General features: G+C 60.5%; 47 protein-coding genes (1 of these 47 running past the window's edge). 20 read left to right on the forward strand and 27 right to left on the reverse strand.

All coding sequences use genetic code 11. The annotated features are described in order from the left end of the window. Positions 1-17: 17 nt before the first annotated feature. From BLR25_RS18380 to denD, 4 genes are all read right to left on the reverse strand, one after another. Positions 18-527, reverse strand: coding sequence for a TRAP transporter small permease (locus BLR25_RS18380; protein ID WP_218122813.1), 510 nt, complete (start codon positions 525-527; stop codon positions 18-20). A 135-nt stretch (positions 528-662) separates the two neighbouring features. Beyond that, positions 663-1,682, reverse strand: coding sequence for a TRAP transporter substrate-binding protein (locus BLR25_RS18385; RefSeq protein ID WP_091939840.1), 1,020 nt, complete (start codon positions 1,680-1,682; stop codon positions 663-665). A gap of 90 nt (positions 1,683-1,772) precedes the next feature. Next, positions 1,773-2,720: a sugar phosphate isomerase/epimerase family protein gene (locus BLR25_RS18390; protein WP_091939842.1), complete on the reverse strand. Its 948-nt coding sequence runs from the start codon at positions 2,718-2,720 to the stop codon at positions 1,773-1,775. A 33-nt stretch (positions 2,721-2,753) separates the two neighbouring features. Continuing rightward, on the reverse strand, positions 2,754-3,728 hold the full coding sequence (gene denD / locus BLR25_RS18395; RefSeq protein WP_091939844.1) for a D-erythronate dehydrogenase: 975 nt from the start codon (positions 3,726-3,728) through the stop codon (positions 2,754-2,756). A 186-nt stretch (positions 3,729-3,914) separates the two neighbouring features. Here denD and BLR25_RS18400 point away from each other — a divergent pair, with 186 nt between their 5' ends. Further along, positions 3,915-4,868 (forward strand): LysR family transcriptional regulator, encoded by a 954-nt coding sequence (locus tag BLR25_RS18400; protein WP_091939846.1) that lies wholly within the window; start codon positions 3,915-3,917, stop codon positions 4,866-4,868. A 68-nt stretch (positions 4,869-4,936) separates the two neighbouring features. Here the strand turns inward: BLR25_RS18400 and BLR25_RS18405 are convergent, their stop codons facing one another. The 4 genes from BLR25_RS18405 to acs all read right to left on the reverse strand — a co-directional run bounded on the left by BLR25_RS18405 (position 4,937) and on the right by acs (position 10,110). Further along, positions 4,937-6,649: a dihydroxyacetone kinase family protein gene (locus BLR25_RS18405; protein ID WP_091939848.1), complete on the reverse strand. Its 1,713-nt coding sequence runs from the start codon at positions 6,647-6,649 to the stop codon at positions 4,937-4,939. 53 nt (positions 6,650-6,702) lie between these two features. Continuing rightward, complete coding sequence (locus tag BLR25_RS18410) at positions 6,703-7,491, reverse strand: triose-phosphate isomerase family protein (RefSeq protein WP_091939850.1); 789 nt, start codon at positions 7,489-7,491, stop codon at positions 6,703-6,705. A 67-nt stretch (positions 7,492-7,558) separates the two neighbouring features. After that, positions 7,559-8,017 (reverse strand): D-erythrulose-4-phosphate isomerase, encoded by a 459-nt coding sequence (gene derI, locus BLR25_RS18415; RefSeq protein WP_091939852.1) that lies wholly within the window; start codon positions 8,015-8,017, stop codon positions 7,559-7,561. Between the two features lie 212 nt (positions 8,018-8,229). Further along, positions 8,230-10,110 (reverse strand): acetate--CoA ligase, encoded by a 1,881-nt coding sequence (acs, locus tag BLR25_RS18420; RefSeq protein WP_091939853.1) that lies wholly within the window; start codon positions 10,108-10,110, stop codon positions 8,230-8,232. Positions 10,111-10,323: 213 nt separating this feature from the next. Here acs and mutS point away from each other — a divergent pair, with 213 nt between their 5' ends. Together mutS and BLR25_RS18430 are read left to right on the forward strand one after the other, a co-directional pair. Beyond that, entirely contained in the window at positions 10,324-12,924 is a 2,601-nt protein-coding gene (gene mutS, locus BLR25_RS18425) for a DNA mismatch repair protein MutS (RefSeq protein ID WP_245715607.1), read from the forward strand. Continuing rightward, positions 12,921-13,850, forward strand: a complete 930-nt coding sequence (locus BLR25_RS18430) for a metallophosphoesterase (RefSeq protein ID WP_091939855.1) — start codon at positions 12,921-12,923, stop codon at positions 13,848-13,850. Before mutS ends, BLR25_RS18430 begins: the two co-directional genes overlap by 4 nt. A gap of 57 nt (positions 13,851-13,907) precedes the next feature. On the opposite strand, the gene BLR25_RS18435 is transcribed toward BLR25_RS18430, so the two are convergent. From BLR25_RS18435 to BLR25_RS18450, 4 genes are read right to left on the reverse strand one after another with little or no spacing between them, the layout of a single operon-like run. Next, positions 13,908-14,627, reverse strand: a complete 720-nt coding sequence (locus BLR25_RS18435; RefSeq protein WP_091939857.1) for an HAD-IA family hydrolase — start codon at positions 14,625-14,627, stop codon at positions 13,908-13,910. Between the two features lie 57 nt (positions 14,628-14,684). Beyond that, complete coding sequence (locus BLR25_RS18440) at positions 14,685-15,749, reverse strand: 2-oxoacid:ferredoxin oxidoreductase subunit beta (protein WP_091939859.1); 1,065 nt, start codon at positions 15,747-15,749, stop codon at positions 14,685-14,687. Then, complete coding sequence (locus tag BLR25_RS18445; protein ID WP_091939861.1) at positions 15,746-17,596, reverse strand: 2-oxoacid:acceptor oxidoreductase subunit alpha; 1,851 nt, start codon at positions 17,594-17,596, stop codon at positions 15,746-15,748. The genes BLR25_RS18440 and BLR25_RS18445 overlap by 4 nt, the downstream gene beginning before the upstream one ends. Continuing rightward, positions 17,593-19,380, reverse strand: coding sequence for an FAD-dependent oxidoreductase (locus BLR25_RS18450; protein WP_176785977.1), 1,788 nt, complete (start codon positions 19,378-19,380; stop codon positions 17,593-17,595). Before BLR25_RS18450 ends, BLR25_RS18445 begins: the two co-directional genes overlap by 4 nt. 406 nt (positions 19,381-19,786) lie before the next feature. On the opposite strand from BLR25_RS18450, the gene BLR25_RS18455 reads away from it, so the two are divergent. Further along, a complete protein-coding gene (locus tag BLR25_RS18455; protein WP_091939865.1) occupies positions 19,787-20,671 on the forward strand; it encodes a LysR family transcriptional regulator in 885 nt (294 codons plus the stop codon). A 19-nt stretch (positions 20,672-20,690) separates the two neighbouring features. Here the strand turns inward: BLR25_RS18455 and BLR25_RS18460 are convergent, their stop codons facing one another. Next, positions 20,691-21,566 (reverse strand): LysR family transcriptional regulator, encoded by an 876-nt coding sequence (locus tag BLR25_RS18460; protein ID WP_091939867.1) that lies wholly within the window; start codon positions 21,564-21,566, stop codon positions 20,691-20,693. 398 nt (positions 21,567-21,964) lie between these two features. Here BLR25_RS18460 and acnB point away from each other — a divergent pair, with 398 nt between their 5' ends. The 11 genes from acnB (at position 21,965) to BLR25_RS18515 (ending at position 34,103) form a co-directional block, all read left to right on the forward strand. Continuing rightward, the gene (gene acnB, locus BLR25_RS18465) at positions 21,965-24,526 is read left to right on the forward strand and encodes a bifunctional aconitate hydratase 2/2-methylisocitrate dehydratase (RefSeq protein ID WP_091939942.1); all 2,562 of its coding nucleotides are present in this window, start codon (positions 21,965-21,967) and stop codon (positions 24,524-24,526) included. A gap of 281 nt (positions 24,527-24,807) precedes the next feature. Continuing rightward, complete coding sequence (locus BLR25_RS18470; RefSeq protein ID WP_091939869.1) at positions 24,808-25,614, forward strand: substrate-binding domain-containing protein; 807 nt, start codon at positions 24,808-24,810, stop codon at positions 25,612-25,614. 288 nt (positions 25,615-25,902) lie between these two features. Further along, positions 25,903-27,273 (forward strand): HlyD family secretion protein, encoded by a 1,371-nt coding sequence (locus tag BLR25_RS18475; RefSeq protein WP_091939871.1) that lies wholly within the window; start codon positions 25,903-25,905, stop codon positions 27,271-27,273. Next, a complete protein-coding gene (locus BLR25_RS18480) occupies positions 27,273-27,905 on the forward strand; it encodes a GNAT family N-acetyltransferase (protein ID WP_091939873.1) in 633 nt (210 codons plus the stop codon). Before BLR25_RS18475 ends, BLR25_RS18480 begins: the two co-directional genes overlap by 1 nt. Before the next feature lie 86 nt (positions 27,906-27,991). Continuing rightward, positions 27,992-28,453, forward strand: a complete 462-nt coding sequence (locus BLR25_RS21085) for a hypothetical protein (protein ID WP_143009926.1) — start codon at positions 27,992-27,994, stop codon at positions 28,451-28,453. Positions 28,454-28,488: 35 nt separating this feature from the next. Then, the gene (locus BLR25_RS18490; protein WP_176785978.1) at positions 28,489-29,412 is read left to right on the forward strand and encodes a TraB/GumN family protein; all 924 of its coding nucleotides are present in this window, start codon (positions 28,489-28,491) and stop codon (positions 29,410-29,412) included. A gap of 80 nt (positions 29,413-29,492) precedes the next feature. Continuing rightward, positions 29,493-30,434: a TraB/GumN family protein gene (locus BLR25_RS18495; protein ID WP_176785979.1), complete on the forward strand. Its 942-nt coding sequence runs from the start codon at positions 29,493-29,495 to the stop codon at positions 30,432-30,434. A 13-nt stretch (positions 30,435-30,447) separates the two neighbouring features. Next, entirely contained in the window at positions 30,448-31,218 is a 771-nt protein-coding gene (locus BLR25_RS18500; RefSeq protein ID WP_091939881.1) for a CPBP family intramembrane glutamic endopeptidase, read from the forward strand. Between the two features lie 64 nt (positions 31,219-31,282). Further along, positions 31,283-31,588, forward strand: coding sequence for a hypothetical protein (locus BLR25_RS18505; RefSeq protein WP_091939882.1), 306 nt, complete (start codon positions 31,283-31,285; stop codon positions 31,586-31,588). A gap of 50 nt (positions 31,589-31,638) precedes the next feature. Next, positions 31,639-31,992 carry a hypothetical protein gene (locus tag BLR25_RS18510; RefSeq protein ID WP_091939884.1) on the forward strand — a complete coding sequence of 118 codons (354 nt, stop codon included), beginning with the start codon at positions 31,639-31,641 and terminating at the stop codon, positions 31,990-31,992. Continuing rightward, a complete protein-coding gene (locus tag BLR25_RS18515; RefSeq protein WP_091939886.1) occupies positions 31,989-34,103 on the forward strand; it encodes a peptidase domain-containing ABC transporter in 2,115 nt (704 codons plus the stop codon). Before BLR25_RS18510 ends, BLR25_RS18515 begins: the two co-directional genes overlap by 4 nt. Positions 34,104-34,273: 170 nt before the next feature. Here BLR25_RS18515 and BLR25_RS21435 read toward each other — a convergent pair whose 3' ends face one another. Beyond that, positions 34,274-34,654, reverse strand: coding sequence for a hypothetical protein (locus tag BLR25_RS21435; protein ID WP_176785980.1), 381 nt, complete (start codon positions 34,652-34,654; stop codon positions 34,274-34,276). Positions 34,655-34,813: 159 nt separating this feature from the next. On the opposite strand from BLR25_RS21435, the gene BLR25_RS21440 reads away from it, so the two are divergent. Continuing rightward, the gene (locus BLR25_RS21440; RefSeq protein WP_176785981.1) at positions 34,814-35,614 is read left to right on the forward strand and encodes a B12-binding domain-containing radical SAM protein; all 801 of its coding nucleotides are present in this window, start codon (positions 34,814-34,816) and stop codon (positions 35,612-35,614) included. Positions 35,615-37,292: 1,678 nt separating this feature from the next. Here BLR25_RS21440 and BLR25_RS18530 read toward each other — a convergent pair. The 10 genes from BLR25_RS18530 to BLR25_RS18575 form a co-directional block, all read right to left on the reverse strand. Then, a complete protein-coding gene (locus BLR25_RS18530) occupies positions 37,293-37,898 on the reverse strand; it encodes a trimeric intracellular cation channel family protein (protein ID WP_091939892.1) in 606 nt (201 codons plus the stop codon). 105 nt (positions 37,899-38,003) lie between these two features. Beyond that, positions 38,004-38,870 (reverse strand): triphosphoribosyl-dephospho-CoA synthase, encoded by an 867-nt coding sequence (locus BLR25_RS18535; protein WP_091939894.1) that lies wholly within the window; start codon positions 38,868-38,870, stop codon positions 38,004-38,006. After that, positions 38,842-39,324 carry a citrate lyase holo-[acyl-carrier protein] synthase gene (gene citX / locus BLR25_RS18540; RefSeq protein WP_091939896.1) on the reverse strand — a complete coding sequence of 161 codons (483 nt, stop codon included), beginning with the start codon at positions 39,322-39,324 and terminating at the stop codon, positions 38,842-38,844. Before citX ends, BLR25_RS18535 begins: the two co-directional genes overlap by 29 nt. After that, positions 39,317-40,855 (reverse strand): citrate lyase subunit alpha, encoded by a 1,539-nt coding sequence (gene citF, locus BLR25_RS18545; RefSeq protein WP_091939898.1) that lies wholly within the window; start codon positions 40,853-40,855, stop codon positions 39,317-39,319. Before citF ends, citX begins: the two co-directional genes overlap by 8 nt. Beyond that, complete coding sequence (locus BLR25_RS18550) at positions 40,842-41,762, reverse strand: HpcH/HpaI aldolase/citrate lyase family protein (RefSeq protein WP_091939900.1); 921 nt, start codon at positions 41,760-41,762, stop codon at positions 40,842-40,844. Before BLR25_RS18550 ends, citF begins: the two co-directional genes overlap by 14 nt. 3 nt (positions 41,763-41,765) lie before the next feature. Beyond that, the gene (locus tag BLR25_RS18555; protein ID WP_218122814.1) at positions 41,766-42,245 is read right to left on the reverse strand and encodes a PPC domain-containing DNA-binding protein; all 480 of its coding nucleotides are present in this window, start codon (positions 42,243-42,245) and stop codon (positions 41,766-41,768) included. Next, positions 42,242-42,505, reverse strand: coding sequence for a citrate lyase acyl carrier protein (gene citD, locus BLR25_RS18560; RefSeq protein ID WP_091939904.1), 264 nt, complete (start codon positions 42,503-42,505; stop codon positions 42,242-42,244). The genes BLR25_RS18555 and citD overlap by 4 nt, the downstream gene beginning before the upstream one ends. Beyond that, positions 42,502-43,452 (reverse strand): [citrate (pro-3S)-lyase] ligase, encoded by a 951-nt coding sequence (gene citC / locus BLR25_RS18565; protein WP_218122815.1) that lies wholly within the window; start codon positions 43,450-43,452, stop codon positions 42,502-42,504. Before citC ends, citD begins: the two co-directional genes overlap by 4 nt. Before the next feature lie 164 nt (positions 43,453-43,616). Then, complete coding sequence (locus BLR25_RS18570; protein ID WP_281245606.1) at positions 43,617-44,924, reverse strand: CitMHS family transporter; 1,308 nt, start codon at positions 44,922-44,924, stop codon at positions 43,617-43,619. A 251-nt stretch (positions 44,925-45,175) separates the two neighbouring features. Beyond that, positions 45,176-46,585 carry a porin gene (locus BLR25_RS18575; protein WP_091939908.1) on the reverse strand — a complete coding sequence of 470 codons (1,410 nt, stop codon included), beginning with the start codon at positions 46,583-46,585 and terminating at the stop codon, positions 45,176-45,178. 233 nt (positions 46,586-46,818) lie between these two features. Here BLR25_RS18575 and BLR25_RS18580 point away from each other — a divergent pair, with 233 nt between their 5' ends. From BLR25_RS18580 to BLR25_RS18590, 3 genes are read left to right on the forward strand one after another with little or no spacing between them, the layout of a single operon-like run. Then, positions 46,819-47,490, forward strand: coding sequence for a response regulator transcription factor (locus BLR25_RS18580; RefSeq protein WP_091939910.1), 672 nt, complete (start codon positions 46,819-46,821; stop codon positions 47,488-47,490). Beyond that, the gene (locus BLR25_RS18585) at positions 47,477-48,892 is read left to right on the forward strand and encodes a sensor histidine kinase (protein ID WP_091939912.1); all 1,416 of its coding nucleotides are present in this window, start codon (positions 47,477-47,479) and stop codon (positions 48,890-48,892) included. The genes BLR25_RS18580 and BLR25_RS18585 overlap by 14 nt, the downstream gene beginning before the upstream one ends. Next, entirely contained in the window at positions 48,889-49,917 is a 1,029-nt protein-coding gene (locus BLR25_RS18590) for an ABC transporter substrate-binding protein (protein WP_091939914.1), read from the forward strand. Before BLR25_RS18585 ends, BLR25_RS18590 begins: the two co-directional genes overlap by 4 nt. Positions 49,918-50,079: 162 nt before the next feature. On the opposite strand, the gene ppdK is transcribed toward BLR25_RS18590, so the two are convergent. Continuing rightward, positions 50,080-52,800 carry a pyruvate, phosphate dikinase gene (gene ppdK / locus BLR25_RS18595; RefSeq protein WP_091939916.1) on the reverse strand — a complete coding sequence of 907 codons (2,721 nt, stop codon included), beginning with the start codon at positions 52,798-52,800 and terminating at the stop codon, positions 50,080-50,082. Positions 52,801-53,073: 273 nt separating this feature from the next. On the opposite strand from ppdK, the gene BLR25_RS18600 reads away from it, so the two are divergent. Further along, on the forward strand, positions 53,074-53,787 hold the full coding sequence (locus BLR25_RS18600; RefSeq protein WP_176785982.1) for a FadR/GntR family transcriptional regulator: 714 nt from the start codon (positions 53,074-53,076) through the stop codon (positions 53,785-53,787). A 49-nt stretch (positions 53,788-53,836) separates the two neighbouring features. On the opposite strand, the gene BLR25_RS18605 is transcribed toward BLR25_RS18600, so the two are convergent. Both BLR25_RS18605 and BLR25_RS18610 read right to left on the reverse strand, forming a co-directional pair. Continuing rightward, positions 53,837-56,995: an EAL domain-containing protein gene (locus BLR25_RS18605; RefSeq protein WP_091939921.1), complete on the reverse strand. Its 3,159-nt coding sequence runs from the start codon at positions 56,993-56,995 to the stop codon at positions 53,837-53,839. A gap of 209 nt (positions 56,996-57,204) precedes the next feature. Beyond that, on the reverse strand, positions 57,205-57,671 hold the 3' portion of the coding sequence (locus BLR25_RS18610) for an ABC-type transport auxiliary lipoprotein family protein (protein ID WP_143009927.1). The gene runs 154 nt beyond the window's last position; only the last 467 of its 621 coding nucleotides appear in the window; its start codon lies off the right edge, out of view — the gene reads right to left on this strand; the stop codon is at positions 57,205-57,207.

The following is a 57,671-nucleotide window of genomic DNA, read 5'->3' on the forward strand; positions in this document are numbered from 1 at the left end:
ATGTTCGTTCGCTCCGCTTATTCGCCGACGCTGCCGCTGAAAGGAATCAACTCTTCCTTCGGCATCCGGCCCGTCAATTGCCGCCAGATCCCGTAGGCCAGCACCAGCGCCATGCCGACGCTCGAAATGAACAGCGCCGACTGGATGATCCCCATCGGAATGCCGGTCACCGGCGCATGGTCGTCCATGCCGATGATCATCTGCTTCCAGGTCCCGTGCGCCAGCAACAAACAGCAGATCAGCGTCAGCGAATCGGCAAGGAAGCGGCAGACGCGCTGCCCACGCTCACCGAACTTCTCGACCACGCTGCTCATCCCCAGGTGCCCGTGATCCTTCATCACGATCAAGGCCCCGATCAGCGTCAGCCACATGAACATGAAACGCGACACTTCCTCCGAAAACACGATCCCCGAATTGAATCCATACCGCAGCACCACGTTCCCGAACACCAGCACCGCCATGATGCCGAACATCCCCACCAGGATCCATTCGACCAGTTTTATCAGCTTCTCAAGAGCTCTCATCATTCCCTCGCTTATGACGTCATTCGAAAGCGCTCCGCCGAGCCCTTTCGAATTCCGCGCAAACTCGAATTGCATGACCGGAACGGCCTCGTCCTTCGCCAGACAAGCAGCGAAAGACGAGGCCGTGTACCGGCATTGTCAGCGACCGCGAACGGCAGCGATTTCCTTCTGCGCCTGCTCGACAACGGACGGACCGATATCCTGCGTGTAACGCTCGATCACCGGCTTCAGCTTGTCGCGCATCTTGGCCGCTTCGGCCGGCGGAATCGTGCTGACCGTCATGCCTTCGCTCTTGAGCTTGTCGATCAACTCGGTCGTCATCTTGCGGTTGAGGTTGCGCTGATAGGTGCGTCCTTCATAACATCCGGTCTTCAGCTGTTCCTTTTCCTTGGCGTCGAGCTTGTCCCAGAAGCCCTTGCTGACCAGCACGACATACGGCGCATAGGCGTGGTTGGTCAGACTGAGATACTTCTGCACTTCGTGGAACTTGCTGGCGTAGATGATCGGCACCGGATTTTCCTGCGCGTCGATCGCCTTCGATTCCATCGCCGAATAGAGCTCGGTGAAGGGCATCGGAATCGCGTTGGTACCCAGCGCCTTGAAGGCATCGATGTACACCGGATTCTGCATGACACGCAGCTTGAGGCCTGACATGTCGTCCATGCTGGCCACCGGACGCTTGCTGTTGGTCACCTGACGGAAGCCGTTTTCCCAATAGCACAGGCCGATCATGTTCTTCGATTCAGCCAGGTCGAGCAGGCGCTGGCCGAGCTTGCCGTCGAGCACCGCATCGACTTCCTTTTCGTTCTGGAACAGGAAAGGCAAATCGAACAGCATGTATTCCTTGATGATCGTCGCAACCGGCGCCGATGCGACGATGGTGATCTCCTGAACGCCGCCGCGGACCGCCGCGATCATCTGCGTCTCGGAGCCGAGCTGGGTCGCCGGAAAGACCTTGATCTTGAATTTTCCGCCGCTCAGACGATCCATGATCTCGGCGAATTTCACCGACGCCTGGCCGAGCGGATGTTCGGCGGCAATACCGTGACCGAGACGAATATTGCGTTCCGTCGCGTTCTGCGCCAGGGCGCCCGACGCGAAGCACGCCATGACGGCTGCCGCCGCCAGGCCAACCATTCCCTTTGATGCAAAAGACATGACCAACTCCTTATTCTGGGTTTGTGGATCGATGGCAAGCGGGACGCCGGCGAGAAGGACTCGCGGCAGCGCCCGCAGGGGCGCCGCCCGTCAGCGCGGCAAAATCGTTCTCAGGTACTCGCGGTTCATGCCACAGACCGTCAGGCCGTCGCCGCCGTAGTGCTCGCACAGGAAGGCGCTCTTGAAGCCGCACGCGATGGCTTTCTGAACGGCAATCCGGTAGTTGATGATGCCGAGTGCCAGCGAGGTCGGATACGACAAATAGATGCCCTGATCGGGATCCTCGATGCGCATGTAGTTCTTGACGTGCCAGTACTTGGCATAGGGGACGATCTTGTCGATCATCGCCGACCAGTGCTCGACCGGCTTGTGCAGGCGCACCAGGTTGCCGATGTCGGCATTGATCCCGACCGAAGGCACATCGACGTCATTGACGAAACGCACAGCCCCGTCGGCGGTGCCGATGTAAGTGTCCTCGTACATCTCGAGCGAAACTTCGATGCCATATTCGGCGGCATGCTTGCCGAGTTCGCGGATACGCGTTACCGCCTTCTGGTAGGTCGCCGCATCGTCGGGATTCTTGACGCCGTCGGCCGTCCAGAACCACAGCCGCTTTTTCTGCTCCTCGGTGAACTGCCCGAACAGCCCGAAACTGACGGCCTTGGCGCCGATCGCCGCCGCCGTCTCGATGACACGGTGGTTATAGGCGAGGTATTCGTCGGCGTGGTCCGGATCGATGACGCTGCTGCGCCGCGTCGTCGAAATCGCCGGAATCGTCAATCCGAGCGTCTTGACGACGTACTGGAACTCGCGCAGACGCGACGGCGAGAGATCGGCGACACGCAGCCAGCTGTCGGTGGGATCGAGCTCGGTAAAACCGGCGTCGACGACCTGCTGCAGCGTTTCGGCCCATTGATCGACCGACTGCTCCTGGACCAGCGATCCGTCCGGCAGGACGCCGGGGAAATTGATCATGGCCGCCGCGATCGGCCAGTTTTCACGGTTCCAGCGCGGCGTGTTGCAGCATTCCTGAGTCATTCTGTGTCCTCGTCCGTTGTGGTTGATATTCGCCTAAACCGAAATACCCTGGTCGGCGATGTAATCGCGAATGATCGTCTCGACGTCCTTGTCGGCGACGAAGCCCATCATCAGCGCGCGATTGGTCTTGAAACGCACCGGAAGGCTGTCGATGAAGGCCTGGATGTCCTCGTCCGGCGCCCACTCGATCAGATTGGCGACGTTGTCGCCGGCGATCCGGCGCAGCGCGTCGACCATTTCCCCCGCAGTCGCCGTCGTGCCGCAGAGATTGAGGACACGGTTGACGCCCCAGGCCGAGGCCGGCAGGTCATGGGCGTGGATCATCGCGTCGATGACCTTGCCCGGCGACAGGATCCAGATGCCCGTGTCGCGCGTCACCGGGCAGCGCGCCGGAACGCCGTTGAGCGGTTCACGAATAATTCCCGATGCATAGGACGACTTGGCCAGATTGGGCTTGCCCGGACGCACCGAAATCGTCGGCAGGCGCAGGACGCGACCGTCGAGGAAGCCGCGCCGGCTGTAATCGTTGATCAGGTACTCGCAGCAGACTTTCTGGGCGCCGTAGGAGTTGAGCGGCAGCGCCACGACATTGTCATCGACAACCGGCGGAAAGCCGTGACCGAAGGCTGCCACCGAACTCGAGAAGATGAAGCGCGGCACTCGCGCTTGCTTGCGGCACGCCTCCATGACGGCGCGCGTCCCATCGAGATTGACGCGCATGCCGAGTTCGAAGTCGGCCTCGGCGCCACCGCTGACGATCGATGCCAGATGGAAGACCGAGCTCGTTTCCGGCCCGATCAGCGTGCTCAGCAAGGCCGCATCGGTGAGATCGCCACAGACGTACTTGAGACGCGGATCGTCCTGCGCCGGGAAAGTGATGTCGAGCAAGGTAATTTCCTTGATCTCGCGCTGTACGCCATTGGCATCGGCAAGCGTCCCCCGCTTGAGCAGCGCCTGGGCGAGCCGCCCACCAAGAAAACCGCCCCCGCCGGTAATCAGTACTTTCATAATGTCCTCGGATAGTTTGATGGAAACCGATATCCACGCCTCTCGGCTACGGGCCTATACGACGCGTGGAAAAAAATTCTCGCTATGCAGTTCAGGTACTGTCGAAAGGATCGTAGCAAGGCGATCAACTACTGATAACTGAAACTATTTGATATATTGATCTCTTCAGGTTATCAATCAGCGACCATGACGCATTCCGGCTTCACCCCCCAACTGCTCAATCGCCTGCGCATGCGCCAGATCGTCCTGATGCTGGCGATTCACGAACACCGGACGCTGCACCACGCCGCCGAACATATTGGTCTCTCGCAACCCGCCGCCAGCAAGATGCTGCACGAGCTTGAGCAGACGCTCGGCGAGCCCCTGTTCGATCGCGTCGGTCGCGGCATGCAGTTGAACGCCGCCGGACAGGCCGTCATGAATACTTTCCGCGCCATCAGCAGCAACATGACGGCGCTCAGCCGCGAACTCAACGAACTACGCCTCGGCAGCGCCGGCAAGCTGATCGTCGGCAGCATCATGGTCGCTGCACCCGACCTGCTCGCCGACGCGCTGATCCGACTCAAGCAGCGCTTCCCCCTGCTCTCCGTGGAAGTCATCGTCGACACCAGTGACCGCCTGCTCGACCTGCTCCGCAACGGTAAGCTCGATGTCATGATCGGGCGGATGCCCGACATCGCCAGCGTCGAAAGCCATGACTGCGTCTTTCATGCCATCGGCGAAGAAGCGATCTCGGTCGTCGCCTCGCGCGACCATCCCTTGCAATACCAGGCGCGCGAAGGCGCCATCAGTTTCTCGGCGCTGCTTGCCTACACCTGGATCCTGCAACCGCGCGGCAGCCCTTCGCGCGAGATGATCGAGCAGGAGGCACGTAGCCACCACCTGCCGCTCCCTCAGGGACTGATCGAAACGACCTCGATCCTGCTCGCCGAAAGCCTGATCGCCCACAGCGACATGATCGCCGTCATCCCGCACTCGATCGCGCGCCATTACGAGGCGCACAGCCTGCTGCGCATCATTCCCTACGAATTCACGCACACGCTGACGCCCTGGGGCAGCCTCGTCCATCGCGACCGGACGGTCAGCCCGATCGCCGAGGAATTCCTCTACTTCCTGAAAAACCGAGAGCCCGCGGTCTAGGCGAAAAAAACGGGGCTGCAGCATCGGCTGCAACCCCGTCACGGACAGGTTCCGGAACTACGCTTCTGTCATGGGCGATCGAGGATCGCGCCAACCGTGCGTGCGCACATCGCCAGCGAAACGGCACCGGCATCCGGATGGCCGAGGCTGCGCGTCGTATGCGAACGTGCCCGCCCGAGTTTCGGCGTGAGTTGCGCCGTCTGCTCGGCCGCCGCCGTCGACACGCGGGCAGCTTCGTTCCATGCCGCATTCAGCGCGACGCCCTTGGCGATCTGTTCGCTCAGCGTGACGACAAACGGTTCAAAGGAATCGACCAGCGTCTTGTCGCCGATCTTCGCCCGTCCGAGCCGCTTGACCGCGTCGAGACTGGCTTGCGCGCCCTTGGCCACGTCTTGCGGCGTCACTTCGCGCTGATCGCTCAGCGCCGTGCTCCAGGTGCGCAGTGCCAGACCCCACAGGGCGCCCGAGGTGCCACCGGCACGGTCGGCCCAGGCGTCGCCGGCAACCGCCAGGACACTGGCCGCCCCTGCGCCCGCCGCGACCGCTTTCCTGGCCGCTTCGGCCGCCGCCGCCGAACCGCGCGTCATGCCCATACCATGATCGCCATCGCCCGCCAGCGCGTCGATGCGACCGAGATCGTTCTCGGCAGTGCGCATCACGTCAGCGATCTCGGCGATGAGACCGGCAATGCATTTGCCATTAGCCTGGGACGCCGCCGTCGCCGCCGGGAAACTCGTGATCTCCTGCGACGCCTCCGAAATCGGCGCAGCCGGCTCTGTCGGGATGATGGCGCCACGGCGCATGACCGGCGTATCGGCCGGTGCGCACCAGAATTTCTCGAGCTCCTCGTCGAGCCAGGTGATCGTCAGCGAACAGCCGGCCATGTCGAGACTGGTGACGAATTCACCGACCTCGGGCTGGACCAGCGTCAGACCGGCCTGCTTCAGCACTGCTTCAATGCCGACCCAGAGCACGAACAGTTCTTCGTACTTGGTGCAGCCCAGACCGTTCAGCACGACGGCGACACGCCCGCTGCAGTTGGCCGGCCGTTCGGACAGGAGCTTGTTGACGAGCAAGGCCGCCAGTTCCTTGGCCGGCAGGACATTGTCCTCGCTGATGCCCGGCTCGCCGTGAATACCCAGGCCGATACCCATGCGCTGCGTCGGCACCGTGAACAGCGGCTGTTTGGCGCCCGGCAAGGTGCAACCGGTGAAAGCGACACCGAATGTGACGGTACGCGCATTGGCCTTGATGCCGACGCGCTCGACCTCGTCGAGATTGAGGCCAGCCTCGGCGGCAGCGCCGACGATCTTGAAGACGACCAGGTCGCCGGCCACACCACGGCGCAGTTCGGGCTTGTCGGCCGGACCGCTGGCGACGTCGTCGGTCACCGGCAGAATACGGACGTCGATGCCTTCCGATTGCAAGCGCTCGGCCGCCAGGCCGAAATTCATCACGTCGCCGGCATACTTGCCGAAGCCGAGCAGGATGCCGCCGCCACGATGGGCGAGACGGGTGACGTGCGCGACGCTGTGCGCCGACGGCGAGGCGAAGACATCGCCGGCCACTGCCGCATCGGCGAGGCCCGGACCGACGAAGCCGGCAAAGGCCGGATAGTGTCCCGAGCCACCACCGACGACGACCGCCACCTTGCCTTCAGGGGTCGCCGTCGAGCGCAGCACGCCGCCCGTCACCGGGCGGACATTCCGGGCATACACCGAGGCGAATCCGGCCAGTGCAGTCGTTGCGAATACTTCGGGATCATCATGGATGCAAGTCATGTTCTCTCCTCCTGTTCGAATTCTATGTGGTTGAAATCAATGCAAGCCGGGGTTCAACGCGCCGCCCGCAAACGCGAGGCTTCGGCAACGAGTTCGATGATTTTGGCAAATCCCTCCGGCTTCCACGCGGCGCGACCGACGAAGAGGCCGTCGACGTCCTCGATCGCCAGGATTTCCTTGCCGTTCTCCGGCGTCACCGACCCGCCGTAGATGATGCGGGTATCCTCGGCTGCGCGCGCGCCGCGATGCTGACGCAATACCTGACGCAAGGCCGCATGCCGGGCCGCGATGTATTCGGGCGTTGCCGCCTCGGCGCCGCCGATCGCCCAGCGCGGTTCGTAGGCCAGCACGACATCGGCCGTCGCCACGTCAGGTTGGCCGGCCAGCGAGGTCAGCACCTGATCCGCCAATACCGCGTCGGCACGTCCCGATTCCTTTTCGCTGGCGCTCTCGCCGAGGCAGATGATCGGCGTCAAGCCGACCTTCATCGCCGCGTCGACCTTGAGTCGGACGCAGTCATAGGTCTCGCCGAAATGCTGCAAGCGTTCCGAATGCGCGAGTTCGACGTAGCGGCAACCGGCTTCCAGCAGCATCGGCGCCGAGATTTCCCCGGTCCAGCCACCCGACTCCAGCCAGTGCATGTTCTGACCGCCGGTGGCGATCGGCGTGCCGGCAAAAGCCGTCGCCGCCGCGTGCAAGGAGGTGAAGGGTGGCAGCACAAAAATATCGACGGCCGAAAGCGCACGCCCGGCCGTCCATTCGGCGAACCATTCGCCATATCGCCGCGTTTCGGCGACAGTGTTGTTCATCTTCCAGCCGGTTCCGGCAAGCAATCGACGCATGGTGGCGTTTTTCCCCCTGAATGAGCCAATGACGCGCCCGGGCCGACGGCCGGGCGCAGTACCGCGTTCAGCGCCGATACTTGGCGTCGAGCGTGCCGATCGCCTCGACGTTCTTCGCCGAGGGACCTTGCGGGTCGAAATCTGAGGCTAGCCAGGCATTGACGATGGTCTTGGCGAGCTCGGTGCCGACGACGCGAGCGCCGAGCGTGATGATGTGTGCATCGTTGCTCTTGGCCGCGCGTTCGGCCGAGAAGGTATCGTGCGTCTGCGCCGCGCGAATACCCGGCACCTTGTTGGCCGAGATCGCCATGCCGATACCGGTGCCGCAACAGAGAATGCCGCGATCGAACTTGCCGGCCAGAATCGCCTGACCGACGCGTTCGGCGATGTTGGCGTAATACTCGCCGGCGCCATCCGGAGAGCGGCTCATTTCGGTGACTTCGAGTCCGGGACAGGTCGCCAGATGGGCTGCCAGGACTTCGGAAAGAGACACGCCAACGCTATCGCCAGCAACCACTATTCTCATGATGCCTTCCTTTCGGTGTGATCGGTTTTCAATTGAATTGCATGAGCGACAGCGATCCTACCAAGCCCCGCGATCCGATGCACTGAAAGAATTGCATGGATTGATAACCCCTGATTATCAATTCCCGACACATGGCCCCCCGGCACAACCGCCCCCAAAATGGAAACGGGAGGCGCCATGACCGGCGCCTCCCGCGGCGATCGTCGATACGGTCAGGACTCCAGCGTCGTCAGGTCGCCCTCGTCGAGTCCCTGCGCCCGCGCCTTGAGGACGCGACGCATGATCTTGCCCGAGCGGGTCTTCGGCAACTTCTCGGTGAAGTCGATGGCATCGGGCTTGGCGATCGGGCTAAGGTGGATCGACACGTGCTTGCGCAGTTCCTCGGCCAGCAGCGGCGTCGGCTCGATGCCCATCTTGAGTACGACGAAGACATGAATCGAATTGCCCTTGATGTCGTGCGGCAACCCGATCGCCGCGGCCTCGGCGACGGCCGGATGCGAGACAAGCGCCGACTCGACCTCGGCCGAGCCGAGACGGTGGCCGGACACCTTGATGACGTCATCGGTCCGGCCGATCACCCAGAAATAGCCGTCCGCATCGCGCCGCGCCGAATCGCCGGCCAGGTATTTCCCGGGATATTTGCTCCAGTAGGTCTGCACATAACGCGCATCGTCGTTGTAGAGCGTCCGGAGCATCGCCGGCCAGGGATTCTTGAGGACGAGGAAACCTTCTTCGCCATCGGCGACGACATTGCCCTGTTCATCGAGAATCTCGGCCTCCTGACCGAAGAACGGCTTGCCGCCGGAGCCCGGTTTGAGCGGCATCGACGGCGTCGGGCAGATCTGGAACATGCCGGTTTCGGTCTGCCACCAGGTATCCATGATCGGACACTTGCCCCGGCCGATGACCTGATGGAACCAGTGCCACGCTTCCGGATTGATCGGCTCGCCGACTGAGCCAAGCAGACGCAGGCTGGAAAGGTCGTGACGGTTCGGCCAGGCGTCGCCGAAGCGCATCAACAACCGGATCGCCGTCGGCGCCGTGTAGAGCGTGGTGATGCCGTGATATTCGATCAGCTGCCACCAACGGTTCGGATACGGATAGGTCGGGCCGCCCTCGAACATGAAACTCGTCGCGCCGTTGAGCAGCGGGCCATAGACGAGGTAGGAATGCCCCGTGATCCAGCCGGGGTCGGCGGTACACCACCAGCGATCCTCGTCACGGATGTCGAAGGTATATTTGAGCGTCGTATAGGTGCCGACCATGTAGCCGCCGTGCGTATGCAGGATGGCCTTGGGCTTGCCGGTCGATCCCGAGGTATAGAGGATGAACAGCGTATCCTCGGCATCCATCGGCTCGGTCGGGCAATTGCCCTTGGCGATCGGCAGGGCCGTCAGGTCGTGGTACCAGTGGTCGCGCAACGGGTCCATGACCACTTCATGACCGGTACGCTTGACGACGATGACATTCTCCACCGACGGGCTGAAGCGCAGCGCCTCATCAACGATGTCCTTGAGCTTGAAGATGCCGCCATTGACCCAGGAGCCGTCGGCGGTGATCACCAGTTTTGATTCGGAATCGCTGATGCGGTCCTGCAGCGCGTCGGCCGAGAAGCCGGCGAAAATCACCGAATGGACGGCACCGAGCTTGGCGCAGGCAAGCATCGCGAAAATGACTTCGGGTATGCGCGGCAGATAGATCGTCACCTTGTCACCCTTGCCGACGCCCATGGCCTTGATGATGTTGGCCATGCGGGTGACTTCGCGATTCAGGCTGAAATACGAGTAGGTCTGCTGATCGACGCCGTTCTCGCCGACCCAGATCAGCGCCAGCTTGTTCTTGTACGGACCGGTGAGATGCCGGTCGATGCAGTTGTAAACAATATTCGTGCTGCCACCGGTAAACCACTTGAAGAACGGTGCATTCGAGCGGTCGAGTACCTTGTCCCAAGGCTTGTACCAACCCAGTTCGGCGGCCCGCGCCGCCCAGAATCCTTCAGGGTCCGCCGCCGCGGCAGCCCGCAAGGCCTCGTCGTCGGCATGCGTTGCAAAGGCAGGATCGGGATAGAAAACCTCGCCGGACAATGTGCTCATGGGCCCCTCCGTTCGTGGTGAGAAATCCTTGCATTACCGTTGCAAGAGACTGGACGCCCCCGGTTTTGTTCCCGTCACGAGGAAATTTATCGCTCCCGCCGAGCAGACGGCGATCACCACCTGTCAGAATTGACATCAGAGAATCGTGCGCTTCCCTGTAAAATGGCGGCTTTCGAGAAATCCGCAAACCGGCTGGACCGACGCACCGACACCATGACAGACAACGACAAAGACAAGAACATCGCGGCCCACACACCCATGATGCAGCAGTACCTCCGCCTCAAGGCGCAGTACCCGGATCTGCTGCTCTTCTACCGCATGGGCGACTTCTACGAACTGTTCTTCGAGGACGCCGAGAAAGCCGCCCGTCTGCTCGACATCACGCTGACGACACGCGGCCAGAGCGCCGGCATGCCGATCAAGATGGCCGGCGTGCCCTATCACGCCGTCGAGCAATACCTGGCCCGTCTCGTCAAGCTCGGCGAATCGGTTGTCATCTGCGAACAGATCGGCGACCCGGCGACCAGCAAGGGACCGGTCGAACGCGCCGTCGCGCGCATCGTCACGCCGGGCACGCTGACCGACGCCGCCCTGCTCGATGACAAACGCGATGCGCTGCTGATGGCACTCGTCGTTGCGCGTCCGCTCGCCGGCCTCGCCTGGCTCAATCTCGCCAGCGGCGAGTTCCGCGTCTGCGAGGTCGCCCCGGAAAAGCTGGCGGCGACGCTGGAGCGTATCCGTCCGGCCGAAGTCGTCATTCCCGACAGCCTGCAACTGCCCTTTGCGCCGGAAGCGGCGCTGACGCGTCGTCCCGATTGGCATTTCGACAGCGACGCGGCGACACGCGAACTCTGTGCCCATTTCAAGACTGCCTCGCTGTCCGGCTTCGGCGCCGATGCTCTGCGTAGCGCCATCGCCGCCGCCGGCGCGCTGCTGCGCTACGCCCAGGCGACGCAGACGCGTGCGCTGCCGCACGTCCAGGCCCTGGTCGTCGAACGTGACGGCACCTTCCTCGGACTCGACACAGCGACGCGACGCAACCTCGAACTCACCGAAACCCTGCGCGGCCAAGCGGCACCGACGCTGTTCAGCCTGCTTGACGCCTGCATCACCGCAATGGGATCGCGCGCGCTGCGCCACGCCCTGCACCATCCGCTGCGCGACCCGGCACTGCCGGCCGCGCGCCATGCCGCTATCGACGAATTCCTCGGCGACGGCGGTCAGCGCCTGCGCGACCTCCGCCAGGTGCTGCGCGGCATCGCCGACATCGAGCGGATCGCCGGGCGTGTCGCCCTGTTCTCGGCGCGTCCGCGCGACCTGTCGAGCCTGCGCGACAGCCTGCACCGTCTGGCTGACCTGCGCGCCCCGCTCGCCGGCGCCGAAGCGCCGCTGCTACGCGATGCCCTGGCGCAGACGGCAACGCCCGAACGCGCGCTCGACCTGCTCAGCCGGGCGATCCTGGCCGAGCCCTCGGTCCTGCTGCGCGAAGGCGGCGTCATCGCCAACAGTTATGACGCCGAACTCGACGAGCTGCGCGGCATCAACGAAAACTGCGGCGCCTTCCTCGTCGAACTCGAAGCCCGCGAGCGCGAGCGCACCGGCATCGCCAATCTCAAGGTCGAATACAACCGGGTGCATGGCTTCTATATCGAGATCACCAACGCCCATGCCGCCAAGGTGCCCGACGATTACCGCCGCCGCCAGACGCTGAAGAACGCCGAGCGCTACATCACGCCGGAACTCAAGGCCTTCGAGGACAAGGCCCTGTCGGCGCAGGACCGGGCGCTGGCGCGCGAGAAGCTGCTCTATGAAGCCGTGCTCAGCGCCCTGCAGGACGATCTGCCGCAGTTGCAGGCGATCGCCCAGGCCGTCGCCCACCTCGACCTGCTCGGCGCGCTGGCCGACATCGCCCTGACCCGCAATTATTGCCGCCCCGAATTTTCGACCGAGCCCGGCCTGCTGATCGAGGACGGCCGCCACCCGGTCGTCGAAAACGAACTGGCCGGCGGCGAATCCTTCATCGCCAACGACACGCGACTGGGCGACGGACGCCGGCTGCTCCTGATCACCGGTCCGAACATGGGCGGCAAATCGACCTACATGCGCCAGACCGCGCTGATCGCGCTGATGGCGCACGTCGGCAGCTACGTACCGGCGCGGCGGGCGGTGCTGGGACCGCTCGACCAGATCTTCACGCGCATCGGCGCCGCCGACGACCTCGCCTCGGGCCGTTCGACCTTCATGGTCGAAATGACCGAATCGGCCGCCATCCTGCACCACGCCACCGACCAGAGCCTGGTGCTGATGGACGAGGTCGGGCGCGGCACCTCGACCTTCGACGGCATGGCGCTGGCCTTCGCCATCTGCCGTCATCTCGTCGAGAAGAACCGGGCGCTGACCCTGTTCGCGACGCACTACTTCGAACTGACCCTGCTCGCCAACGAATACGCCGAACTCGCCAACGTGCACCTCGACGCCGTCGAGCACGGCGAAAAGATCGTCTTCCTGCACGCGGTCGAGGAAGGCCCGGCCAACCAGAGCTACGGGATCCAGGTCGCCGCGCTCGCCGGTATCCCCGCCTCCGTCGTCAAGGCGGCCAAGCGGCAACTGCGCGAATTCGAGCAGCGCGCCGCCATCAATCCGCTGCAACCCGACCTGTTCGCGGCGATCCCGGAGCCGGAAGAAGAAGCGTACGACCTCCCCGCCGAAACGCATCCGGCGCTCGAACGGCTGCTGGCGATCAACCCGGACGACCTGACGCCGAAGCAGGCGCTCGAAGCGCTCTACGAACTGAAGCGCCTGTCGGTCGAATGAAACGCCCGGTCGCCGCACTCGTCGCGCTCGCACTGCTGATCGCCGCCGGCGCGGCGCAGGCCGATCGCTGGCGTTTCGTGCTGGTCGGCGACGCGCCCTACAGCGAGTACGAGCGCCGCAACTTCCCGCGCATGCTCGAAGACATCGATGACGAAGCGCCGGCTTTCGTCCTCCACGTCGGCGACCTCAAGCACAGCAAGACGCGCTGCAGCGACGAGATTTTCCTCGATCGCCGCCAGCTCTTCGACGTTTCGCGGTCGCCCTTCATCTACCTGCCCGGCGACAATGAATGGACAGACTGCAAGCGCCTGCCCGCCGGGCATTTCGACGAACTCGAACGGCTGCAGAAACTGCGTGAGATTTTCTTCGCCGAACCGGTGTCGCTCGGGAAAAGGCGCATTCCGCTTGAACGCCAGTCGGCCGAACGGCCCGAACACGTCCGCTGGCGGCACGGCCCGCTGCTGTTTCTCACACTCAACGTCCCCGGCCCGGACAATAACGTCGGCATGGGGCTGACACCCACCGCCGAATTCCGCGCACGCAACCCCGCCATCATTGACTGGCTGAAGCGTGGATTCGCCCTCGCCCGCCAGGAGAAGCGCGCCGGCATCGTCATCGCCATGCAGGCCAATCCCGGGTTCAAGGAATTTGCGCAGGGTTTGCCCAATGCCGGGTTCCGCGAACTGCTCGAAACGCTGCGCGACGAGACGCTGCATTTTCCGGGACAGGTCCTGCTGCTGCACGGCGACACACACTGGCAGCGCGTCGATCATCCGCTTTACGTCCCGGGCAGCACACGCCGGATCGAGAATTTCACGCGCGCCGAATCCTTCGGCTATCCCTTCCTCGGCTGGGTCAAGGTGACAGTCGATGACCAGGACCCGGCCCTATTCCGCTTCGAGCCGCATTCGCATCTGTCGAAATGAAAACGGCATCGCCGAGCGATGCCGTTTTGACTGAAGCCGCCGACCTCGGCAAAAAAACTACGAGGTACTCGCCGTCGCGTGCCAGAGGCGCAGCTTCTCGAGCGAGAGCTGCTCGGTTTCATGCAGCACCAGCCGCGCACCGTAATACTCGTCTTCCTTGGCGTAGCTGCGCATCGTCACCACGGTCGGAATGCCAGCGGCAACGCTGGCCTCAAGACCCGCCGTCGTGTTCTCGACGGCAAGGCAGTCGCGCGGCGGCAGATTGAGCAGTTCGAGCGCCTTCTTGTAGGCGTCCGGCGCGGGCTTCGGCACCTTGACCACATCGCTGGAAACGATGGCGTCGAACCAGGAGTCCGCATTCGGCCCCAGATTCGCGCGCAACAAGCCGACGATGTTGTCGAGACGCGAATTCGACGCGATCGCCAGGCGAACGCCCTCGGTCCGCGCATCGCAGATCAGGCTGCCGATGTCCGCCCGCAGCGGGATTGCGCCGGCGGCCAGCAAGCGCTGGTAGTTGCGCGTCTTGAGTTCGTACAAACGCTGGATGAATTCCTCGAAATCAGGCCGGGCGAAGGTGGCCGGATCGAAGTGCTCGGCATAGAAACGCACGCGTTCAAGACCGCTGCCCTTGACCAGCAGCGTGCCGTAGAACGATTCGCCCCAGTGCCACGGCAGTCCCATTTCGGCAAACGCCGCGTTGAAAGCCGGCCGGTGGCCGTCGCGCTCGGTGTTGGCGAGCGTCCCGTCCACGCAGAAAATGATTGCTCGTAAAGCCATTCTAAGTTTCTCCCTCAAGAAGGTGGCGGCAGGCGGACGCCTGCCGCCGACACTGCCTTACGGATTGCAGCGCAGCGAAGCGTTCAGTGCTTCAAGCGCCTTCGACCCCGGACAAAGATCGGCATCTCCGAGCTTGTTCAGCGGCGTTTCGACCGTATTGAGGTAACGATGCAGGTCTTCCGCGCTGCTGTCAACATAGATGAGGCCGGTGACGATTTCGCCGACCGCCTGCCGTTCCTGGAGGTAGTTCATCGCGCCGACGCGATCCGAGGGATCGTAGTCTGCATGCAGCTTGCGTAGCATCAATACCGAACCGTCATGCTGGACGACGCGGCGAAGCTCGCCCGGCGCATAGCTGGCGGTGATCTTGTCGCGCGGCAGGATGACGTCGACGCGGTTGATCGCCTCGTTGTGCTCGCGCACATAGTCGTAGCTGCGCGTCGAGCCCTGGTGGTTGTTGAAGGTGACGCAGGGGCTGATGACGTCGATCAGGGCCGGGCCACGGTGACGCATGGCGCCCTTGATCAGCGGGATCAGCTGCTCCTTGTCGCCGGAGAAACTGCGGGCGACATAGCTTGCACCGAGTTGCAGGGCGAGCGAGACGAGATCGATCGGCGTGTCGTTGTTGATGACGCCGCGCTTGCTCTTCGAGCCCTTGTCGGCGGTTGCCGAGAACTGCCCCTTGGTCAGACCGTAGACGCCGTTGTTCTCGACGATGTAGGTCATGTTGACGCCGCGACGCATGGCGTGGGCGAACTGGCCGATACCGATCGAGGCCGAGTCGCCGTCACCGGAAATGCCGAGATACAGCAGGTCGCGGTTGGCGACGGCGGCGCCGGTCAGGACCGACGGCATCCGTCCGTGCGTCGTGTTGAAGCCGTGCGACGCGCCGAGGAAGTAGTCCGGCGTCTTCGACGAACAACCGATGCCGGAGAGCTTGGCGACGCGATGCGGTTCGATGTCAAGGTCGAAACAGGCCTGGACGATCGAGGCGCTGATCGAGTCGTGACCACAACCGGCGCAGAGGGTCGAGATCGCGCCCTCGTAGTCGCGCTTGGTGTAGCCGACAGCGTTCTTAGGGGTATCGGGGCGCAGCAGTTTGGGTTTGGCGAGATAAGTCATGAGGCCACCTGTTTGCGAAGCGGAGTGACGTTGTCTTGTTTGACGGCATCGGCGATCTTGCCGGCGATGAAGCCCGCCGTGATCGGCGTTCCGTCGTAGTGCAGCACGCGAACCAGGCGCTTCGGATCGATTTCGCATTCATTGACGAGCAGCATGCGCAGCTGTCCGGCTTCGTTTTGCTCGACGACAAAGACCTGATCGTGGTCGTTGATGAAGTCGACGACTTCGTCGGCGAACGGGAATCCGCGCACCCGCATGATATCGACGTGGATGTGCTGTTCTTCGAGCATGGCAAAGGCTTCGGCCATCGCCGGGCTCGTCGAGCCGTAGTAGATGGCGCCGAAACGGGTCGGCAAAGCCGCCTTCTTGACCACCGGGGCCGGCACCAGCTTGCGCGCCGTCACCAACTTGCGACGCAGGCGCTCCATGTTATAGACATAGTCGGTGCCGGTCTCGCTGTACTTGGCGTAGGCATTACGCGTCGTGCCGCGGCTGAAGAAGGCGCCCTTGGTCGGATGCGTCGCCGGAATCGTGCGGTAGGGAATGCCATCGCCATCGACGTCGAGGTAACGGCCGAAGTTCTTGCCGGCATCGAGGTCGGCGGCGCTCATCACCTTGCCGCGATCGTAGCGGCGGCTGTCGTCCCAGTCGAACGGCTTGCACAGCACCTCGTTCATGCCGATGTCAAGATCGGCCATGACGAAGACCGGCGTCTGCAAACGCTCGGCGAGATCGAAGGCTTGCGCGCCGAAGGTGAAGCACTCGTACGGATCTTCCGGGAAGAGCAGCACGTGCTTGGTGTCGCCGTGCGAAGCATAGGCACAGGCGAGCAGGTCCGACTGCTGCGTCCGCGTCGGCATGCCGGTCGAGGGACCGCCGCGCTGAACGTTGAAGACCACCGCCGGCACTTCGGCAAAATACGCGAGACCAAAGAATTCCTGCATCAGCGAGATGCCGGGACCGGAGGTCGCGGTGAAAGCCCGCGCGCCGTTCCAGGAAGCGCCGATAACCATGCCGATCGAAGCCAGTTCGTCTTCGCATTGGACGATCGCATAACGCGCCATGCCGTTGTTCGGATCGGTGCGGAACTTGCGGCAGTAGCTGCTGAACGACTCGATGACCGAGGTCGAAGGCGTGATCGGATACCAGGCTGCCACGGTCGCGCCGCCATACACGGCGCCGAGACCGCAGGCGTCGTTACCATTGACGAAGATACGGTCGCCGACCATGTCCGAACGCTCGACGCGCAAGCCGATCGGGCAGTCGAAGGCGGCCTTGGCCTCTTCGTAACCGGTCTTGAGGGCATGCAAGTTGGAAGCGATCAGCTTGTCCTTGCCGCGATACTGCTGCGTGATCAGCCCTTCGACGGCCTTGAAATCCATGTCGAGCAGCGCTGTCAGGGCGCCGACGTACATGATGTTCTTCATCAGCATGCGCTGACGCTGATCGGCGTATTCGCGCGTGCAGATATCGGTCAGCGGCAGGCCGAGCACGACGATGTCGTCGCGGAAACGCGAACGCGGCAGCATCTTGGTCGAGTCGTAGAACAGGTAACCGCCCGGCGCGAGTTCGGCGACGTCGCGATCCCAGGTCTGCGGGTTCATCGCCACCATCATTTCGCAACCGCCGCGACGGCCGAGCCAGCCTTCGCCGGAAACGCGAACTTCATACCACGTCGGCATTCCCTGGATGTTCGACGGGAAGATGTTGCGCGGCGCCACCGGCACGCCCATGCCCATGATGGCACGCGCGAACAGCTCGTTCGCCGACGCCGAGCCGGTGCCGTTGATATTGGCGAACTTGATGACGAAGTCGTTGGTTTTTTGCACTGACTGTACGGAACTCATGTTCTCGGAACCTCCATGCCGGCCTGGGCGCTGTGTAACGTAAACTTCTGCATATCCCAGGCGCCCGTCGGGCAACGTTCGGCACACATGCCGCAATGCAGACAGATGTTTTCATCCTTGACCATGACCCGCCCGGTCTTGAGGATGTCGGAGACGAGCAAGGCCTGTTCGGTATTCTTCGCCGGCGCCTTCAGGCGTCCGCGCAGATCCTCTTCCTCGCCGTTACCGGTGAAAGAGATGCACTCGGTCGGGCAGATGTCGGTACAGGCATCGCACTCGATACAGACCTTCGGCGAGAACACCGTTTCGACGTCGCAGTTAAGGCAGCGCTCCGCTTCGGAACACGCCATGAACGGATCGAAACCCAGTTCGAGTTCGAGCTTGATGTCGGTCAGCGTCTTCTCGAGCGACTTCATCGGGACCTTCTTGCGCCCCTCTTCCGACACCTGGTTGTCGTAGCTCCACTCGTGGATGCCCATCTTCTGGCTGACCAGGTTATACAAGGGCGCAGGCCGCTCATCGACGCGCAGTCCCTTGCAGAATAGGTCGATCGAAATCGCCGCTGCATGACCGTGCGCAACCGCCGTGATGATGTTTTTCGGACCGAAAGCCGAATCGCCGCCGAAGAAGACCTTCGGCACGGTCGACTGGAAGGTTTCCTTGTCGAGCACCGGCAGGCCGTACTTGTTGAACTCGAGGCCGATGTCCTTCTCGATCCAGGGGAAGGCGTTCTCCTGACCGATGGCGACCAGCACCTCGTCGCACTCGAGGAAGACGTCGGGTTCGCCCGACGGCACCAGGCTACGACGGCCCTGGCTGTCATACTCGGCGCGCACGACCTCGAACTTGACGCCGGTCAGTTTGCCATTGTCATGGACAAACTCTTTCGGCACGTGCATGTTGATGATCGGGATCTGCTCGTGGATCGCCTCTTCCTTTTCCCAGGGCGAGGCCTTCATTTCCTCGAACGAGCTGCGCACGACGACCTTGACGTCGGTGCCGCCGAGACGGCGGGCCGAACGGCAGCAGTCCATCGCCGTGTTGCCGCCGCCGAGCACGATCACCCGCGGCGAAACGGTCTTGACGTGGCCGAAGGCGACGTTGGCAAGCCACTCGATACCGATGTGGATATGGCTGGCGGCTTCCTTGCGTCCCGGAATGTCGGCGTCGCGACCGCGCGGCGCGCCGGTACCGACAAACACGGCATCCCACTGCGCATCGTCGACCAGCGACTTGAGGCTCTTGACCCAGTGATTGAGGCGCAGATTGACGCCGAGATCGAGGATGTACTGGCATTCCTCGTCGATGACGCTATCCGGCAGGCGGAACTTCGGGATCTGCGTGCGGACCATGCCACCCGGCGCCTTGCCGGAATCGAAGATGGTCACGTCATAGCCTTGCACGGCCAGGTCGCGGGCCACCGTCAGCGAGGCCGGGCCGGCACCGATACAGGCAACGCGCTTGCCGTTCTTCTTCGGCACTTTCGGCATGTACTCGGCGATGTCGTCCTTGAGGTCGGCGGCAACGCGCTTCAGGCGGCAGATCGCCACCGGATCCTTGTCGATACGACCGCGGCGGCACGCCGGTTCGCAGGGACGGTCGCAAACGCGCCCGAGGATGCCCGGGAAAACGTTCGACCGCCAGTTGATCATGTAGGCATCGGAATAACGCCCCCCGGCGATCAGCCGGATGTATTCCGGAACCGGGGTATGGGCCGGACACGCCCATTGGCAATCCACCACCTTGTGATAATAGTCGTGCCCGCCTGTATTCGTCGGTTTCACGTGCGTTGTAACTCCAGTGTTGGTTCTGCAAATTCCGGCGACACGTCGCCGCGCCATAGGTACCGCAAAAACTCTTCGTGCCACTTCACTTGCTTGCACGACACTCCGAAACGCCATCGAGCCAAAACGCGCCCAACGTGGTTAGACACGCCGGCAGGCCGAGGTTCCCGATACTTCGCCACGCGGCGAAAACCAGTCTCCTGACTGTAGCCCACGAAAGCACGGATGACCATGTCCTTGCGCGGAATCGCGCCTCTAAACGCACTGATTCGGCATAATCGCGTCGCGCGACTGAAGGTCCGGAACAAGCGCCGATGCTGGCATTCGGTGCCGCGCAGTATCGTCAAAAGAAGACCAAAGATAAATAGGTGTTGCCTATCATAAGAAGATATAAAATGTTTCTTCTATGAAAACTGCTTTCCTCCACGCATTCCTGATGACCGTCGACACCGGCTCGATGGCGGAAGCCTCGCGCCGGCTCAACATCACCGCCGCGGCGGTGGCCCAGCAGATCAAGGCCCTCGAAGGCGAGATCGGCGTCGAACTGGTCACCCGGGTCGGCAAGACGGTGCGACCGACCGAGGCCGGCTACCGCGTCATCGAACGCGCCCGCACCCTGCTCCAGGACGCCGCCAACCTGAAGGCGATTGCCAACCTCGGCGAAGTCAGCGGCGAACTGCGCCTCGGCTCGATCAATACGGCGGTCGAATCGCTTGTTCCCGAAGTCGTCGCGCAACTGGTGATCGCCTATCCCGACCTGCGTTTCCACATCAAGCCGGCCCTGTCGTCCGAACTCTTCAACGAAGTCCAGCATGGCGACCTCGACGCCGCGGTCTGCCTGCACCCGCTGTTCTCCTTGCCGAAGACGCTGGTCTGGCAGCAGTTGCGCGAAGAAAAACTGATTGCCCTGGCGCCCTTGTCGCTGGCCGACAAGGACCCGCACGAACTCCTGCGCACGCAACCTTTCATCCGCTTCGACCGCAAACAATGGGGCGGCCAGCAGGTCGATCACTACCTGCGCATCGCCAACATCGTCCCGCGCGAACGTATCGAACTCAGCCATCTGTCGGCGATCGCCACGCTGGTCGGACGCGGCGTCGGCGTCGCGCTGGTGCCGGACACCGTCATGCCGGCGTCGATCACCTCGCGCATCGTCCGCCTGCCGCTGCCGATCAACACGCGCCCCCGGCAACTCGGTATCCTCTGGCAACGCGCCTCGATCCACGAGAAGCTGATCAACCTGTTCGTCAATCAGGCCAAAATCCTCTGCCAGTCGAGCGACATCCAATAAATTGCGACGCCGCGTCGCGTCAGCGCCGGGCAGGTGCCTGCAATTCGCTCGCTGCGTAATCGATGAAGGCGCTCACGGTTTGCAACTCCTTGGCCGGCGCCGAGCAGAACAACCAGGTCCGGCGCACCACCGGCGCACCATCCGGCCAGAACAGGGGCTGAACGCACAAACCATCGCCCTCGGGCAAACCGATGCGCGGCAGCATGGTCCAGCCAAGTCCATGCAGCACCATCTGGCGGGCAATGTCCATCGTATTGACCTCCATCGTCGTCTTCGGCGGCGAGTCGAAGTTGAGCCGCCACCATTCATCGAGCATCTTCTTCAGCGAGGTATCCGTGCCATAACGGATATGCGGACGCGTCAGCAACTCGTCGGGACCGATCGCGTCGCTCGAAACCAAGGACACCGGCTCTTCGGTCAGCAACACCTTCTCGCCGGACCACTCGTGCTCGCCGCGCACAATGCCAATCGAAATTTCCTGCCGCTCGAGCATCTCGACGATCTGGAAACTCAGCCCGGTTTTCAGCGAGATCTCGACCTTCGGATAGCGGCCGAGAAAGCCCTTAAACAGGCCCGGCAGGACATAGTGTGCGAAGATCCCGGACGAGCCCAGGCGCAACGGCCCTTCGACCTTGCTCTCCATGTTCTTGACCTGGTCCTTGACGATCGCCAGCCGTACCAGCATCTCTTCCGCATATTTCAGCAGATGCTCGCCCTGCGGCGTCAGCACGACGCCGGTCGGCACCCGCGTGAGAAGCCGCGCGCCCAACTCCGCTTCGATGCGCTTCAGGCGATAGGTCAGCGCCGGCTGCGAGATGAACAGACGTGCCGAGGCCTTGGTCACGTTCTTCTCTTCCGCAATCACCTTGAGAATTCGCCAGTCTTTTTCGTCCACGGCCGCCCTTTGCCCGATTGCCCGATCATTCCCGGAGACTATAAAAAACTTTTATCGCCTCTAGAAAAAAACAATATTTTATTTATTTTCGCAAATCCGAATAATAGCCTCGATTGGTCAAAGAACAACAGCGGTCGCGGCCTCGGAGGCAAACGCCTCAAGACAGGCGCCGAGGGACAGAGACCACCATCGGAACTTCGTGGATTCGATTTTCAGGAGAGACAAACATGCTCAATCGTCGCAGTTTCTGTATCCGTAGCGCCGCCACCGTCGCTGCTGCCGTATCGATCAACGGTGTTGCCGAAGCCGCCCCGGGCGCTACCCAGCGCAACGCGGCTGCGGGTGGATCGGCTGCATCGCCCGGACTCGTCATCGACGAAGCCACCGCGCGCTCGACCATCCTCGACGCTTACCGCAAGCACGTTGCCGAACGCGCTGCGCAGGGTTTGCCGCCGCTGTCATTGAATCCGGTACAAACCGCGGCGGTTGCCGTGCTGCTCAAGAACCCGCCGAAGGGCGAGGAAGCTTTCCTGCTCGATCTCCTCAGCACCCGCGTCCCCCCCGGCGTTGACGCCGCCGCCAAGGTCAAGGCCGATTTCCTCGCTACCATCGCCACCGGCAAGGACAAGTCGCCCGTCATCACGCGTCAGAAAGCCGTCGAACTGCTCGGCACGATGCAGGGCGGCTACAACGTCAAGACGCTGATCGCGCTGCTCGGCGACCCGACGCTCGGGACCGCCGCCGCGGACTGCCTGAAAAAGACGCTGTTGATCTTCGGCGCGATCAAGGACGTCAAGGCGCTCGCCGACAAAGGCAATGCCAACGCCAAGGGCGTGCTCAAATCCTGGGCCGAAGGCGAATGGTTCAGCGCGCGCGCCGACGTGCCCAAGAGCATCAAGCTGACGGTCTTCAAGGTCGGCGGCGAAACCAACACCGGGGACCTATCGCCCGATCCGGACGCCAACACGCGTACCGACATTCCGCTGCACGCGCAGGCGATCCTCAAGTTCCCGCGTGCCGGCCTCACGCCCGACGAACCGGGCAAGCGCGGTCCGCTCAAGCAATTCGAGGCGATGAAGGCCAAGGGCAATCCGCTCGTCTATGTCGGCGATGTCGTCGGACCGGGCTCGTCGCGCAAGTCGGCGACCAACTCGCTGCTGTGGATGACCGGTCAGGATATTCCCTTCGTCCCGAACAAACGCTTCGGCGGCTTCGTCTTCGCCGGCAAGATCGCACCGATCTTCTACAACACGATGCAGGATTCCGGCGCGCTGCCGATCGAAATGGACGTCAGCAAGCTTGAAATGGGCGACGTCATCGAACTCCTGCCCTTCGACGGCAAAGTGTTGAAGAACGGCGAAGTCGTCGCCAGCTTCAAGCTCAAGACCGATGTGCTGCTCGACAGCGTCCGCGCTGGCGGCCGCATTCCGCTGATCATCGGCCGCAATCTCACCGCCGAAGCGCGCAAGATGCTCGGCATGTCGGCGACGGCGATGTTCCGCGCGCCGAAGCAACCGGCCGATACCGGCAAGGGCTACACGCTCGCCCAGAAGATCGTCGGCCGCGCCTGTGGCCTGCCGGCCGGCAAGGGCGTGCGTCCCGGCACCTATTGCGAACCGGTGATGGACACCATCGGCTCGCAGGACACCATCGGCCCGATGACGCGCGACGAGCAGAACGACCTCGCCTGTCTGAGCTTCTCGGCCGATCTGGTGCTGCAGACCTTCTGCCACACGGCCGCCTATCCGAAGCCCGAAGACGTCAAGATGTACGCCGAACTGCCGCAGTACATCTACTCGCGCGGCGGCGTCGCCGTCCGTCCGGGTGACGGCGTGCTGCACTCCTGGCTCAACCGCATGGCGATGCCCGACTCGGTCGGCACCGGCGGCGATTCGCACACGCGCTTCCCGATCGGCGTCTATTTCCCGGCCGGCTCCGGCCTCTGCGCCCTCGCCTCGGCGACCGGCGTGATGCCGCTCGACATGCCCGAATCGGTGCTCGTCCGCTTCAAGGGCGAGATGCAGGCGGGCGTCACCTTGCGCGACCTCGTCAATGCCATTCCGTACTACGCTTTCCGGCAAGGGCTGCTGACCGTCGACAAAAAAGGCAAGAAGAACATCTTCTCGGGCCGCATCCTCGAAATCGAGGGGCTGCCGAACCTGACCGTCGAACAGGCCTTCGAGATTTCCGACGCCTCGGCCGAGCGTTCCGCCGAAGCCTGTACCGTGCGACTCGGCAAGGAACCGATCGTCGAGTACATGCAGTCGAACGTCGCGCTGCTTAAATGGATGGTCGCCAACGGCTACCAGGACCGCAACGCCCTGCTCCGCCGCATCGCTAAGATGGAAGCCTGGCTCAAGAATCCGCAGATCCAGGAACCCGACGCCAACGCCGAATACGCGGCCGTCATCGAGATCAACCTGGCCGAGGTCACCGAGCCGCTGCTCGCCTGCCCGAACGACCCGGATGACATCAAGCCCTTGTCGGCGGTCGCCGGCGCCAAGGTCGACGAAGGTTTCATCGGCTCCTGCCAGACCAACATCGGCCACTTCCGCGCCGCGGCGCACATCCTCAAGGGCAAGGAACTGCCGACGCGCCTGTGGGTGGTACCGCCGACGAAGATGGATGCCGACACGCTCAACCGCGAAGGCTACTACGCAACGCTCGGCGAAGCCGGCGCGCGCATGGAAGTCCCCGGCTGCTCGCTCTGTTTTGGCAACCAGGCACGCGCCCGCAAGGGAGCCACCGTCGTCTCGACCTCGACGCGCAACTTCCCCAACCGCATGGGTACCGGCACCAATGTGTATCTGGCGTCAGCCGAAGTCACCGCAGTCGCCTCGCTGCTTGGCAAGATCCCGACCAAGGCCGAATACCTTGAGCATATGAAGGTCGTCCAGCAGAAAGCGGCGGACATCTACCGCTACATGAATTTCCACCAAATGGCCGAATTCAAGGCTTAGGGTGTGTTGTCAATGAAGCGCTGGTTGCGCAAGGGTCTGGCGAGCCGCAGCGCTAGGCGGCGGAAGCGCCGCATGGCCATCCATGCAAGCTTCTGCCAACAACGCGATGCGCCTCGCCAGACCCTTGCCCTTCGGGTTGCCCCTGCGCCGGTCGTCTGCGGCGTTGCGCCTCTTGCGAAGGGAACAACCCTTCGCTGCGACGCGCGCCTTGCAACCACTCCAGCGCAGAGTGCAACGCAATCCAGCGATTAATTGAAAACACACCCTAACAGGGAGACACCATGAACAAACTTTTGTCCAGACTGGCACTGACACTCGCCTCCGGCCTGCTCGCCGCAAGCGCGCTGGCGGCAGAGATCACCGTCATGAGTTCGGGCGGTTTCTATTCGGCGATGGAAGAACTCGCGCCGGTTTTTGAAAAGGCAAGCGGCCACAAGGTCATCCTCGTCTCCGGATCGTCGATGGGCTCCTCACCCACCGCGATTCCAGCCCGCATGCAGCGTGGCGAACCGGCCGACCTGATCATGCTGGCGAGCACCGAACTCGACAAACTGATCGGCCAGGGATTGGCCGTCAAGGGCAGCCGCGTCGATCTCGTGCATTCGAAGATTGGCATGGTCGTCCGCGCCGGCGCACCGAAGCCCGACATCAGCACCAAGGCCGCTTTCGAGAAAGTCCTGCTCGACGCCAAGTCGATCGGCTACTCGGCAAGCGCCAGTGGTGTGCATCTCGTCAAGGAGGTCTTTCCCCGCCTCGGCATCGCCGAATACCACGCCGTCATGGGCAAGGCCAAGGAAGTGGTGAAGGACCGTGTCGCCACCTGGGTCGCCCGCGGCGACCTGGAAATCGGCTTCCAGCAAGTGAGTGAGTTGCTGCCAATCCCCGGCGTCGACTTCGTCGGCCCGATCCCGGCGCCGTATCAGAAGGTCACGATCTTCTCGGCCGGCGTCGCCAAAGGCTCGAAGGAACCCGAAGCCGGCCAGGCACTGATCAAGTTCCTGACCTCGAAGGATGCGTATCCGATCATCGAAAAACAGGGGCTGGAACCCGCCGCCGTCGCCGAAGCCGGCGAGAAGGCGAAGAAGTAGCCCCCCGTCAATAGTCCTCCGCAGCATCCCCCCTCAAGCCCGGGTACGTCCCGGGCTTTTTTTTCCGTCAATCAAGACCGTCGCAATAATCCGTAAAATATTTCACGTTTTATACAGATAAAACAATACAACCAACAGATATGATCAAGCGGCGCATTACCGAATATGCCGCGTAACCACAAGACTGTCAGAACTGACAGTTTCTATTTTTGACGAAAAACTTATCATGTCCGCGCACAACAAACTATACAACTCGTACAACACGAGCAACGCACGCACAGCAGTCTCATGCCGACCAACACATCGCTCCGCAACAGCCGGTTTTCTGCCGAGAAGGCCTCCGCACAGGACGACCCATGGCGCAGCGCCCCCGTGCTGGGCGCGCCGAAACCATCGCAAACGGTCATCCGCGGCACGATAGACGCACTCTTCCGTCATGAAGCGATCGCCACGCGCCAGCAAAGCTGGCTGGGCGAGACGCTCATCGCGCGACCGCTGGCCACGGACGCGCTCACCATCGCCGCTCTATCGATCGCCACACTCGTCGTACTCTTCCTCGTCTTCGGCGAATACACCCGCAAGGAACGGGTAGCCGGAGAAGTCCAGACGTCGCTTGGCGTCGCCAAAGTTGCCCCGCCGGTCAATGGCGTGGTCACCCGCCGCATGGTCAGCGACGGCCAATGCGTCAACGCCGGCGATCCGCTCTTCGTCATCTCGGCGGACCGCAGCACCGCCAAAGGCAACACGCAGGAAGCCATCCTCGCCCGAATCGCCGAACAAAAAAACGCGCTGGCGGCCGAATACCGGAAACAAAAGGACGTTTTCGCCGAAGAAGCCGCCGAACTGACGCGAAAGATCGGCCAGACGAAACAACAACTCGAAGAAATCCGACAAGCGCTGCAACTGCAGGAACGCCGGGCCGGCCTGGCAAGCGACATCGTCGAGCAATACCGACTGCTGGTGCAGAAAAAATACTTTTCGATCACCGCGCAATACGAGAAAGAACGCGAACTGCTCGACGCCCAGCGCCTGCTGAGCGATCTGCGCCGACAGGAAACCGGCCTTCAGCGCGACATCGGCACCTTGCAGAGCGACCTCCGCAACCATCCGCTGCGCTCGGAAAACAAGCTCTCCGCCATGGAACGGCAAATACAGGCGCTCGACCAATCCGGCGCCGATGCCGAAGGCAAACGCGAAATCGTCATCCCGGCGCCGCAAACCGGTTGCGTCACCGCCATCCTGGCGCAACCGGGATACACGGTCGTTCCCGACAAGCCGATGGCGGCCCTGTTGCCGCGGGGAGCGAAACTCGAAGCGCATCTTTACGCGCCCAGTCGTGCCATCGGTTTCATTCGCGAAGGCACCCCGGTGCTCTTGCGTTACGAGGCCTACCCCTACCAGAAATTCGGCCAGTACGGCGGCAAGGTACTCGAAGTCGCGCGGGCGGCGATCCCCTCCACCGAACTTCCTTTCCAGATGACGAGCGAAGAAGCGATGTACCGGATTCGCATCGACCTGGACGCGCCGGCGGTCGTCGCCTACGGAAAGAGCGAACCGCTGCAGGCCGGCATGCGCCTCGAAGCGGACATCCTGATTGACACCCGCAAGCTCTACGAGTGGGTGTTCGAACCGATCTACAGCCTCAGCGGGAAAGTCTGATGGACTATCGAATCCGCCTCGAACCGCTCGACCAACGCCACGCCGACGACCTCGCCGCAGCGGGCAGCGACGCCTCGATCTGGCTGTATCTGCCCGGCAAGCCCTTCCGCCAGCGACACGACGCGCAACACTGGATCGCCGCCGCGCACGAAGATCAACGCCGCGGCAAGCGCATCCCGTTCGCCATCGTCGACGCCGCCACCGGACAGGCGATCGGATCGACCAGCTTCAGTCATATGCGCAAGGAGCACCGCAGCACGATGATTGGGTGGTCGTGGCTGGCGCCGAGCCACCGGGGCACGAGCGTCAATGCCGAAAGCAAATACCTGCTGCTCGAACACGCCTTCGAAACCATGGGTGCGATGCGCGTCGACCTGCGGATCGACGAACGCAATATCCGCTCGCAACGTGCCGCTGAGCGCCTTGGCGCCGTCCGGGAAGGCGTTCTGCGCAGGCACATGATCGAGAACGGCATCGTCCGCAATACCGTGTATTACAGCTTCATCGATTCGGAATGGCCCGACACCAAGACCCACATCGAGGAAATCATCCAGCATAAACGCGACACCGCCGCGCGGGAGATGCCAAGCCATCGCCACGAAGCGGCCCCCGGCATTTTGGAGGTTGCCTGATCATCAGCCTTCAACCGACAGCCAGCCTGATCACCCTGGCCCGTCAATCCGCAGCATCCAACTCAATCTCAATGAAAGGAAAGAAGATGGACATCGAAAGAGAAGAGGAACTTGAAACCAAAACGACGACGATCGCCGGCATCCGCGTTCTCCTCGACGAGGAACTCCGGTGGATCGCCGGCGGCGGGGATGGCGATGGAGACGGTGATGGTGATGGTGATGGTGATGGGGATGGCGATGGCGATGGAGACGAAGGCGCTGATGCCACTTGCAGCGACTGCGGACCGGCAACATCCGCCGCTGTCAGCAGTATCGCATCGTATGGCGAAAACAACGCCCCCTCTGCGGAGGCGCTCTCCAACAGCACTGATCCATCGATCTCGTGTACATCAGTAAGCCCAACGCTCTCCAGCATCAATGACATTGGGAGTATTTGCGCAATGGTCTCAACCACAACCAACCCTGCAGTTGCGACTGTTTGCGCTGCAATCGCCACGGTTGCGGTCGCAAATAACGTTGCCTGCACTATCAACGGCCAGACGCCTTAATGTCAAATTAGACGGGACGACCGAGGCCCATGATCATGCGACTACTCAACCACAAATTTGTTCTTGGCTGTTTGATTTATGGGTTCTCGGTCAATGTATCGAGTCAAGAAAGCGATCAGATAAACACTCCGCTGTGCCTAAAAAATGATTCAGAAAATGTCACGATCACCTTGCTTGGCGTTAGCCACGCACTTCCCGTCGGAGACCGACAACTCTTTCTTGAAAACCAAGTCAATCGATCAACGCACCTCTTTCTCGAAAATCGTTTGCCTTTTCAGAAAGATGCAAATGGGCAGCCAACGCTCTCAAGGAAAGGCCTCCCGACCCTTAGATTGGACAGCTTCGTCGACACAAACGATATTCCAACATTGTCCAACATCCTAGGAGTCGCTTTATCACCCGATCGGCATTTCCCTCTCATTGACACCATCAACATATTTTCTGCGATCTTTTCAAAGGCGTTGCGCCAGACCGACGCCTCAAAGAACGAAAAACGAGGCTTGCCAAAGCATGTCGCCAACGCGAGCACCGTTGAGGCAGCCGCCTATCTATATGCAATTAGCAAGAACGTTCCTACCTACGACCTGGAGGAAATTCCAGACACGCTGGGCGCATCGGATCTTGACACGATAAAGTCCGAAGTGAGCACAGCGCTTCGCTGTTCATCAGATGCTGTTTGCATAGCCAACTTCAAAAAAAACAACGCCCTTCTCTGGCGGTCCATGAGCGAAAGCACGACCACATATGACGAGGTGTACCTCCTTGTGATGGATATTCCAACTTCGGAAAGAGCCACATTGGCCAGGAGAAACGAGCGTATGTTCAACAATATCCTACCGGTTCTATCGAATGGATCACGTGCCTTAGTTATTGTCGGCGCTGCGCACATTAGCGGCCCGACCGGATTGGCCTCCAAACTCGAAACTGCCAATTTCACCAAAGTGAAATGCAGCTTTTGAAAACAAGTCTTTCTCCGAACCACACATTGCGATCATCAAGACGTCATTCCAACACGGAACCTGGAACCAAGGACGACCACATGCGAAGAATCCGTTACATCATACTGCTTGCTGGCCTTCTTCCCTGCGTCACATCGCATGCCGAAGAACTATTGGCCACCGCCGCGGTTCCGCCGCAAGTCTGTTATCGGGATTTCATCCACGACCGCAAAGTTACACTTCAGGGCGTCATTCACACCACCTCCGTAGACCTTCACGAACCCGTCGTTGAAAAGCTCTTCAATCAGGTCTCGGTCGTCATGTTCGAGAATACGAGCCTATTCCCGGACGATGGCATTTTCAAGAAATTGGAAACCTTTCCGGATGAGTACAGGAAAGTCGTCCGACTCAACCGTGTCGTCGACGAAAAGCATATTCCGAGGCTCTCCAAGCTATTCAATATTGCCTTGACCCGGGACAGCCCGGTATTCATTTCAACAATTTCCAACTTCGTTGCTTCGATCATCGTCAAGAGACTGCAAAACGACGGACTTGTTGCGCAATCCATTACCAATCCATGGAAAAATTTGATTGGCGCATCCAACGTGGAAGCGGTGGCCTATGCGTACGCGCGACAACATCAAATTCCCGTCCGCGATCTGGAATCGGTCGGAGAGAGTTCCGGCTTGCCCGAGATTTATGAAATCAAGGACCAGGTCGACAGGACGATGGAATGCATCGACGACGCGAAGTGCCTGCAAGACTGGAATGCACGCCGACTTTCAATTGCAGACCATATTTCGTCCCCGATCAAATCATATGACGACACTTATCGGGTCGTAATGAATTCGCACGACACGCTGCGTATCACGTTGGCACCGAGGAATCAACGCATGTTCAAGAAGATGATGTCTTTTCTCCAGGACGGCGCGCACGCCTTGGTAATCGTCGGCGCGGCACACATCGGCGGCCCCAGCGGTCTTGGCGCAAAACTCGCCTACGAGAAATTCATAAGAACACCCTGCGACAAATTGCTTCTGTAACTCAGGACACGATATGGAACCCGCAACCGGATTTCAACAGACCGCCTGCAAAATGCCCACCCGACTGCGAGCCACGACAACCGGCACCGGCATCAACGCATTCACCCCGCGAATGCTCGATCCGCAACTATCGGCGTTTGTCGCCTTATACCTGCTGTGCCTAAGCAAGCGATTCTGGCTCGGCAACCTGCACGGCATCCATTTCTGGCTTGCCGATGTCATCGGTTTCGTCATCATTCCGATTGCGCTCGTTCGTGCATTTTCGCTACCGCTCAAATTACCGTTTGGCATAGTCTCCGGTAAGCAGCGCAAGAGCGAAAAACACACAACAGGCGAACTCGTTTTCTACTCAATACTCTCGACGACCGTCCTCTACGCCGCATTAAATCTGGGCGCCGTTTTCGGAAAAATCGCTGTCGCTGTTTTTCCAAATCTCTTGCCTCCCACCTACAGTTATTTGGCCAGCGCCCCAGGCAAGGAATTCCCCACCGCGGTCTTTGTGTTCTATTTCGCGATCACGCCAGCCGTGGTCGAGGAATATTTCTTCCGGGGTCTCGCACGGCAGCAGATCCAGCGCGTCTTTGGCTCGAATTTCAGCTACGTCCTCATTTCCTCGCTACTGTTTGCAAGCATCCATTGGGGCGGCGGACTTTTTCCCGTCGTCCAGACGGCCGTCTTTGGCATTGCTGCAGCGCTGATTTATCTGCATGTCAAGAGCCTGCTACCGCTGATGGTCGGACATTTCTTCGTCGACGTGTCGATCGCCCTGTCCGCTCTGCCGTGAAAATTGCCTCGACGCTATTTGACGCGCTTTTTTGACACCGGCATTCATTCGGAAAGGAGAAGCCATGAACCAATCGACGCCGGCGGAGAATGCCCCTGAAAACAGATATGAGACCTTGATAATGCAAGTGGAAGCACTTCGAAACAGGAAGCGCGCACTCCCCCCATTCATTTTTTTCACAACGTGCTTCCTGAGCGTCCTCTGGGGATGGATGATTTATCGTCAAACATCGAATGTTCTCTACTGTCTGTTGCTTAGCGGCTCTGTAACCATCGCCGCTTATGCGCAAGGCGAAGCCGCGCGCTATCGCAAGCAGTCGGAAGACATTCTGGCCAGGCTCGACGTCCGGTTCGATGATTCGGACGAATAGCGCAATCAATCACAACACAACATCACACAACTCGAATAGGGGAGAACGTCATGACAGTGGAAACCAATTTTCAAGCAACATCGCAACCCCGGCTGAACGACATAATCGCCGACACTGTGCGCCTCACGACAAGGGTTCAACGCGCCAGGAATTTTCGCGGCTGGTATCTGCTACTCGTCTTCACGATAACCGGCTCGGGCATGATCTATTTGATCAATTCGACGCCTGGATCTCATGAGAATGTTTTCGCCATGCAGTTCACACTAGCATCCGCGTTGATCGCGATTTTTGACTTTTATCTATCGCGCCTGGAAATCGGACTGGCACTGGCAACGCTTGAGCGTCGCTTGCTAGAGAATTTCTTCGAGCGTCGCGAGGATAGCGACACGCAGTCGCCGGCATGACAAAGCGCTTCGATCGCCTGCAGTTCGGCTTCTCCCGCCGGACGCCGCTGATCTACCAGGGAGAATCGTCCGAGTGCGGCCTGGCCTGCCTGGCGATGGTGTTGCATTTCCATGGCAACCGGACCGGCCTTACGTCGTTGCGCATGCGCTTCCCGCTCTCGCTCAAGGGATTGACGCTCCCCAATCTCATCGGCATCGCCAACGCGCTGGACTTGGCCGCCCGCCCCTTGCGGGTCGAGCTTGAGCATTTGGGCGAGTTGCAGATGCCATGCATCCTGCATTGGGATTTCAACCACTTTGTCGTGCTCACCGAGCTTGTTTCCGGCACAGCCACCATCCACGACCCGCAACACGGATCGCGCAGTTATTCGCTCGATGAACTCTCCCTCCATTTCACCGGCGTCGCGCTCGAACTGACGCCAAAGCCAGCCTTTCGTCGGCAGCGCGATCCGGAAACGGTTCGCCTGCGCGACATGCTCGGCAAGGTCGTCGGCCTCCGGCGCGCGATGCTTCAGGTCTTCGGCTTGGCGCTGTCGCTGGAGGTATTCGTCCTGCTCGCCCCGTTCTTCAACCAGTGGGTCGTCGACCAGGCCATCGTCGCCGGCGACCGCGATCTCCTGTATGTGCTGGCGATCGGCTTCGGCCTGCTCCTGCTGATACGGGTAGCCATCGACATGCTGCGCGCTTACGTCGTCATGGTGCTCAGCGCGTCGCTCAACGTGCAATGGCTGGCCAATGTATTCCAGCACCTGGTGAGTTTGCCGATCAGTTATTTCGAACGCCGACATCTCGGCGACGTGCTGTCGCGATTCAACTCGATCAACAGCATACAAAGCTCGGTGACGACAGGATTCATCGGCGCAATCCTCGACGGCATCATGTCGATCGGTCTGGTCTGCATGATGACGATCTATGCTCCCCGACTCACGGCGATCTGCCTGATCGCCATGACCTTGTATTTCATCCTGCGCCTGACATTCTACGGCGCCTTGCGCAGCGCCTCCGAATTCGAGATCGTCTTCGCCGCACGGCAGCAATCGCTCTTCATGGAGACGATTCGCGGCATTCACACTTTGCGCATTTTCGGCCATATCGAACAACGCACGGCGCGCTGGCTGAATGTCGTCGTCGACCAGAAGAACTGCAATCTGCGCACACAGCGTTTCAGCATGCTTTTCAACGCCGGCAATGTGCTGCTGTTCGGTGTCGAAAACGTCCTGGTTCTGCTGTTCGGCGCGCTGATGGTCATGGATCGCAGTTTCTCCGTCGGCATGCTCTTCGCCTTCATCACCTACAAGGGCTTGTTTTCCACCCGGGTCAGCAGTTTCATCGACAGGATGTTCGAGTTCAGGCTGCTGCGCCTGCAATCGGCGCGCCTGGCCGACATCGTCCTGCACCCGCCCGAGGAAGCGCAGCATCCGCGCGTTGCATCGCCGGAACGCCTCGAATCGGTCGTCGAGATACGCGATCTGCATTTCCGTTATGCCGAAAGCGATCCTTGGCTGATCGAAAAGCTCGATCTCGTCGTCGCCGACGGCGAGTCGATCGCGATCGTCGGCCCGTCGGGATGCGGCAAGACGACGCTACTGAAGCTGTTGATCGGATCGCTACACCCCGAGCGCGGCGAGATTCGCATCGGCGGCAAGACGCTCAAACAGATCGGGCTGGCGTCATATCGCCAGACGATCGGCGTCGTCATGCAGGACGACACGATGTTCTCCGGCACCATCGCCGAGAACATCGGATTTTTCGACCCGAACCACGATCAGGACTGGGCTGAAGCCTGCGCGCGCGCAGCGGCGATCCATGATGAAATCGTGAAACTGCCGATGGGTTACAGCACCCTGGTCGGCGACATGGGCAGCATACTTTCGGGCGGGCAGAGACAACGCCTGCTACTGGCCCGCGCGCTGTACAAGCGTCCGACGATTCTCTTCCTCGACGAGGCGACCAGCCATCTCGACAGCGACAACGAAGCCAAAATCTCGCGCCTGATCGCCGACATGGGCATGACGCGCATTGTTGTCGCCCACCGCCAGGAAACGATCGACCGTTGCGACCGCATTGTCCGGCTCGACGCCCCCACCCTCACAGAGGCCCAGCGCGCATGACGACCATTACAAGCACCGACGCGCCAGATATCACACCTCCGACGGAAAGCGCCAACACGATCCTGTTTTGCCATTTCGCGCCGGGCAATACCGATTACACGCCGATCGACATCGGATTCGTGATCGCATGCCTGCGCAATCGATTCGGGAACCGCTATTCATTCAGGATCCTACGGCTCGACCATGTTCGCCCGAAAGGCGCCGATCAAGCGGCACGCCGGGCAGACCGGCAAGCGACTGTCGCTCGGGACGCACAGCGCATCATTGAGGCATCGCCGCATGCCGTGTTCCTCTGTCTGGAGAGCGTTCTTTGGAGCAAGGTGTTCGCCCTCGGCCGGGCGCGACGCGTAGCCGCCGAACTCCGCCGCAAATGCCCGAACATGTTCATCGGTCTGCAGAGTCACAAGATTCAAGCGCCTGAAATCGATGCCGTACTGGGCAGCGGCGAAATCGATTGCGTCGTCACGGGCGATCCGGAAACGGTTTTCCTCGAACTGCCCGGCATACTCAATCGCCATCCAACCGCAGGCGTATGCCATGACCATCGCCATGAAAATACTGTACTCATCGAGAGCGCAACCACGCCTTCGCGATCATGCGTTGGTCATCGAGCGCTGGACGACCTTCCTTCTCCCTATCTCACGGGAATATTCGACGACTTCCTTCACGAAAGGCAAGCCTCCCTGCATGGCCGTTTTCGCGCGTTCTTGGTGTCTTCGCGCGGCTGCGGGTTCGGTTGCTACTACTGCTTCCGCAGCGTCAAGTTCGAGAAGGTCCGCTATTTTTCGGCACGCCGCTTTTATGACGAAATGGAATACCTGCTTAACCGTTTCGCCATCAGCCGGTTTTTCGTTCTCGACGACGCCTTCCTGTATTCAAAACGCAGGCTTGTGGAATTTCAGGAGGAATTCCATGCGAGGATCGAAATGAATCCAGGTCTATCGCGTGCGCGATTGTTCGTGATGGCCCGCCCCGAGACCGTGGACGAGGAAATCGTCGATATCCTGGCATCACTGAACGTGATCTGCATCCAGATCGGCTTGCAGACTGTCAATCCGGCCTTGCAGCATTACATGAAGCGCAGCGTCGACACCCTGCACTTTCAGCGGATACGGCATTGGATGGTCAAGCATGGCATGAAGCTGCAACTCGACGTCGTCGTCGGCCTCCCCGGAGACTCGATCGAATGGATGAAGGAGACCTTGCGATTCGCCCTTCTGCTCTCGCCTTTCTCGCTTCAGATCAAGCAGTTCTATCTCAATCCCAACACCTTGTTCCACCGGGATTGCGACCAGTACGAAATCGAGATCGACACCGCTCCGTCAGATTTCGACGCGCCTTACGTCGTCAAGGCGGCGGGGATCGACGCGCGATATTTCGACGAGACCAACGCATTCATCATGGAACAGATCGGTGCCTATCCCGAGGTACTTTGGAAATACCTCTCCCGGAAGAAGCGCTTTCTGAGCGAGCTGTTCTATCGAAGACCCGAGAGGGCCACCGCACTTTGAGCGCCACGCAAGACCGATTGGCCGCTGCGCTCAGTCTGAAAATCGACGCCTGGATATCCGCACAGGCTATCGTGCCGACATGCATGCATGTCACGATGCGCGGCGGCAATCGGAACCCACAACCATCATGGCTTGAAGCGTATTCCCCGGCGCACCTTCAGCATCTTATTGGCGAAACGATCGCCTCGGCCACCGCCGATGCCGTTTTCGACATCGTCATCGGACATTCGGAACGCACCATCATCCATAACGGAACGGTGAGGCTGCCGCCACAAATCGAACGCGGGCTCGGTGGACTCGTCCTGCGTCATGGCGGGAAATGCAGCCGGATCTGTCCGCTGACGATGCTTGCCGAAAACTGGAGTTTTCCGCAAGCCTTCGCAACGCTGATGAACGGCAACGACATCGGTATTCAGCCGACCGATCGCAACGTCATCCCGTACGATATCGGCAGCTTTTCGACCGTTCAGTTTCAGGTTTCGTCACAGTCTACGGCGTTCAAGGTCGTACATGTATTTCGCGGCAAGCCTGTCGTCCCGATCGAGCATGTCAATCAGCATGGCACCGAACGACTGGCGCTCGGCATGGCCGACTGGATGCGCCAGCACGTCGCCGATACCGGAAAGCTGACCTACTGCTATCACCCAAAGGCCAACCATTACGCCAGGAACAGCAATCGCATACGCGAATTCATGGGCAGCATCGCACTGTTCAAGGCCGCACGCCATTTCGACGACAACACGATGTTTGCGCTCGCCGAACGAAGTCTGCGCTACAACCTCGACGCATATTTACGCGAGGAGCAAGATTATGGCGTCATTGTCGAAGGGGAGAAGATCAAACTCGGCGCGGCAGCTTTGGCCGCAATGGCAATCCGACACTCCGAACGTCGTGCGGACTATGCGAACTGTCTGCGCCGATTGACCGCATTCACCGAGATGATGTGGCAAACCTCAGGTGCATTCCGCTGTTTTCTCCGCCCGGCCGATCGAGCCGATATCTGCCAGAACTTCTATCCCGGAGAGACCCTGCTGTTGTGGGCCGGGTGCTGGCTTGAATCGCGCGACACCGCATTGTGGCAAAAGATCGAAGCAAGCTTCCGCCACTACCGGCAATGGCATGCCGCGCAACCGAACCCGGCTTTCGTACCCTGGCATACGCAGGCGTACTACCTGCTGTGGCAGGCGACGGGAGATTCGCGATTCAAGGACGCCATCCTTGAGATGAATGACTGGCTTTTGCCCTTTCAGCAATGGGAGACCGTCGCGGATTACCCCGATACCCAAGGTCGGTTCTACGACCCCGACCTGCCCTACGGGCCTCCGCATGCTTCGTCCACCGGCGTCTACCTTGAAGGACTCATCGATGCCTTTCGCCTCGCGACCGCCATCGGCGACACGGACCGAGCGCATCGTTATGCCGAAACGATCAAACGCGGCGTACGCAACATCATGCAGCTTCAGTATTCGGAACGCGACGAATGCGCCGGGTTTCCCGCGCCGGAAAAAGCGCTCGGCGGGATCAGGACGACCGAATATAACAACCTGATTCGCATCGACAATGTGCAGCATGCGTTGATGGCCGTCATCAGGATTCTGAAGACTGATGATTTTCTCTGGGATCGATAGTACTCATCCCGCTTTAATGCCCTCTTCCCACGCAACATCGCGCTAACGAACTATCGCGACACAGGCAACACCCAATTCCAGCGGACAGCCGCCAGACGAAACGCCGTAATGCCAACAATCGCCAGCCAGACCGCCATGTCACCCGGCACCGCAAGGTAGAGCAGCGCGAAATAGACGTAGCACCCAATGAAAGCGCAGGTTGCGTACAGGTGCGAACGCTGGAACAGGGACGGCAGTTCGTTGCACAGGATGTCGCGCAGAACACCGCCGAAGGTGCCGGTAATCGTCCCCATGAACGCAGCAATGAAGAGCGATGAACCCAGCTCCAGCGCATAACCGGCCCCCGCCACGCTGAAAAAGCCAAGGCCGAGCGCATCGGCGATCAGCAGCGCACTCGGCGGAAAACGCCGGGTCGCGGGAAATAGCGCAAAGATCAGCGACAGGCCAAGAATCGCCATGGCATAGCCGTCGTGTTCGATCCAGAACAGCGGCGTGCGGTTCAGTAGCAGATCACGCAGCGTCCCGCCGCCGAAGGCCGCCACCAACGCGACGACGAACAGCCCGACCAGGTCCATGTCGCGTCGCCGCGCCTCGAACAGTCCCGCCAGCGCCGAGGCGAAGACGCCGATAATCTCGATGAATTTAAGCAGATCCATGGGACGGCACTATAACGGGCGGCGTAGCCATTCGGCAAACCGTGCGCCGCAATGGTGCAATGTCATACGAAACCGACCGCTCCGGTCGGTCGCAAACAATCGGACTCAGCCGACCATGGCGACCCGCTGAGCGCTTGTCTCAACGGAATCGGAGCGATCGAGTTCTCCGCATGCCAGCAGGACGCCGAAGCTCATGCCGATCATGTCGGCAACGCCACCCATCGTCATGTTCATGCGGATGTAATCGTGGTCGAGCGCTTCAAGGCAGGACAGGTAATCACCGCCATCGGCGATCAACCGTTCGAGCCGCTGACCGTCCTTCTTGAGCCGGTGCAATCCGAGCGGACCGACGCGATGCAGCGTCGTCGTATCCTCGACGCATTGCATCAGCCGCGCCATCATGGCGAAACTCGCCCGCTCGACATCGCCGTGCCGCCGCATCGCCGCGCGGAACGCCGGCAAGGCCACGTCGAACAAGGCCGGCATGCCGGCCGCCGTTTCGCCGATGATGCCTTGCGCCTGATACGCCTCGCGCACACGCTGGCCGTTGCTGGCGACGACAGGCGCCGTCCGGAAGAAGCGGATCGACAGTTGTGACAGTGTCTCGCGCAGCTGCGTTTCGTCGTCGGCGTCGGTGTGCCAGCGCGCGATCAGCAGCATGCCGGCAAGAAAAATGAAGCCCTTGTGCGTATTGGTGCCGAGTTCCGCGTAGAGCCGCTGCTCGGCCACGATGCCGAGATCCTTCTGGCATTCGAACGGTTCGCCGCGGATCAGCGAAGCGACCGTCGCCGCGACGAAATCGGCGACGATGTCGATCGACTCTTCCATCAGCGCCAGCGACAGATCGGGATGCGACCCGGTGTTGCGACAATCGACGAGACCGGGCTTCGGCGTCAGCATGAGTTCACGCCGCGCCCCTTCGACGAGGCCGGCCGCCAGACGTTCAAGCGCGGAAATTCGAGAGGAGTTCATGGGTTCTTGCAATCACTTCTTCCACAGGATGCCGTTTGGCCCGCATGCAATCGACCGCGGGTTCGGCGCAGAGGAGGCAGGTTCGCGGTGCCAGACCGAGTTCCTGTCGCCCGATCTGGATGCCGGAAGCATCATATACATCGAGGTCGACCAGTCGTGCCGCCGCTTCCGCCGACTCGATCGACACCATTCGGCGCTTGAGTTCAGGCGCCGCCGTACCAAAAACAATGGCATAGCTGCCAAGCGCGTCGTGCGCCAGAACCGCCGGCGACGACTGCGCGCAGGCCGCCAGCGTCTGGCGCAGCGCCCAGGCAAACATCGCCTCGGCGCCGTCCGGCCATTTATCTCGTCCGGCGATGTTCAGCGAGACGAAGACCAGCGCTTCCGGGCCGTCGCGCAGGACATCGAGCAGCGCCGCCTGGCGCTGCTCGCGGGCGTCGAGGAGACTATTCACGGACCTTGCGCACGACGTCGATGATCGAACCGTCGCGGTATTCGATCAGGCCGACCACCTTGTCCTCGAATTCGACAGGACGCGGCACGCCAGTCACTGCCTGGATCTCGTCGCGCAACTGTCGGATGTCCTTGACCGGCGCCTTGCGACGGATCAACTCTTCCTTCAGTTCCGGCAGGTTGTCATTGACCGCGATGCCGCGCTCGGTAACGATGACACCGACCGTTTCGCCCGGCGTCGTGATCGTCGTCACCTCGTCGCGGATCATCGGCAGACGACCGCGGATCGACGGACAAACGACGATCGAGACCTTCGCCCCGGCCGCGACGTCGCAGTGACCGCCGGTGTTGTGCAGGAGATAGCCCATCGACTCGGTATTGACGTTCACGTTGAAGTTAACGTCGATTTCGGTCGCGCTCAGAATCGCGCAGTCGAGACGATTGACGACGGCGCCGCAATTGAACGGATTGGCATACGTCCCGGCCGTCATTTCCATGTGGCGCTGGTTGCGCCCGATCGACTGCACCGCCTTGAGGTCGAAACATTGCACGTCGAAGAGCGCCTCGAACAGGCCCTCTTCCAGCATGTCGACGAAGTAGCCGGTGATGCCGCCGCAGCCGAAGCTACCCTTGACCTTGTCACGCCGCATCATGTTGCGCACGTGCTCGGCGACGGCCAGCGAGATGCCGCCCGTACCGGTCTGGAACGAGAAGCCGTCCTTGACGTAACCGGACGCCTCGATCACGGTCGCCGCGTGCTTGGCGATCTGCAGGCCGATCGGGTCGGTGGTGATGCGTGTCGTCGAGGACACGATCTTTTTCGGATCGCCGAGACTCGGCATCGTCGCGACGAAGTCGACAACCGACTGCGGGATGCTGACCGGCACGGCCGGGAACGGCACCAGATTGTCGGTAACGGCGACGACCTTGTGCGCATGCTGCGCATCGACGAGTGCATAACCCAGGCTGCCGCAGGCCGAGGGGCCGAAGAAGCCGTTGAAATTGCCATACTCGTCGCAGCAGGGCGCGGCGAGGAAGGCGACATCGACCGGCACTTCGCCGGTGATCAGCGAGCGCGCGCGACCGCCGTGCGAACGCACGATGATCGGGCAATCGAGTTCGCCCTTCGAGATCAGTTCACCGATCAGGCCGTTGACGCCGCATTCCAGACCGGTGATGACGCCCTTGCGGATGTAGGGCACGAGTTCCGAATGGACAACGTGCACCGAACTCGAGGCGATCTTGATGTCGCGGATGCCAAGTGCATCGATTTCGCGAACCAGTTCGTTGAGCAGGCGATCACCGTTACGCAGGCTGTGATGCGTCGAGATCGTCATGCCGCTCTTCAGTCCCGACGCGATGATCGCTTCGCGCAGACCACCGACCAGCTTGCTGCCGTTGTGCGCGATGCGGCGGATCTGCCGCGTCGAGCGCTCGGCATGCGGTTGAACCGACCACGGATCGCTGTAGGGAACCAGTTTCTTGCCGGCGAAGGTCTCGGGAATTTCCCGACCCAAACTATTCCGCGCCATAAATATCCTCCTCGTTGATGACCACATCGACCATGCCATGAGCACGCGCCGTGTTGAGCACACGCGCCGCACGCACCACGACCGGACGGTCGATCATCTTGCCCTTCAGTGAAATCACGCCGGTGCCCATTTCGCGGGCGCGCTTGATCGCGTCCATGACTTCCAGCGCGTAGTCGACTTCGGCCTGCTTCGGCGCGAAGACGTCGTGAATGATGTCGATCTGGCGCGGGTTGACCATGCACTTGCCGGTAAAGCCGAGCCGCTTGATGAGTTCCGTTTCCTTGCGCAGCGCCTCCATGTCATTGACATCGGCGAAGATCGAGTCGATGGCCTGGATGCCGGCGGCCTTGGCGCCCCAGAGCACGTTCATGCGAGCGTTGAAAAGCTCCTCTCCGCTCTTGGTGCGCTCGATTTCCATCGTCGCGGTATAGTCTTCGGCGCCGAAGGCGAGGCCGATAAGCCGCGGCGACGAACGCGCCGTCTGCACGGCATTGATGACGCCTTCGGCCGTCTCGATCGACGGCAGGATGCGGAAATGGCCGATCGGCAGGCCGAGTTCTTCTTCATACTCGGTCAGCAAGGTGTCGAGACGTTCAACGACTTCGGGTGAATCGGCCTTGGGCAGACGGATGCCATCCGGCAAAGCGGGGAGTACAGTCTTCAGGTCGTCGAGCGCCCACTTGGTATCGAGCCCGTTGATACGAACAAGAATCTCCTTGTTGCGATCCTTGTAACCTTCGAGAAAGCGGCGCACGAGAATGCGCGCAGCATCTTTTTCGCTGTACGGCACGGCGTCTTCGAGGTCGATCTGGATGGCATCGCAGTTGAAGAGCGGAATGTTCTGCAGCATCGACGGCATGTTGCCGGGCACGTAGAGCAGCGACCGGCGCAGTTTGAGTTCGGCCATGGATCAGGCTCCCGTGAAGAAAATGGTCGGCGTGCCGCCTTCCTTGGACAGGTGACGCTCGACGCCGTCCAGCACCAACTCGACCAGCACGATCTCGCACGTAGCGAACACTTCGGCTTCGAACATGTGTCCGCCGACGACGTCACCGGAAGCCTTCGACGCCATGATATGCAGATGGCAATCGATGCCCTCGCCTTCGGCCGGAACGATGTTGCCGGAAATGCCGAGCAATTCGAGCGGACCCTCGATGTCGTGGGTCACCAAACGCGCCGGCGTGATCGGCAGCTTGGCACCGCTCTTGATGTCCTTGAGCTTGACGTTCTTGACCGAGCCGATCGCCGACAGCACGACGGCCGCCTGGATCTTTTCGACCTTGATCATGTCTGCGATCCTCGCCACCAAGCTCTCGCCCGGCAGGATCTTGACCAGGAAGCGACGTCCCTGCGAGTATTCCTTGTACGACAGTCCCTTGTTTTCCATCATTCACCTCCTGCACGTTGGAGCGCCGCTTCCAGCCGCGCCTCGATTGCATAATCCAGCGCACCGCGGTCGCTGATGCCGATTTTTCCGGCCGTCACGCCACAGCGTGCCAGCACCTCTTCGAGCTTGGCGCGAATGAGATGCTCGAACTGCTTCTTGACCGTCGACTGGATGTCGATGACTAACTCATCGGCAGGTTCGACCGTCACCATCAGGTCGCTGGACTGCATCGTCCCGGCCTGCCCTTTCTTCACGATCTTCATAGATTGGCTCCTGTCTTCATTTGCAATTTCTTCCGTATCGGCGCGGCGGCGTCGCTCGTCAGATACGCGAGCGTCGTCGGCGGAACGAATTCCTCCAGGCGGGAGAGTTCGTTCATGCCGATCAATTCACGTACGCGGGATGCACTGATCACCCCGCTGGAAACCTGTATGCGCTCGACCTCGACGACCTCGACGCCGAGTCCCGGCAAAATGCGCTTCATCGCTTCGTTGTATCCGCCGGTCAGCGGACAACAGGGTTCGGTCCCGACGAAGCGACGGGTAATCCCGAAGGCCGGCGCGATGCGCGTTCCGAACACGGTCGCATCGAGTTCCATCTGGATGCGTGCAACCGGATCGTCCTGCTTGAGGAAATACGTCGGGAAGGTTGCGCCGCTGACGATGTAACTCGAAGAATCGAGAACAATGACATTGTCAATATCGCGCACACCGGCCTCGACCAGTTTGAAACGAACGTCGAACGGGAAAATCGAGCGATCCTCGCGCACGACAAACAAATAGAGAGTATCGACCAGGGACGCCGCCGTCTCGACGAGATAACGATGCCCGTTGGTGAAGGGATTGCAGTTCATCACCACGGCACCGGCCAACCCATCCTGCGCAGCGCGTCGGCACCCGGCCAACCACGCATTGAGGCCACCGCCGTATTCGAGCAGCGCGACCTTGCCCTGACTGGCGAGCAATCTGAAATTGAGCGCCTCGAAGCTCGTCGCGTATTCGGGTTTGGTGTAGATGAACAAGGATTCATGGCCGGCTGTCCGGGCACGATTGAGCAGACTCGTCACCAGTTCGCCCAGTGCCGCACCGCCCTGATAGGCTGGCTCGACGGCCAGCATCTTGAGAATATTGCCCGCCCGCGCGCCGGCGGCGACGAGTTGACCAGCCTCGTAAAGGCCGAACATCTCATCGAAGCCCGCTTCGAACGACAAGCCGCTCCGTTCTATCAGCGACCTGGCTTCGAGAACGCCTCTGCCGGACAACAATTCAGCGATCAATTGTGCATTCCCCAAAGAGGGGGATTCTAGACTGATGAAACTTTCAATCGGTTTTCAGGTGGCGGGTTTCCCCGCCGCCTGAGGACAAGACACGAGAATCAGATACGGATGTTGCCCATAAGCAGTGCCGTCGCCAGCCAGATCAGCGAAATGCAGATACCGGGGAGGATGGCAAACTTCTGCAGATCGCCGAATTCCACCTTACCCAGGCCAACCAGCAGGTAGGTCGAAGGAACCAACGGGCTGAGCAGGTGCATGCCCTGGCCGATCAGGGCTGCGCGGCCCATTTCATAGGCGGGGATGCCATATTCGGCAGCCGCCTTGGTCAGCACCGGCAGCACGCCGAAGTAGAAGGCATCGTTGGTCATGAAGAAGGTACCCGGCAGGCTGATCAGCGAGGTAATCAGCGGGAAGTGCGGGCCCATCTCGACCGGAATCCAGGAGATGATCATCTTCGACATCGACTCGATCATCTTGGTGCCGTCCATGATGCCCATGAACACACCGGCCGCGAAGATCAGCGAAACGACCGGCATCGCATTGGCACCGTTGGCAACGACGCGCGCCTGCTGCTCCTTGGTCGTGTAGTTGATCATCAGCGCCAGGGCCGTACCAATAATGAACAGGATCGCCAGCGGCATCAGTTCAACCATCAGCGCAACCAGCAGCACCGACGTCAGGCCGATGTTGATCCAGAATTTCTCCGGACGGCGCAGCTTCTCTGCCTCGGGATCTTCGGAAACAGCCGAATGGCTGCCATCGTGCGTGAAATCAATGACGCCGATACGGGCGCGTTCCTTCTTGCCCCAGTAATAGGCCAGGCCGAACACGAAGAGCGTGCCGAGCACCATCCCCGGAACCATCGGCACGAAAACATCCTTAGCTTCCACACTCAGCGAAGCAAGGACGCGCCCGGTCGGTCCGCCCCAGGGAATGATGTTCATAACGCTGTTTTCAAGCACGGCCAGCGAGGGCAAGATCAGCGGGTTGATGCCGATGCGACGGTGAACGCCGAACATGGCGGTACAGGTAACGAGATAGGTCGTCGAACCGTCGCCGTCGAGCGAGATCGCCGTCGCCAGCGCGGCCGTACCGATACAGACCTTGAGCGGATCACCGTGAACGGCCTTGAGAATCTTCTCGATGATCGGATCGAACATGCCGGCATCGATCATGGTGCCGAAGAAAAGAATGGCAAAGCAGATCATGATGCCGGTCGGCGCCACCTTGCGCACGCCATCCATCATCATCTTGCCGAACTTGGCGTCATGAAAACCGAGCGCCAGCGCCACCACGATCGGGATCAGGACAAGCGCGTTCATGGCCGACATGCGCTTCGACATGATCAGATACATGAACACGATAATCATTGCGAATCCGGCATATGCCAGAATAGTTTGACTCATTTTGACGAACCTCCAAAATTGAACACCTGCTGACACGCTGGCAATGCGTGCCACTCGTCATTCCGCTTGCCGCATCCACCCCCAGGACCCGACAAACCAGCACATCACGATCGGTGCGATACGACGGCCACCGATCCTACAAGCATAACGCCAAATCAAAATAACGACCCGGCGGAACAGACAAAAAATGAAAGAAGGCCGCGGAGGAGTGACACGGCCTTCTTTCCGGCCTGAAACTGTGCCGACAGTGATTAGAAGCGGTAACGTCCGCCCATCATCCAAACTTTTGGCGTGAAATTGGCCACTGCGTCGAAGCCCTGGCAAACGCCACCCGCACACGGCGCATTCGTGCCGCCATTCTTGTTGCTCGTCTGCGCGTAGTAGGTGTACAAGTCCGTTTGCTTGTCCAATGCATACTCGTAACCGATACCGTAATGGTCGGAATCCTTATTCGTGGTCAACTTGTCATTCAGATGACCATAAGTTGCACGAACGGTATGGACACCACCGAACGGCATTGCGACGCCAAGCCAATAGAAGGTCTTGTCTGCGGTTGTGTTCGATGCCAAACCGGCTTGAGTATCCTTGGACTGGATGTACTGCGCAAACAACTTAGCAACCTTGAAATCATAGCTTCCGCCAAGATTGTAGGCTTTACGATTGACCGGTTCGGTAGCAGGCGCGGAAACCGTAGCATTGGACCGGAAGAAACTCAGATAACCCGTACCCAACAAGAGGGGACCATTTCGGTACGTAAGCACACCACTGGTCCCACGCCCTTCATCCTTGGGACCCGCTTGATTACTCATGGCGATGGCGTTGGTAACAGCCCCACCGGTAGCGCCAACGTCACTATTGGAATTGTTTTCCATACCAGCCGAGTACGCTGCGCTGGCTTGGAAACCGGCGATGCTCGGCGTCGAGTAGAAGGCGCCATTGTCAAACCGACCTGCGGCCAGCCCCGCCCAAAGCTTGTAAGCGGTGGCACCACCAATGGAGAAGGGATCTGTGTCACGCGCCAGCGTGTAAATCGGCGCATAGTCACGACCGAAATGGATGTCACCGAATTTCTTGCTGCGCAAACCGAGGAACGTCTGACGGGAGAAAATAGCCACGCCGCTGCTGCTCGTCGACGAAGACGAAAGCGTTCCGTACCCCGGATTGCTGATGTTGCTGGAATGGTTGGTTGATTGACCGTTGTCAATCGAAACCCCTGCCTCCAAAGTAAAATAGGCCGTCAAGTCATCGCTAAAACTTCTTTCCCCCTTGAAGCCGAGACGACTTGCAGTTCCCATGCCGCTCTGAACACGTGTCTTGTAACCCAGACCATAGTTGGCATATTCGAGACCACCGTCGGCAACACCATAGATGGTGAAGCCCTTCGGCAACAGATTGCCCTCACCGGCAGCCGGAACCGCCGGCGCCGCGGCAACCTTTTCCTGAGCCACACGGGCCGTTTCCTTGGCCGAAGCGGCCTCTTTGGTAACAGCCTCGAGCTTCTTCTCGAGTTGCTCAAGGCGTGCCTTCTGCGCTGCCACTTCGCGCAACAGGTCGCTTGCTGCGTCGGCATAAACGCCGCCAGCCGCGGTTGCCATGCAACCAAACAAGATCATGCTTGCGACAGAGCGCTTCGCCCCGCGTGTATTTTGCTTGTGACTCATGAATCCTCCGATAAATATTCTTAGGCAGCACCACGTCACAATGACGAACCGTGCGGCGTCACTGTAAGGAGGCGAAGCCTTCAATTAGCCTTCATGAGGCTCACAATTTCACAAGATTTAACCCGGCCTGACAAAATCACTATCGTCTTATGCACACGAAACAAAAGTGGCATACTGGCGCTCCGTTCGAAGCCTTCAACTGCCACAATCACCGGTCGCGACCGTCAGACCCCATGAAACTCTTACTCGTCGAGGATAATCGGGACCTTTCCTCCTGGCTGACAAAGCTGCTGCAGCAGTCGGGGTATGTCGTCGAACAAGCCTTCACCGGTGAGGAGGCGGCGCAATTCCTGCTCACTCAGTCCTATGACGCTATCCTTCTCGACCTGATGCTTCCGGGCATCAACGGACAAAGTCTGCTCAGAAGCCTGCGCAATGCAAACAACAATGTGCCGGTATTGATCATCAGCGCGCAGGACAAGATGCAGGACATCATCGAGAACCTCAACCTCGGTGCCGACGATTACCTCGCCAAGCCATTCGACATCCAGGAACTCGAGGCCCGGCTGCGCTCGCTGCTGCGCCGTTCAAGCGGGAAAGCCAACCCCGTCGTCTGTTGCGGCGAACTCCAGTTCGACACGAACTCGCGACAATTCAGCTGCGCCGGCAAGACACTGGCGCTCACCCCGCGCGAACATGCCGTGCTGGAATTGCTGATCCGCGTTCCGGGAAAAACCGTTTCCAAGAAAGAGCTCGCCGACAGCCTGAGCACGCTCGACGAACTGGTCACGGCCAACGCGCTCGAGATCTACATCGTCCGCCTGCGCAAAAAGCTTGAGCAAAGCGGCGCCCAGATCATCACGCTACGCGGCCTCGGATACATGCTGACCTATGTCGCCGACTAATCGATACCGCTGGTTCCATAGCCTCAAGAGCCGCTTGATCCTGTGGATCCTGATGCCGACCGCCCTGCTCTTGCTGATCGACATCGCCGTCATCTACAGAAATTCCGAAAGCATTGCCACTTCGGTACAAAAAGTGCTCCTGCACGGCTCGGCTGAAATCATTTCGGACCAACTGTTCTACAACGAGGGCACCTACGACATCAGCATTCCGCCGGCCGCCTTCGAACTTTTCAAGAGCCGACATCGGGATCGTGTGTACTACGCGGTTCACAGTCAGACCGGAACGCTCATCGCTGGCGGTGACGAGCTTCCGCGCTATCCGAACCGAACCGAAATCGAGGAACCGATCTATTTCATGACCGACATCGATGGCGAGCCTGTGCGCGTCATCGTCTTCGCCCACACACTGACGAACGCTCCCTCGGAAGAATTCGCCATCACCCAGGTCGCACAGACACTGCGCGGGCACGATGAATTCCGCGACGACCTGATCCTGTCGACCGTGCGCGGGCATCTGCTGGTCCTGTCCATCACCGTCGCTGCGCTCTTTATCGCCTTGCGCTGGACGCTCCAGCCACTCATGCGTTTCAGCAACATGCTCTCGCAACGCAGCCCAGGATCGCTCGACATCCTCGATGAACAAAACGCGCCGACCGAGCTTCAACCGGTCATCCACGCACTCAACGGCTATGCCGACAAGCTTCGATATACGCTGTCGTCCTACGAAAAATTCGTCTCGAACACTGCACACCACTTGCGCACCTCGTTCGCCATCATGGCATCACAGATCGACTTCGCGCGACGCAATAGCGACGACCCGCGCAGCCAGGCCGAGACACTCGATTCGATCCGGAAAACGATGGGCGAAAGCAGCAAACTCATCAACCAACTGCTCGTTCTCGCTTCGGTCGAGCAAAACCGGCAAGACCGCTCGACCGAGGCGCCCGTGTGCCTCTCGGAAGTCATCGCCCAGGTCATCGAGCAGATGGCACCGCTCGCCCAGCAAAAGGGTATCGAACTGGGGGTCGATGATTTCGACGAAACACTCTTCATTTCCGCCAGACCCCACTTGCTCCAGGAAGTATTCTCGAACCTCATCGGCAATGCCGTCCAACACATGGGCAAACCGGGCGGCGTCACCGTATCGCTCCGGCGCGATCACGACCGCGCGCATATCGTCATTGCCGACGACGGCATCGGCATTCCTCTGGAGATGCAGCCGCGGATATTCGAACGTTTCTTCCGGATCGACCCAGGGCGCCCCAACGGTAGCGGACTGGGCCTCGCGATCGTCAAGGAAATTTGCGATATGCTCGACGGAACGGTCAGCGTATCGACACCGTCGAACGGCATCGGGCTGCAATTCGATCTACTCTTTCCTTTGTCATCGGAACAAGCATGATGGGCAAGACACTACGCGCAACTGTCATACGCCTGGCCGTTATTATTGCGGCCGCTGTCGGGACCATGCCGGCTGTGGCCGACGACAAGATCACGATCATCGTCAGCAGCATCGAGAAACAGATTTACCTGCCGGCAAAACTCGCCGAACAGCTTGGCTACCTCAAGCAAACCGGCCTCGATATCGAACTGCGTAGCGTCCCCGCGGGCGCCAACGCCGAGAAGGAAATGCTGCTCGGCCTCGCGCAAGGGGTCATCGGGTTCTACGACCACACCATCCACTTGCAAGCGCGGGGAAAGCTCGTCCAGTCGGTGATTCAATTCAGCCAGGCCCCGGGAGAAGTCGCGCTGGTTTCGAAAGCCGCGGCAAAGCGCATCCGGTCACCGGCAGACTTCAAGGGAAAAACGCTCGGTGTGACGGCGCTCGGGTCGTCGACCCATTTCCTCATGCATTTCCTCGCCAATAATGCTGGCGTCAAGACCGGTGAATTCGCCACCCTGCCGGTCGGTGCCGGTGAGAAATTCATCGCCGCGCTGCGTCAGGGAAAAATCGACGCCGGCATGACAACGGAACCAACGCTGTCGCGCCTCACCGCCTATGGTGATGCCAGCATCCTCGTCGATCTGCGCAGCGTCGCCAGTACCGAAGCGGTACTCGGCGGCACTTACCCCGGCGCCTGCCTCTATATGCCTAAGGCATGGGTCGACAAGAACCGTGACGCGGTGCAGAAGATCGTCACCGCCTTCGTTCAGACATTGCGCTACATCGACACCCACGACGCCCGCGAGATTGCCGAAAAAATGCCACCAGAGTATTACGGCGAGGAAAAAGTGCTCTATATCGAAGCCTTGAAAGCCGGCAAATCGATGTTCACCGCCGACGGCATGATGCCCGAAAATGGCCCGCCGACGGTACTCCGCATCCTGCGCGAGTTCGACAAGGCTGTTCAGGGAAAACCCATCAATCTCGCCAACACCTACACGACCGAGTTCGTCAAGGCGGCCCGCCAGGCATTCCCCGAATAGCGCTGCCGCTGCTGCCGTGACAGCCAGCGTCATCCGCACACCGGTGGAACGCCCCGCCGCATGCCACTAGCATCGACACCAAAACATTCACCCGATTTTCCATAAAAAAACCGCCAGTCCGAAGACTGGCGGTTTTGCTTTTGATACGAGCGTAAAGCCGGATTACTCTTTGATGGCAGCCTGAGCAGCAGCCAGACGCGCGATCGGCACACGGAACGGCGAGCAGCTGACGTAGTCGAGGCCGACCTTGTTGAAGAAGCCGATCGATGCCGGATCGCCACCGTGCTCACCGCAGACGCCGAGCTTGATGCCCGTGCGGGTCGCACGACCCTTGTCGGCAGCCGCCTGGACGAGTTGACCGACGCCGGTCTGGTCGATCGACTGGAACGGATCGACTTCGTAGACGCCTTCGTTCAGGTAGCACGGCAGGAACTTGCCGATATCATCACGCGAGAAGCCCAGCGTCATCTGCGTCAGGTCGTTGGTACCGAACGAGAAGAACTCGGCTTCCTTGGCGATGGCGTCGGCGACGAGCGCGCCGCGCGGCGTTTCGATCATCGTACCGAGCAGGTAGTCGATCGTCGCGTTGCGCTCGGCGAACACAGCCTCAGCGGTCGCCCGGATGAGCTTGGCCTGCAGGTTGAATTCACGCAGCGTGCCGACCAGCGGGATCATGATCTCGACCTTCGGCGTGATGCCTTGGGCCTTGCTGTTGAGCGCCGCTTCGATGATCGCGCGAGCCTGCATTTCGGTGATTTCCGGATAGGTGATACCGAGGCGGCAGCCACGGTGGCCCATCATCGGGTTGGCTTCGTGCAGGTCGTCGACGCGATGCTTGATCTCTTCGTAGCTGAGGCCCATTTCGTTGGCCATTTCGCGTTGAGCAGCTTCGTCGTGCGGCAGGAACTCGTGCAGCGGCGGATCGAGCAGACGAACCGTGACGGGCAGGCCGTCCATCGCCTTGTAGATGCCTTCGAAGTCGCCACGCTGCATCGGCAGCAGCTTGGCCAGCGCCTTGCGGCGGCCTTCTTCGTTCTGCGCCAGAATCATTTCGCGGACGGCCTTGATACGGTCGCCTTCGAAGAACATGTGCTCGGTACGGCACAGGCCGATACCGACGGCGCCGAAGTTGCGCGCCACACGAGCATCTTCCGGCGTATCGGCGTTGGCGCGGATGGCCAGACGCTTGTACTTGTCGGCGAGATCCATCAGTTTGCCGAAGTCACCCGACAGGTCGGCGTCCTTGGTGTCGATCTTGCCGGCATAAACCTGGCCCTTCGAACCATCGAGGGAGATCCAGTCGCCTTCCTTGTAGACGACGCCGCCGACCGTCATCGTGCGGGCCTTCGGATCGACGCGCACGGCGCCAGCACCCGAAACGCAGCACTTGCCCATGCCGCGGGCAACCACCGCCGCGTGCGAGGTCATGCCGCCACGCGCCGTCAGGATACCCTGGGCGACAGCCATGCCGCGCAGATCTTCCGGCGAGGTCTCCTGACGCACCAGGATGACGTTCTTGCCTTGCGCAACCCATTCTTCCGCTTCATCGGCGAAGAACACGATCTGGCCCGTGGCCGCGCCCGGCGAAGCCGGCAGACCGTTGGCGATCGACTTCGCCTTCTTGATCGCAGCGCCGTCGAACACCGGGTGCAGGAGCTCGTTCAGACGATCGGCACCGACGCGTTGCAGCGCCGTCTTTTCGTCGATCATGCCCTGCTGCAGCATTTCGATCGAGGTACGCACGAGGGCAGCGCCGGTGCGCTTGGCCGAGCGGGTCTGCAGCATCCAGAGCTTGTTTTCCTGGATGGTAAACTCGATGTCCTGCATGTCCTTGTAGTGATTTTCCAGCGCGGTCTCGGTCTTGACGAGTTGCTCGTAGATCGCCGGCATCACTTCTTCAAGCGACGGGTACTTGCTCTTGCGCTCTTCTTCGCTGACTTGCGCGAGGACGGCCCAGCGGCGCGAACCTTCGAGCGTGATCTGCTGCGGCGTGCGGATGCCGGCAACGACGTCCTCACCCTGCGCGTTGATCAGGAATTCACCGTTGAACATGTCTTCGCCGGTCGCCGCATCGCGCGTGAAGGCCACGCCCGTGCCGCTGTTGTCGCCAAGGTTACCGAAGACCATCGACTGAACGTTAACGGCGGTACCCCAGGAGTCAGGAATGTCGTTCATCTTGCGATAGAGCACGGCGCGATCGTTGTTCCAGCTCTGGAACACGGCCATGACCGATCCCCACAACTGTTCCCACGGATCGTTCGGGAATTCGCGGCCCAGGCGATTCTTCACCAGCGCCTTGAACTCGGCAACCATGTGCTTGAGATCGTCGACGGAAAGGTCCGTATCGAGTTCGACACCACGCTTCGCCTTGATTTCGTCGATGATTTCCTCGAACGGGTCGTGGTCTTCCTTCTTCTCGGGCTTGAGGCCCATGACAACGTCACCGTACATCTGGATGAAACGACGATACGAATCCCAGGCGAAACGCTCGTTGCCCGACTTCTTGGCCAGGCCGGCGACGGCTTCGTCGTTCAGACCCAGGTTCAGGATGGTGTCCATCATGCCCGGCATCGAGGCGCGCGAACCAGAGCGGACCGAAACCAGCAGCGGATCGTTGGCATCGCCGAAGGTCTTGCCCATTTCCTTCTCGACGAAGGCCACGCCCTGCTTGACTTCAGCTTCGATAAGCTTGCGCACGGCATCCTGGCCCTGCTCGGTATAGACCGTGCAGGCATCGGTCGCGATAGTAAATCCAGGCGGTACCGAAATTCCCAAGCGGCACATTTCGGCGAGGTTCGCACCCTTTCCGCCGAGCGTGTTCTTCATGTCCGCGGCACCGTCTGTCTGCGATGCTCCAAATACGTAAATTAGCTTATTTGCCATGTGTCAACCCATGTTGAAAAAAGGACCCACTCCGATTACCGACCACCTGCGCCGGTAACCATGCCTACAAAAACGAAAAACGGACATTTTACCCTAACAAACAGGCTTCTGCATTCAAATTCAGCACAATAAAAGGCGACAAACAGTGGGATACTGACGGTCGCAGTGCAAAATCGCGTACAATTCCGCATATAAGGAATTTCGAACATGAAGCTCCTTCGCTGCGGAAAAAACAGACAACCCTTTCAAAACAAGAGACTTATTTCGACAGCCATGCCAATCGTATCGATCGACAACCGCCGCCTCTATCGCCAAATATCTGACCAAATTTGCCGGCTGATCGACTCGGGGGAGTACAAACCCGGCGAACGTCTGCCGGCCGAGCGTATTCTGGCGGAACAACTCAACGTCAGCCGCCCCACGGTACGCGAAGCACTGATCGCGCTGGAAGTCGAGGGCCGCGTCGAAATCCGCGGCGGTGCCGGCGTATTTGTGCTCGACAACAAGGAAATCCACAGCGACTCGACATCGGTGAGCAACAGCGCCGTCCCGATGCCGGGACCGTTTGAAGTGCTCTTCGCCCGCGACCTGATCGAGCCCGACGTTGCCGCGCTGGCCGCCAAAAACGCCACCGCGGTACAGATTGCCGAACTCTCGCAGGCGATGGGCGACATGGTGTGCTGCTCGGCATCCGACCCTCGACGCCTCGAATTCGATCGCAATTTCCATTTCGCGATGGCGGCAGCCTCCGGCAACACGGCGCTTCTGCTGGCCATCCAGGCGCTGTGGGCGCCGCGGGAACAGGTGGTTTACATCCGCCTCGAAGACCATTTCCATAATGAGCAGGTCTGGCAACGTTCGATTCTCGAACATCGCGAAATCCTCGAGGCGGTCAAGCGCAATGATCCGAAAGCCGCGCGCACGGCCATGCACCGACACCTGAAAAACGCCCGCCTGCGCTTTGCCTCCAACTGGCGCCAGGACTAGCCCGGCCCTTATTGGCCCGCCATGGCGGGCCAATAAATTTTCTACCCCCTTATTTGACGCGCCGCGGCAGCGTCTTCATCTCATTTGACAGCACTTCAGCGGGCGGCACCGGTGCACTGAAGTAATAGCCTTGCAATTCGTCACACCCCGACGCCGCCAGCGCAACGCCCTGCTCAACCTCCTCCACCCCCTCGGCAACGACCCGCAGGCCAAGCGTATGTCCGAGACCGATGATGGCCTGCGTGATCGCCAGATCCTTCGGGTCATCGAGCATATCGCCAACAAAGGAGCGATCGATCTTCAGCTTGTCGATCGGGAAACGATAGAGGTAATTGAGGCTCGAATAGCCGGTACCGAAATCGTCGACCGCCAGCGAGACGCCCAGCGCCTTGATCCCGTGCAATATGCGAATGGTGTTTTCCATGTCTTCCATCAGCAGGGTCTCAGTCAATTCCAGTTCGATGAACGAGGGATCGGCACCTTGTTCTGCAAGCGCCGCGCGCAGCGATTCGATCAATTGCTGGTCGCGGAACTGGCAGGCGGACAGATTCACCGAAACGCAGAGATCGCCGACGCCTTCCTCGCGCCAGCGGACTTGCTGACGACAGGCCTCGGCGAAGACCCAATAGCCGATAGGAATGATGTGTCCGCTTTCCTCGGCAATGGGAATGAAGCGCGACGGCGGTATGCATCCGAGCACCGGATGGTTCCAGCGTAGCAAGGCCTCGACGCCGACCATGCGGGACGTCCGCGCATCGATCCGCGGCTGGTAGACCAACTGAAGCTCGCCGCGATCGACGACGTCGCGAAGATCCTGTTCGATCTCGACCCGCTCCCTGGCGTGCCGGTTCATCTCCGCGGTAAAAAACTGAGCGTTGTTGCGACCGACGAATTTGGCCTGATACATCGCCGCATCGGCATTGCGCATCAGTGTCTCGACGTCGCCACCGTCCTCGGGATAGACGGCGACACCGACGCTGCACGACACCACAAGTTCGGCGCCATCGACGTCATGCGGACAGCGGACAGCCGGAATCATCCGCTTATTGACGATATGCTCGATTTCGTCACGCCCTGCAATGGCGTGAAAGACGACGACAAACTCGTCGCCACCAATGCGACTGACGGTATCGCCCGAACGCACGGAGTCGAGCAGACGCTGCGCCACCGAACGCAGCAAGCCATCGCCGATGTGGTGACCGAGGGAGTCGTTGATATTCTTGAAGCGATCGAGATCAATGAACAGGACGCCGACATGCTTGCCGCTACGCTCCGCCTGCTGCATGGCTTTCTTCAGGTGATCGAGACAAAGCGCGCGGTTGGGCAGATCGGTCAGCGCATCGTGGTGCGCCAAATGACTGATGCGCTTTTCATGCTCCTTGCGCTCGGTAATATCCAGCGCGGCAACGACAAAATGGGTGATTTCCCCGTCCTTGTCCCGAACCGCGTTGATGACCGCCCAGACCGGAAAACTCTCGCCGGTCTTGCGCCTTAGCCAGACCTCGCCCTGCCAGGAACCGCGGATCATCGCAGTGCTCCACAGCTGATCGAAGAAGGCATCCGAATGATGATCCGATCGCAGGCACTCCGGCGTCTCGCCGAGCACTTCGGTCGAGTCATACGCCGTGGTTCGACAAAATGCACGGTTGACGGTGACGATCCTGCGCTCGGCATTCGTCACCATGATGCTCTCCGACGACGCCTCGAACACCTTGGCCCACAGTTCCAGCCGCGCTTCCATCTGCTTGATCTGGCCGATCGGCGTAAACGCAGTCAATACAGCGTCATGATCCTGGTAGCGCAGGCGCCGGGCCGAAAGCAGCGCCCAATGTGCCTTCTTGCCGTCATTCCAAAGCACCTCGAACTCATTCACCACACCGCGATCCGACAACTGCTGGAAGAAGCGGACACGGCGCGACGAATCCAGGCTTTTCAGCCATGGATCGCGCTCGCTGTCTTGCAACCACCCGAGCGCCCATTGGTTGGTATGCAGGATTTCGTGATGCGGGATAGCCGTCACCATCAGCGGGATCGGAATGGCTTCGAGCAATTCCCGTTGCGCCTCGGCGGCGCGGGCGCTGGCGGCCAACTCCTGCTCGACAAGACGGGATCGATCGAGCTTTTCCAGCATCAGGTTGAAGGACTTGACCAGCCTGCCGAGTTCATCTTCCGACGTCCAGTGCGCCCGCAAGCGGTAATCCCCTGATCCACTGACATCGTCGGCCACTTCGGACAAGCGCCGGATCGGCACGACGATCGTGCGCGCAACGAAATAAACAACGCTCAGGATCAGTGCCAACAAGGCGCCGGCCGTCCCGAGATGCCACCACATGCGCGAAAACAGCGAATCGATGCGCGCCTTGAGCAAGGCGTCGAGCGTATTGCCAACATCGGTCCATGCCGAAAACAGCGTCCTCAACGCGATCTCCCGCGCACTTGCCAGCGAGGATGACGATGCCGACGCCAGCGCCAACTGTCGCGTCGATTGTCGCAAGGTCTCGATCGCGCCGAGCAAAGCCGCCCTCGAAGGATTCAGCACTTCCGCGAGCATCGGCCCGCCAGCGGCGATCGCTTCTTCATAGTCGGAAACAATACCGCGCACCAAGGCATCGAGTTGCCCCTCCACAATCAGGTATTCGACTTGACGCTGCTGCCGCAGCGATGCCGACGGCGCCAGGGCCACCGCTTCGGCCTTGTCATGGACACGGAGAATGACGTCGAACAACTCCGGAAAGCGGATGATCAGCAAGGACATCGTGTAATAGCTATCGAGGTCCGGATCAAGGATGAGGTTCGACTGGTTTCCGATCCGGGTCACCAGTCCCTGCAATGCCGAAGTCATCGACGCGAGCGCTGCTTTGCCGTTGCGCGCCCCGGTAAGCACGGTCTCCACCCGCCTGGCCAGGCGCTCGGCTAGGTCGTTGCTGCCGAAGGACTCGCCGAAACGCGTCTCAGCCGCTCGAATCGCCGGCAGCACTGCCGCTGTTCCTCCCGGAGCATCGGCCATGACAACCGGCATCAAGGCATCGCGCAATACGCCGACATAAGCACTCCCGGCCAATTCCTTACGTGCAAAATTAATGGCGATGTATTTCTCGTTGATCAGGATCGCCGAGACAAACAGCACCGCCGACAGATCCAGTACATAGATGAGGACAAGCTTCCGGCTGACGCTCAAGGTCCCGATCAGACGACGTAAAAATTGCATGACGACATGCTCCGTTCTCCCATACCCGGCTCTAAAGCAACAACCGCACCTAGAATGGCGGCATACGCCAAAGCGTTTATATGAAAGGATTCGGAACAACGACTGCCGCTGGAATAGCCACAGGACACCCCAAATCGGTGCCGGGCGAAAAACAGGGATGCGCCGCGCACCATCCTGGCGCGGCGCATGGAATCCGGGCTAAGAACGCCCTACTTCGGCGGCGAACGGGAAAAGCACCCTCTGGCATCCGGATTCGAGCCAAGCGCTTGCGACCAAGCTGCCAGTTCTTCCTGGAAGCCGGACACCGTTCGGACCAGCGCCTCGACGCCACCGCGCGCATCGGACCTCGTCGCGGCCCGTTCGACGAAAAGGCGCCGCTCGGCGACGACGCGTCGCTTGCCATCGACCAGCGTCATACTGCCCTGGAGCACCCCACGACTGACGGTCGGCGCGTCGAAGACGTGCGAGAACTCCTGCACGTCAATGCGCAAAAGACAGACCGATGTCGCCCCGGCAGCAGGAAATCCAAGAGACTGACGCAGTCGCTGCGCGATCAGGCCCCCTGGATTGGCAGCCCAGCGGCTGTCGGCATACTCACGCGGACGCAATGGGTCGTCATAATTCAGGCGATAGTCGATGCTCAAGGCATCGAACCACGGCGGCGTACGGACCTCCA

Source organism: Propionivibrio dicarboxylicus (assembly GCF_900099695.1).
Taxonomy (GTDB): domain Bacteria; phylum Pseudomonadota; class Gammaproteobacteria; order Burkholderiales; family Rhodocyclaceae; genus Propionivibrio; species Propionivibrio dicarboxylicus.

What these genes read in the sequence shown, in the direction of transcription:
- BLR25_RS18380 (WP_218122813.1), bottom strand. Translation starts at nt 527, where the DNA reads ATGATGAGAGCTCTTGAGAAGCTGATAAAACTGGTCGAATGGATCCTG.
- BLR25_RS18385 (WP_091939840.1), bottom strand. Translation starts at nt 1,682, where the DNA reads ATGTCTTTTGCATCAAAGGGAATGGTTGGCCTGGCGGCGGCAGCCGTC.
- BLR25_RS18390 (WP_091939842.1), bottom strand. Translation starts at nt 2,720, where the DNA reads ATGACTCAGGAATGCTGCAACACGCCGCGCTGGAACCGTGAAAACTGG.
- denD (WP_091939844.1), bottom strand. Translation starts at nt 3,728, where the DNA reads ATGAAAGTACTGATTACCGGCGGGGGCGGTTTTCTTGGTGGGCGGCTC.
- BLR25_RS18400 (WP_091939846.1), top strand. Translation starts at nt 3,915, where the DNA reads ATGACGCATTCCGGCTTCACCCCCCAACTGCTCAATCGCCTGCGCATG.
- BLR25_RS18405 (WP_091939848.1), bottom strand. Translation starts at nt 6,649, where the DNA reads ATGACTTGCATCCATGATGATCCCGAAGTATTCGCAACGACTGCACTG.
- BLR25_RS18410 (WP_091939850.1), bottom strand. Translation starts at nt 7,491, where the DNA reads ATGCGTCGATTGCTTGCCGGAACCGGCTGGAAGATGAACAACACTGTC.
- derI (WP_091939852.1), bottom strand. Translation starts at nt 8,017, where the DNA reads ATGAGAATAGTGGTTGCTGGCGATAGCGTTGGCGTGTCTCTTTCCGAA.
- acs (WP_091939853.1), bottom strand. Translation starts at nt 10,110, where the DNA reads ATGAGCACATTGTCCGGCGAGGTTTTCTATCCCGATCCTGCCTTTGCA.
- mutS (WP_245715607.1), top strand. Translation starts at nt 10,324, where the DNA reads ATGACAGACAACGACAAAGACAAGAACATCGCGGCCCACACACCCATG.
- BLR25_RS18430 (WP_091939855.1), top strand. Translation starts at nt 12,921, where the DNA reads ATGAAACGCCCGGTCGCCGCACTCGTCGCGCTCGCACTGCTGATCGCC.
- BLR25_RS18435 (WP_091939857.1), bottom strand. Translation starts at nt 14,627, where the DNA reads ATGGCTTTACGAGCAATCATTTTCTGCGTGGACGGGACGCTCGCCAAC.
- BLR25_RS18440 (WP_091939859.1), bottom strand. Translation starts at nt 15,749, where the DNA reads ATGACTTATCTCGCCAAACCCAAACTGCTGCGCCCCGATACCCCTAAG.
- BLR25_RS18445 (WP_091939861.1), bottom strand. Translation starts at nt 17,596, where the DNA reads ATGAGTTCCGTACAGTCAGTGCAAAAAACCAACGACTTCGTCATCAAG.
- BLR25_RS18455 (WP_091939865.1), top strand. Translation starts at nt 19,787, where the DNA reads ATGAAAACTGCTTTCCTCCACGCATTCCTGATGACCGTCGACACCGGC.
- BLR25_RS18470 (WP_091939869.1), top strand. Translation starts at nt 24,808, where the DNA reads ATGAACAAACTTTTGTCCAGACTGGCACTGACACTCGCCTCCGGCCTG.
- BLR25_RS18475 (WP_091939871.1), top strand. Translation starts at nt 25,903, where the DNA reads ATGCCGACCAACACATCGCTCCGCAACAGCCGGTTTTCTGCCGAGAAG.
- BLR25_RS18480 (WP_091939873.1), top strand. Translation starts at nt 27,273, where the DNA reads ATGGACTATCGAATCCGCCTCGAACCGCTCGACCAACGCCACGCCGAC.
- BLR25_RS21085 (WP_143009926.1), top strand. Translation starts at nt 27,992, where the DNA reads ATGGACATCGAAAGAGAAGAGGAACTTGAAACCAAAACGACGACGATC.
- BLR25_RS18490 (WP_176785978.1), top strand. Translation starts at nt 28,489, where the DNA reads ATGCGACTACTCAACCACAAATTTGTTCTTGGCTGTTTGATTTATGGG.
- BLR25_RS18495 (WP_176785979.1), top strand. Translation starts at nt 29,493, where the DNA reads ATGCGAAGAATCCGTTACATCATACTGCTTGCTGGCCTTCTTCCCTGC.
- BLR25_RS18500 (WP_091939881.1), top strand. Translation starts at nt 30,448, where the DNA reads ATGGAACCCGCAACCGGATTTCAACAGACCGCCTGCAAAATGCCCACC.
- BLR25_RS18505 (WP_091939882.1), top strand. Translation starts at nt 31,283, where the DNA reads ATGAACCAATCGACGCCGGCGGAGAATGCCCCTGAAAACAGATATGAG.
- BLR25_RS18510 (WP_091939884.1), top strand. Translation starts at nt 31,639, where the DNA reads ATGACAGTGGAAACCAATTTTCAAGCAACATCGCAACCCCGGCTGAAC.
- BLR25_RS18515 (WP_091939886.1), top strand. Translation starts at nt 31,989, where the DNA reads ATGACAAAGCGCTTCGATCGCCTGCAGTTCGGCTTCTCCCGCCGGACG.
- BLR25_RS21435 (WP_176785980.1), bottom strand. Translation starts at nt 34,654, where the DNA reads ATGGCGATGGTCATGGCATACGCCTGCGGTTGGATGGCGATTGAGTAT.
- BLR25_RS18530 (WP_091939892.1), bottom strand. Translation starts at nt 37,898, where the DNA reads ATGGATCTGCTTAAATTCATCGAGATTATCGGCGTCTTCGCCTCGGCG.
- BLR25_RS18535 (WP_091939894.1), bottom strand. Translation starts at nt 38,870, where the DNA reads ATGAACTCCTCTCGAATTTCCGCGCTTGAACGTCTGGCGGCCGGCCTC.
- citF (WP_091939898.1), bottom strand. Translation starts at nt 40,855, where the DNA reads ATGGCGCGGAATAGTTTGGGTCGGGAAATTCCCGAGACCTTCGCCGGC.
- BLR25_RS18550 (WP_091939900.1), bottom strand. Translation starts at nt 41,762, where the DNA reads ATGGCCGAACTCAAACTGCGCCGGTCGCTGCTCTACGTGCCCGGCAAC.
- BLR25_RS18555 (WP_218122814.1), bottom strand. Translation starts at nt 42,245, where the DNA reads ATGATGGAAAACAAGGGACTGTCGTACAAGGAATACTCGCAGGGACGT.
- citD (WP_091939904.1), bottom strand. Translation starts at nt 42,505, where the DNA reads ATGAAGATCGTGAAGAAAGGGCAGGCCGGGACGATGCAGTCCAGCGAC.
- BLR25_RS18570 (WP_281245606.1), bottom strand. Translation starts at nt 44,924, where the DNA reads ATGAGTCAAACTATTCTGGCATATGCCGGATTCGCAATGATTATCGTG.
- BLR25_RS18575 (WP_091939908.1), bottom strand. Translation starts at nt 46,585, where the DNA reads ATGAGTCACAAGCAAAATACACGCGGGGCGAAGCGCTCTGTCGCAAGC.
- BLR25_RS18580 (WP_091939910.1), top strand. Translation starts at nt 46,819, where the DNA reads ATGAAACTCTTACTCGTCGAGGATAATCGGGACCTTTCCTCCTGGCTG.
- BLR25_RS18585 (WP_091939912.1), top strand. Translation starts at nt 47,477, where the DNA reads ATGTCGCCGACTAATCGATACCGCTGGTTCCATAGCCTCAAGAGCCGC.
- BLR25_RS18590 (WP_091939914.1), top strand. Translation starts at nt 48,889, where the DNA reads ATGATGGGCAAGACACTACGCGCAACTGTCATACGCCTGGCCGTTATT.
- ppdK (WP_091939916.1), bottom strand. Translation starts at nt 52,800, where the DNA reads ATGGCAAATAAGCTAATTTACGTATTTGGAGCATCGCAGACAGACGGT.
- BLR25_RS18600 (WP_176785982.1), top strand. Translation starts at nt 53,074, where the DNA reads ATGCCAATCGTATCGATCGACAACCGCCGCCTCTATCGCCAAATATCT.
- BLR25_RS18605 (WP_091939921.1), bottom strand. Translation starts at nt 56,995, where the DNA reads ATGCAATTTTTACGTCGTCTGATCGGGACCTTGAGCGTCAGCCGGAAG.